At 59.4% G+C, this 57671-nt stretch carries 55 protein-coding genes (2 of these 55 cut by a window edge); 25 read left to right on the top strand and 30 right to left on the bottom strand.

Translation table 11 applies throughout. The features are described from left to right. The 4 genes from xylB to FHX08_RS28080 form a co-directional block, all read right to left on the bottom strand. On the bottom strand, positions 1-446 hold the start of the coding sequence (gene xylB / locus FHX08_RS28095; RefSeq protein ID WP_132657112.1) for a xylulokinase. Its footprint begins 1009 nt before the window's first position; only the first 446 of its 1455 coding nucleotides appear in the window; it begins with the start codon at positions 444-446; the stop codon falls past the left edge of the window. Between the two features lie 21 nt (positions 447-467). Next, complete coding sequence (locus tag FHX08_RS28090; protein ID WP_184328077.1) at positions 468-1493, bottom strand: LacI family DNA-binding transcriptional regulator; 1026 nt, start codon at positions 1491-1493, stop codon at positions 468-470. Positions 1494-1650: 157 nt separating this feature from the next. After that, positions 1651-3249, bottom strand: coding sequence for a DHA2 family efflux MFS transporter permease subunit (locus FHX08_RS28085; RefSeq protein ID WP_132657114.1), 1599 nt, complete (start codon positions 3247-3249; stop codon positions 1651-1653). Between the two features lie 23 nt (positions 3250-3272). After that, the gene (locus FHX08_RS28080; protein ID WP_132657115.1) at positions 3273-4481 is read right to left on the bottom strand and encodes an HlyD family secretion protein; all 1209 of its coding nucleotides are present in this window, start codon (positions 4479-4481) and stop codon (positions 3273-3275) included. 152 nt (positions 4482-4633) lie between these two features. Here FHX08_RS28080 and FHX08_RS28075 point away from each other — a divergent pair, with 152 nt between their 5' ends. From FHX08_RS28075 to lysS, 5 genes are all read left to right on the top strand, one after another. Next, the gene (locus FHX08_RS28075; RefSeq protein WP_132657116.1) at positions 4634-5314 is read left to right on the top strand and encodes a TetR/AcrR family transcriptional regulator; all 681 of its coding nucleotides are present in this window, start codon (positions 4634-4636) and stop codon (positions 5312-5314) included. A gap of 106 nt (positions 5315-5420) precedes the next feature. After that, positions 5421-6260, top strand: a complete 840-nt coding sequence (locus FHX08_RS28070; protein ID WP_132657117.1) for an AraC family transcriptional regulator — start codon at positions 5421-5423, stop codon at positions 6258-6260. 101 nt (positions 6261-6361) lie between these two features. After that, positions 6362-7111 carry a TerC family protein gene (locus FHX08_RS28065; RefSeq protein ID WP_132657118.1) on the top strand — a complete coding sequence of 250 codons (750 nt, stop codon included), beginning with the start codon at positions 6362-6364 and terminating at the stop codon, positions 7109-7111. Positions 7112-7471: 360 nt separating this feature from the next. Then, entirely contained in the window at positions 7472-8926 is a 1455-nt protein-coding gene (gene gltX, locus FHX08_RS28060; protein WP_132657119.1) for a glutamate--tRNA ligase, read from the top strand. A gap of 22 nt (positions 8927-8948) precedes the next feature. Next, entirely contained in the window at positions 8949-10445 is a 1497-nt protein-coding gene (lysS, locus tag FHX08_RS28055; RefSeq protein ID WP_184328076.1) for a lysine--tRNA ligase, read from the top strand. Between the two features lie 108 nt (positions 10446-10553). On the opposite strand, the gene FHX08_RS28050 is transcribed toward lysS, so the two are convergent. Further along, positions 10554-11276 carry a hypothetical protein gene (locus tag FHX08_RS28050; protein ID WP_132657121.1) on the bottom strand — a complete coding sequence of 241 codons (723 nt, stop codon included), beginning with the start codon at positions 11274-11276 and terminating at the stop codon, positions 10554-10556. A gap of 179 nt (positions 11277-11455) precedes the next feature. Between FHX08_RS28050 and FHX08_RS28045 the strand changes: the two genes are divergently transcribed. The 7 genes from FHX08_RS28045 to FHX08_RS28015 all read left to right on the top strand — a co-directional run bounded on the left by FHX08_RS28045 (position 11456) and on the right by FHX08_RS28015 (position 19390). Then, on the top strand, positions 11456-12364 hold the full coding sequence (locus FHX08_RS28045) for a LysR family transcriptional regulator (protein WP_184328075.1): 909 nt from the start codon (positions 11456-11458) through the stop codon (positions 12362-12364). 120 nt (positions 12365-12484) lie between these two features. After that, complete coding sequence (locus FHX08_RS28040) at positions 12485-13645, top strand: ABC transporter substrate-binding protein (RefSeq protein WP_132657123.1); 1161 nt, start codon at positions 12485-12487, stop codon at positions 13643-13645. A 198-nt stretch (positions 13646-13843) separates the two neighbouring features. Beyond that, a complete protein-coding gene (locus FHX08_RS28035) occupies positions 13844-14830 on the top strand; it encodes an ABC transporter ATP-binding protein (protein ID WP_132657124.1) in 987 nt (328 codons plus the stop codon). Continuing rightward, positions 14827-15789: an ABC transporter permease gene (locus FHX08_RS28030; RefSeq protein ID WP_132657125.1), complete on the top strand. Its 963-nt coding sequence runs from the start codon at positions 14827-14829 to the stop codon at positions 15787-15789. The genes FHX08_RS28035 and FHX08_RS28030 overlap by 4 nt, the downstream gene beginning before the upstream one ends. After that, positions 15779-16594, top strand: coding sequence for an ABC transporter permease (locus tag FHX08_RS28025; RefSeq protein ID WP_132657126.1), 816 nt, complete (start codon positions 15779-15781; stop codon positions 16592-16594). The genes FHX08_RS28030 and FHX08_RS28025 overlap by 11 nt, the downstream gene beginning before the upstream one ends. A gap of 75 nt (positions 16595-16669) precedes the next feature. Next, positions 16670-18097 (top strand): gamma-aminobutyraldehyde dehydrogenase, encoded by a 1428-nt coding sequence (locus FHX08_RS28020; protein ID WP_132657127.1) that lies wholly within the window; start codon positions 16670-16672, stop codon positions 18095-18097. A 186-nt stretch (positions 18098-18283) separates the two neighbouring features. Then, entirely contained in the window at positions 18284-19390 is a 1107-nt protein-coding gene (locus FHX08_RS28015) for a helix-turn-helix transcriptional regulator (RefSeq protein ID WP_132657128.1), read from the top strand. Here the strand turns inward: FHX08_RS28015 and FHX08_RS28010 are convergent. Then, positions 19387-20007, bottom strand: coding sequence for a YjbE family putative metal transport protein (locus FHX08_RS28010; protein ID WP_132657129.1), 621 nt, complete (start codon positions 20005-20007; stop codon positions 19387-19389). The genes FHX08_RS28015 and FHX08_RS28010 overlap by 4 nt on opposite strands. 184 nt (positions 20008-20191) lie before the next feature. On the opposite strand from FHX08_RS28010, the gene FHX08_RS28005 reads away from it, so the two are divergent. After that, positions 20192-20365, top strand: coding sequence for a DUF1328 domain-containing protein (locus FHX08_RS28005; protein ID WP_007817547.1), 174 nt, complete (start codon positions 20192-20194; stop codon positions 20363-20365). Positions 20366-20422: 57 nt separating this feature from the next. On the opposite strand, the gene FHX08_RS28000 is transcribed toward FHX08_RS28005, so the two are convergent. The 3 genes from FHX08_RS28000 to FHX08_RS27990 are packed head-to-tail and all read right to left on the bottom strand — an operon-like array spanning position 20423 to position 22397. Next, positions 20423-20869: a DoxX family protein gene (locus tag FHX08_RS28000; protein ID WP_132657130.1), complete on the bottom strand. Its 447-nt coding sequence runs from the start codon at positions 20867-20869 to the stop codon at positions 20423-20425. A gap of 60 nt (positions 20870-20929) precedes the next feature. After that, positions 20930-21394 (bottom strand): tetratricopeptide repeat protein, encoded by a 465-nt coding sequence (locus tag FHX08_RS27995; RefSeq protein WP_184328115.1) that lies wholly within the window; start codon positions 21392-21394, stop codon positions 20930-20932. Between the two features lie 28 nt (positions 21395-21422). After that, positions 21423-22397 (bottom strand): MBL fold metallo-hydrolase, encoded by a 975-nt coding sequence (locus tag FHX08_RS27990; RefSeq protein WP_132657132.1) that lies wholly within the window; start codon positions 22395-22397, stop codon positions 21423-21425. A gap of 294 nt (positions 22398-22691) precedes the next feature. Between FHX08_RS27990 and FHX08_RS27985 the strand changes: the two genes are divergently transcribed. Together FHX08_RS27985 and FHX08_RS27980 are read left to right on the top strand one after the other, a co-directional pair. Next, on the top strand, positions 22692-23444 hold the full coding sequence (locus FHX08_RS27985; protein ID WP_132657133.1) for a sigma-70 family RNA polymerase sigma factor: 753 nt from the start codon (positions 22692-22694) through the stop codon (positions 23442-23444). Further along, complete coding sequence (locus FHX08_RS27980; RefSeq protein WP_132657134.1) at positions 23444-24244, top strand: anti-sigma factor family protein; 801 nt, start codon at positions 23444-23446, stop codon at positions 24242-24244. The genes FHX08_RS27985 and FHX08_RS27980 overlap by 1 nt, the downstream gene beginning before the upstream one ends. Here FHX08_RS27980 and FHX08_RS27975 read toward each other — a convergent pair. Then, complete coding sequence (locus FHX08_RS27975; RefSeq protein ID WP_132657135.1) at positions 24241-24909, bottom strand: DUF1345 domain-containing protein; 669 nt, start codon at positions 24907-24909, stop codon at positions 24241-24243. The two genes, FHX08_RS27980 and FHX08_RS27975, sit on opposite strands and share 4 nt — an antisense overlap. Before the next feature lie 97 nt (positions 24910-25006). Further along, positions 25007-25972 carry a transaldolase gene (gene tal / locus FHX08_RS27970; RefSeq protein ID WP_132657136.1) on the bottom strand — a complete coding sequence of 322 codons (966 nt, stop codon included), beginning with the start codon at positions 25970-25972 and terminating at the stop codon, positions 25007-25009. Between the two features lie 446 nt (positions 25973-26418). Here tal and FHX08_RS27965 point away from each other — a divergent pair, with 446 nt between their 5' ends. After that, positions 26419-27402 carry a sugar-binding transcriptional regulator gene (locus tag FHX08_RS27965; protein ID WP_132657137.1) on the top strand — a complete coding sequence of 328 codons (984 nt, stop codon included), beginning with the start codon at positions 26419-26421 and terminating at the stop codon, positions 27400-27402. Between the two features lie 22 nt (positions 27403-27424). On the opposite strand, the gene FHX08_RS27960 is transcribed toward FHX08_RS27965, so the two are convergent. Further along, positions 27425-28297 (bottom strand): bifunctional helix-turn-helix domain-containing protein/methylated-DNA--[protein]-cysteine S-methyltransferase, encoded by an 873-nt coding sequence (locus tag FHX08_RS27960; RefSeq protein ID WP_132657138.1) that lies wholly within the window; start codon positions 28295-28297, stop codon positions 27425-27427. A 69-nt stretch (positions 28298-28366) separates the two neighbouring features. Beyond that, positions 28367-28864, bottom strand: a complete 498-nt coding sequence (locus FHX08_RS27955) for a DUF2244 domain-containing protein (RefSeq protein ID WP_132657249.1) — start codon at positions 28862-28864, stop codon at positions 28367-28369. A 22-nt stretch (positions 28865-28886) separates the two neighbouring features. On the opposite strand from FHX08_RS27955, the gene nth reads away from it, so the two are divergent. After that, positions 28887-29669, top strand: coding sequence for an endonuclease III (nth, locus tag FHX08_RS27950; protein WP_132657139.1), 783 nt, complete (start codon positions 28887-28889; stop codon positions 29667-29669). A gap of 24 nt (positions 29670-29693) precedes the next feature. Here the strand turns inward: nth and FHX08_RS27945 are convergent, their stop codons facing one another. Then, positions 29694-30407, bottom strand: a complete 714-nt coding sequence (locus FHX08_RS27945; protein WP_132657140.1) for a sulfate transporter family protein — start codon at positions 30405-30407, stop codon at positions 29694-29696. Positions 30408-30641: 234 nt separating this feature from the next. On the opposite strand from FHX08_RS27945, the gene FHX08_RS27940 reads away from it, so the two are divergent. Then, entirely contained in the window at positions 30642-31496 is an 855-nt protein-coding gene (locus tag FHX08_RS27940) for a MurR/RpiR family transcriptional regulator (protein WP_132657141.1), read from the top strand. 1 nt (position 31497) lies between these two features. Here the strand turns inward: FHX08_RS27940 and FHX08_RS27935 are convergent, their stop codons facing one another. The 9 genes from FHX08_RS27935 to FHX08_RS27895 all read right to left on the bottom strand — a co-directional run bounded on the left by FHX08_RS27935 (position 31498) and on the right by FHX08_RS27895 (position 41392). Beyond that, positions 31498-33081, bottom strand: coding sequence for an FGGY-family carbohydrate kinase (locus FHX08_RS27935; RefSeq protein ID WP_184328073.1), 1584 nt, complete (start codon positions 33079-33081; stop codon positions 31498-31500). After that, the gene (locus tag FHX08_RS27930; protein WP_132657143.1) at positions 33081-33770 is read right to left on the bottom strand and encodes an HAD family hydrolase; all 690 of its coding nucleotides are present in this window, start codon (positions 33768-33770) and stop codon (positions 33081-33083) included. The genes FHX08_RS27935 and FHX08_RS27930 overlap by 1 nt, the downstream gene beginning before the upstream one ends. A 91-nt stretch (positions 33771-33861) precedes the next feature. Beyond that, a complete protein-coding gene (locus FHX08_RS27925) occupies positions 33862-35343 on the bottom strand; it encodes a mannitol dehydrogenase family protein (RefSeq protein ID WP_132657144.1) in 1482 nt (493 codons plus the stop codon). Between the two features lie 106 nt (positions 35344-35449). Continuing rightward, entirely contained in the window at positions 35450-36448 is a 999-nt protein-coding gene (locus tag FHX08_RS27920) for an ABC transporter ATP-binding protein (protein WP_132657145.1), read from the bottom strand. An 18-nt stretch (positions 36449-36466) separates the two neighbouring features. Continuing rightward, the gene (locus FHX08_RS27915) at positions 36467-37297 is read right to left on the bottom strand and encodes a carbohydrate ABC transporter permease (protein WP_132657146.1); all 831 of its coding nucleotides are present in this window, start codon (positions 37295-37297) and stop codon (positions 36467-36469) included. A 1-nt stretch (position 37298) separates the two neighbouring features. Continuing rightward, positions 37299-38171, bottom strand: coding sequence for a carbohydrate ABC transporter permease (locus FHX08_RS27910; protein WP_132657147.1), 873 nt, complete (start codon positions 38169-38171; stop codon positions 37299-37301). 134 nt (positions 38172-38305) lie between these two features. Next, positions 38306-39616 (bottom strand): ABC transporter substrate-binding protein, encoded by a 1311-nt coding sequence (locus tag FHX08_RS27905; protein WP_132657148.1) that lies wholly within the window; start codon positions 39614-39616, stop codon positions 38306-38308. A 145-nt stretch (positions 39617-39761) separates the two neighbouring features. Then, the gene (locus FHX08_RS27900) at positions 39762-40715 is read right to left on the bottom strand and encodes a sugar-binding transcriptional regulator (protein ID WP_132657149.1); all 954 of its coding nucleotides are present in this window, start codon (positions 40713-40715) and stop codon (positions 39762-39764) included. A 98-nt stretch (positions 40716-40813) separates the two neighbouring features. Continuing rightward, entirely contained in the window at positions 40814-41392 is a 579-nt protein-coding gene (locus FHX08_RS27895; protein WP_245508359.1) for an exopolysaccharide biosynthesis protein, read from the bottom strand. A gap of 261 nt (positions 41393-41653) precedes the next feature. On the opposite strand from FHX08_RS27895, the gene FHX08_RS27890 reads away from it, so the two are divergent. Continuing rightward, a complete protein-coding gene (locus FHX08_RS27890; protein ID WP_132657151.1) occupies positions 41654-42565 on the top strand; it encodes an ROK family protein in 912 nt (303 codons plus the stop codon). A gap of 58 nt (positions 42566-42623) precedes the next feature. Here FHX08_RS27890 and FHX08_RS27885 read toward each other — a convergent pair whose 3' ends face one another. Beyond that, positions 42624-44537 carry a beta-N-acetylhexosaminidase gene (locus tag FHX08_RS27885; RefSeq protein ID WP_132657251.1) on the bottom strand — a complete coding sequence of 638 codons (1914 nt, stop codon included), beginning with the start codon at positions 44535-44537 and terminating at the stop codon, positions 42624-42626. A gap of 137 nt (positions 44538-44674) precedes the next feature. Here FHX08_RS27885 and FHX08_RS27880 point away from each other — a divergent pair, with 137 nt between their 5' ends. Then, positions 44675-45160: a hypothetical protein gene (locus FHX08_RS27880; RefSeq protein WP_132657152.1), complete on the top strand. Its 486-nt coding sequence runs from the start codon at positions 44675-44677 to the stop codon at positions 45158-45160. Between the two features lie 52 nt (positions 45161-45212). Here FHX08_RS27880 and FHX08_RS27875 read toward each other — a convergent pair whose 3' ends face one another. From FHX08_RS27875 to FHX08_RS27860, 4 genes are all read right to left on the bottom strand, one after another. Beyond that, entirely contained in the window at positions 45213-48359 is a 3147-nt protein-coding gene (locus FHX08_RS27875) for an efflux RND transporter permease subunit (RefSeq protein WP_132657153.1), read from the bottom strand. A 25-nt stretch (positions 48360-48384) separates the two neighbouring features. Next, entirely contained in the window at positions 48385-49524 is a 1140-nt protein-coding gene (locus FHX08_RS27870) for an efflux RND transporter periplasmic adaptor subunit (protein ID WP_132657154.1), read from the bottom strand. 50 nt (positions 49525-49574) lie between these two features. Then, positions 49575-50183: a TetR family transcriptional regulator gene (locus FHX08_RS27865; RefSeq protein ID WP_132657155.1), complete on the bottom strand. Its 609-nt coding sequence runs from the start codon at positions 50181-50183 to the stop codon at positions 49575-49577. A gap of 150 nt (positions 50184-50333) precedes the next feature. Further along, a complete protein-coding gene (locus FHX08_RS27860; protein WP_184328072.1) occupies positions 50334-50765 on the bottom strand; it encodes an OsmC family protein in 432 nt (143 codons plus the stop codon). 366 nt (positions 50766-51131) lie between these two features. Between FHX08_RS27860 and FHX08_RS27855 the strand changes: the two genes are divergently transcribed. Beyond that, positions 51132-51527, top strand: coding sequence for a DoxX family protein (locus FHX08_RS27855; protein WP_132657157.1), 396 nt, complete (start codon positions 51132-51134; stop codon positions 51525-51527). Positions 51528-51606: 79 nt separating this feature from the next. Further along, the gene (locus tag FHX08_RS27850) at positions 51607-52386 is read left to right on the top strand and encodes an SDR family NAD(P)-dependent oxidoreductase (RefSeq protein ID WP_184328071.1); all 780 of its coding nucleotides are present in this window, start codon (positions 51607-51609) and stop codon (positions 52384-52386) included. Positions 52387-52624: 238 nt separating this feature from the next. Here the strand turns inward: FHX08_RS27850 and FHX08_RS27845 are convergent, their stop codons facing one another. Then, the gene (locus tag FHX08_RS27845; protein WP_132657159.1) at positions 52625-53848 is read right to left on the bottom strand and encodes an adenylate/guanylate cyclase domain-containing protein; all 1224 of its coding nucleotides are present in this window, start codon (positions 53846-53848) and stop codon (positions 52625-52627) included. An 83-nt stretch (positions 53849-53931) separates the two neighbouring features. Beyond that, a complete protein-coding gene (locus FHX08_RS27840; protein ID WP_184328070.1) occupies positions 53932-54954 on the bottom strand; it encodes a LacI family DNA-binding transcriptional regulator in 1023 nt (340 codons plus the stop codon). Between the two features lie 107 nt (positions 54955-55061). Here FHX08_RS27840 and FHX08_RS27835 point away from each other — a divergent pair, with 107 nt between their 5' ends. The 3 genes from FHX08_RS27835 to FHX08_RS27825 all read left to right on the top strand — a co-directional run. Continuing rightward, the gene (locus FHX08_RS27835) at positions 55062-56249 is read left to right on the top strand and encodes a phytanoyl-CoA dioxygenase family protein (RefSeq protein WP_132657161.1); all 1188 of its coding nucleotides are present in this window, start codon (positions 55062-55064) and stop codon (positions 56247-56249) included. Between the two features lie 81 nt (positions 56250-56330). Beyond that, positions 56331-57152: an SDR family oxidoreductase gene (locus FHX08_RS27830; RefSeq protein ID WP_132657163.1), complete on the top strand. Its 822-nt coding sequence runs from the start codon at positions 56331-56333 to the stop codon at positions 57150-57152. Between the two features lie 95 nt (positions 57153-57247). Continuing rightward, positions 57248-57671, top strand: the beginning of a protein-coding gene (locus tag FHX08_RS27825; protein ID WP_132657165.1) for an SMP-30/gluconolactonase/LRE family protein. It continues 488 nt past the right edge of the window; the window shows 424 of its 912 coding nt (coding positions 1-424); it begins with the start codon at positions 57248-57250; its stop codon lies beyond the right edge, outside the window.

The following is a 57671-nucleotide window of genomic DNA, read 5'->3' as shown; positions in this document are numbered from 1 at the left end:
TTGGCCACCTTCGCGAAGATCTCGGGCTCGTTTTTGGCGACCCAGGCGAGCTTCGGCGCGGTGAAGCCCGGAAAGACGATGTTGCCGGTCAGCTTGCGGAAACGCGGATCGGCGTCGAGTGCCGCAGCCTCGACATAGGAACGCGTGTCGTTCCAGAGGATGCAGGGACGCAGGACATTATCGGAAGCGTCGAGCAGCGTCGCGCCGTGCATCTGGCCGGAAAGGCCGATGCCCTTGACCGCCGCAAGCTCCTTCGGATGCTTCGCCTTGAGCCCGGCGACAGCTTCTTCGGTGGCGCGAATCCAATGAGCCGGCTCCTGCTCGGACCAACCGGAATGCGGGCGCGAGACGTCGAGCGAACCATTGGCCGAGCCGATAATCTTCTGATCACCGTCGATCAGCATCGCCTTGACGCCCGAAGTTCCGAGATCGAGACCCAGATACATGTGGTGTTTCTCCCTTTGCCGTTACGGCAGGTTGTCTTTCAGGAATATGTCGAGGCGGATACGCTCCTGCGCGTCGATGACCGCAAGCCCGTCCGCCTTTGCCTTGAGAACACGGATCGCACTACGCACCTCATGGCCGGCATCCTGATTGAGGATTGCGTCGATAGTGCCGTCGAGAAGGGCAGCGCGCGTATGCGCCGTCAATTCGTGGGCAATCACCGTCAGCGGCCTGTCGACGGCCTTTTCCTTCAATGCGCGGATAAGGCCGCGATTACCGGCGCCAAGACTGTAGATGCCGATAATGCCGTCATTCCTGGCAAGCGCATCGGCAATCAGCATATGCGCGACCTCGGGGTCATCCCGGCCTTCGAGTACCGGCGTAAGATGCAGCGCTGGAAACTCCTGCGCCATGACGGAGGCAAAGCCCTCCAAGCGCTCGCGATGGTCGCGCACCAGCATGGAGCCAGCGAGAATGGCGAGTTCGCCCTTGGCACCGCCGAGGAAGCGACCGAGCAGACGCGCGGCGGTGCGTCCCGCGGCGATGTTATCGACGCCGGCATAATGATGACGCAGCGATCCCGTCAGATCGGAAACGAGAGTAACGACCGGAATGCCGTCATGGACCAGCCGGTCCACGGCCGCGCGCACATCGGGCGCATCCGTAGCCACAAGCGCCACTCCGGCAGGCTTTTCGGCAGCCACCGTTTCCAGCTCGCGCACCAGCGCCTGGGAATCAAAGGCAGGTACCTCGACGATGTGGATATCGGTGCGTTCAGTCGCCGAGCGCGCGACCGCCGCGCGGATTTCGGCATTCAAGCCATGCATGAAGGAGTTGTCGCTGGCGGGCAGGATGAAGGTCAGCGGATAGACGCGACCCTTAGCAAGGTTTGCAGCCGCTACGTCGCGCACATAGCCGAGATCGCGGATGGCGTTTTGCACCTTCTCCCGGGTCACGTGGCGCACCCCCGGCCGCTGGTTCAAAACCCGGTCCACGGTCGCAAGACTGACGCCCGCCGCAGCGGCGATATCATGAACAGTTGGCCTCATCACTCCTCCTGGAAGAGACCATTAGCGCCAAATCTGATGTACGTAAATCAAAAAATGCGTAAGGGGAAAACGTCCTGCTACGGAGGAGTGAACCGCTCATGCTGAAAAACAAAAAGGCCCTCCGAAGAGGGCCTTTCTTGCGAATGGCAGCCGGAGGTCAGTGGCCGCCACCGCCTCCGCCGCCTTGCGGCGCCGGTTTCTTGATCATGAAGACGCCCAGGATCATCGCCAGAAACAGCACGGTCAGCATCAGGAAGACGTCACCGAAGGAAAGGATGACCGCCTGTTTGGTGGCGAGACCGACCATCTGCTTGACAGCGACATTCTCCCCATCCAGACCCCAATTGTTGAAGTTGGCGGCCATGTTGTTCATCTGGTCGATCGCTGCCGTATTGCCCCAGTGCACACTCTCCCGCAGGCGTTCGTAATGCACGTCCTGGCGGCTGGTCAGCACGGTGTTGATGACAGCAAGGCCAACGGCACCACCGAGGTTCCGCGTGAGGTTGAAGAGACCGGAGGCCCCGCGGATGCGCTGCGGCGGCAAGGTGCCGAGTGCGATGTTGTTGATCGGCACCATACACATCATCAGGCCGAAGCCGCGCAGGATCTGCGGGATGAAGAGCTCGTAGAAGTCCCAATCCTGCGTCAGATGCGTCATGATATAGGTGCCCGCCGCAAAGCTGACGAAGCCGATCACCATCATGATGCGCAGGTCAAGCTTCGTCGAAAGCCGGCCGGCGATCGGCGCGGTGAAGAACATCGCAAGGCCCGACACGAACATCGTCTCGCCGATCATCTGCGAATCGTAACCGCGGATACGGCCGAGATAGACCGGGTAGATATAGGTCAGGCCGTAAAGACCGATGCCCATAACGAAGGAGAATACCGAACCGAAGGAGAAGTTTCGGTTGGCAAAGGCCGTTAGATCGACGACCGGAAATTCAACCGTAAAGGCCCGGTAGAAGAAAATGACACCGGCGACAGCCGAAGCAACGGCACCGGCGACAATGTAGCTGTCATTGAACCAGTCGTTCGAGTTGCCCTCTTCGAGCACATATTCCATCGCACCGAGGAAAACGCCCATGGCAAGCAATCCGTACCAGTCGAATTTCTTGAAGAGCGACAGTTCCGGCTTATCGAAATCGATGAAGTTCCAGGTGACGAGTGTGACGATGATACCGGGCACGATATTGACCAGGAACAGCCAATGCCAGGAAAAGGCGTGGCTCAGATAACCGCCGACCGTCGGGCCGATGGTCGGCGCCAGCGTGGCGATGAGGCCGATGATCGGTGAGACGATTGCGCGCTTCGACGGCGGGAAAATCGTGAATGCAGCCGCAAAGACCGATGGAATCATGCCACCGCCGATGAAGCCCTGGATGGCGCGATAGACGATCATCTGGTCGATATTCGTCGCCGTCGCGGCCAGAGCGCTCGACATGGTGAAACCGGCAGCCGAAATCGCAAAAAGGTAACGCGTCGAAATAATCCGCGCGAGCGTGCCCGACAGCGGGATCATGATGACTTCCGCAATCAGATAGGCCGTCTGCACCCAACCGATTTCGTCCGAACCCGCAGAAAGACCGGCCTGGATTTCGGCAAGCGAGGCGGAGACGATCTGAATGTCGAGAATCGACATGAACATGCCGAGCACCATAGCGAAGAAGGCGATGAGCTTCTTCGGATCCATCCGATCGGCGGCATGCGCGTGCGCTGCCGGAATCGAACCTGCCGTTGCTGTCGCACTCCCGGCCATGGGACTACCTCCGCCCTGGGACCTTACTTCACCGGCGCCGTGCGGGTATCGACGTCGACGACGACGCTGAGACCGGCGCGCAGGCGACCGCTATCAAGCGCATCCTGCGGCAGCGCTATGCGAACCGGCACACGCTGGATAATCTTGGTAAAGTTGCCCGTTGCGTTTTCCGGCGGCAGCATCGAGAAGACCGAACCGGAGGCCGGCGAGATCGATTCAACGGTGCCGACCACAGGATAATCGCTATAAGCGTCGACGTGGACGTTCACCTTCGAACCGGGAACGAGATGCTGGATCTGCGTTTCCTTAAAGTTGGCATCGATATAGAGCTGACGGGTCGGCACCAGCGCCATGAGCCGCTGGCCGGGCGAAACGAGATCGCCTTCCTGAACCGAACGATTACCGACGACGCCGTCATAAGGTGCCTTCAGCACGGTGAAGGAGAGGTCGCGGGCGGCCTTGTCGCGCTGGATTTCCAGCGTACGCACAGATCCCTCGGCTTCCTTGCGCTGCGCTTCGAGGATCGCAATGTTGGCCTGGGCAGCAACGATATTGGCGTCACCGCCGGCAAGGTTTGCCTTGGCCTGATCGAGTGCGGTATTGGCGTCATCGAGATCGGCTGTCGTGCCGACCGACTTTGCCTGCAGGTCGCTCTGGCGCTTCTGCTTGATCTCAGCGCCGCGCACGGTGGCTTCGAGAGCGGTCTTCTGGGCCTGCGCCTGCGCGAGGCTCGCCTTGGCGCCTTCGATTTGCGCGTCGATACGGCTCAGAGAAAGCTGCTCGGTCGCGATTTGCGCGTTCGCCTGATCGAGGGCGTTCTGGTAGTCGCCGTTATCAAGCGTGGCGAGAACATCGCCCGCCTTGACTTCCTGGTTGGCAACAACATTCACCTTCGCGACATAGCCGGTAACCTTCGGCGAGATCGTCGCAATATCGCCCTCGATGTAGGAGTCGTCGGTCGACACGAGGAAGCGGCCGTTGGTCCACCAGTCGTAGCCATACCAGCCGGCGCCGGCGAGAAGGGCTAGCACGACAACAGGCAGCACCAAGCTGCGGCGTTTCTTAGGAGCGGCAGCAGCCGGTGCGACGGCAGGCGCAGACTGCGCAGGAGCCGTCCGCGGTGCTTCTGCCCTCGGGGCTTCGGCAGGAGCTGCGGCTTCCGCTTTCACCTCTTCGGCGTCGGCATTTTCGCTTACGATGCGCGCGACGTTGCTTTTCTGGTTGGTCGACATATACAGACTACCGATCTGGAGTAAAATAATCGAACTGAACGGTTCGGTTCAGTTGACATAAAGGGTTTTTGACTTCATATCAAGATGCATAGAACCAATCGGTTCGATTTCTGTGAAAGAAAAGTCGAATTCGCGAAGACGGTTAAGGAGACATGACACTGAAGCCTGAGATCACCGCCGTATTCAGCCCCCCTAATCCGGGAGGCCGCTTTGCTGCGGGCGAAGATCCGGCCAAGCGCCAGCAGATTCTTGATGGTGCCCGGCGCGTGTTCATGAAGATGGGCTTCGACGCGGCCAGCATGAATGACGTCACCCGCGAGGCCGGCGTTTCCAAGGGAACGCTCTATGTCTACTTTGCCAACAAGGAAGAGCTTTTCCACGCCATGATCGAGACCGAGCGCGCTGCCTTCGTCGCAGCCGTTCGTTCGGTGCTCGCAGAGCATGACGACGTCGAAGCTGGCTTGTATGAATTCGGGATGACCTTCATCACCCACATGACCGAAGACAAGGTCATCGATGCCATGCGCACTGTGCTCGGCGTGCGCGAGCGCATGCCGCTTCTCTGTCAACGATTCTTCAAGGGTCCGCAGAACCTGCGCACCATTATGCACGACTTCCTGGAGCGGCATGTGCAAGCCGGCACGCTGAAGATCGACGATATCGATCTCGCCGCCGGTCAGTTCCTCGACCTCGCAAGCGGCAGCTTCTTCAAGCTTCGCCTCTTCGGCAATATGGACGGACCGCCGCCACGCAGCGAGATGGAACGTGTCATCCGTGGCGCGATCTATGTCTTCATGGCCGCCTACGGCGTTCGCAAACGCGAACCCGCCTGATCCTGATCCCTACCCCGATTTGGTTTTCCGCCGGATTTGCGCAATAGCGATCAAATCCGGCGGCCGCATTTCCTCTAGGAATAAAGCGGCAACCAAGGGAGAAGAGATGAGCGCCATCGGACGGGCGATATGGTTCATCGAGAGCCATTTCGAAACCAATATAAGTCTCGACGAAATCGCTGAAGCCGCCGGATTGTCGCGCTATCATCTGTCGCGTGTCTTCGGCCTGGTAACTGGCCATTCGATCGGCGGCTATATCCGCGCGCGGCGTCTGAGCGTCGCCGCGTTGTCTCTCATCTCAGGCTCATCCAGCATTCTCGAGGTTGCCCTTGGCGCGGGCTACGGCTCGCACGAGGCCTTCACGCGTGCCTTTCGTGACCAGTTCGGCATGACGCCGGATGCGGTGCGACGACAAGGACACATTCGCAATCTCGCTTTGATGGAGCCCATCAGAATGAAAACCGCAAACCTCAATGATCTCGAACCGCCTCGTTTCGAAACCCTGCCGCCGATGCTTTTCGCCGGCCTGCAGGAGATCTATGCCTATGGCGGCAATGCTGCCATCCCCTCGCTCTGGCAGAAATTCAACCAGCATTTCGGCCATATCCCCAGCCAGAAGGGCAATGTCGCCTACGGCATCTGCACCCATATCGACAGCGAGGCGGAGAAATTCCGCTATATGGCTGCCGCCGAGATATCCGATGCCGACGATCTGCCGGAAGACTTTACGACTTTGAAGCTGCCGGCCCAGCGCTACGCCGTCTTCTCCCATCGTGGTCATGTCTCCGGCATTCCCGCCACGATGGACCTGATCTTCGGTAACTGGTGGCCGACGTCTGGCCTTGAACATGGCAGCATGCCCGACATGTTCGAACGCTACGATGACCGCTTTGATCCCTATACCGGGATGGGTATCACGGAAATCTGGCTGCCGATCAAGGAATAAAAGCCTGATCATTTTCGTATACCCCCTTGCGGCGCTTGCCCGACAGGCCCGTATCGATAGATTGTCCGCGTCCATAGGCGACGCAAAGGGGAAATACGCCGATGCAGGATATCATGACGCTTATCCAGGACCCGGCTGCCTGGGTGGCGCTTGTCACACTCGTGGTGATGGAAGTGGTTCTCGGGATCGACAACCTCATCTTCATCTCGATCCTCACCAACAAGCTGCCGCCTGAGCATCGGGAAAGGGCTCGCAAGACCGGTATCGGCCTTGCTCTCGTCATGCGTCTTGCCCTGCTCGGCACGGTCGCCTGGATCGTCCAGCTCACCGAGCCGCTTTTTGATCTCTTCGGCCACGGCTTCTCCTGGAAGGATCTGATCCTCATCGCAGGCGGTCTTTTTCTCGTCTGGAAGGCTACCAAGGAAATCCACCACAACGTCGATCCGGAGGATCATCAGGAGAATTTCATTGCAGGCGCGACATCAACGAGCTTTGCTTCGGCGATCGGGCAGATCCTGCTGCTCGACCTCGTCTTCTCAGTGGACAGCATCATCACTGCCGTCGGCATGACCCCGCATCTGCCGATCATGATCATCGCCGTCATCGCCGCCGTCACGGTCATGCTTGTCGCCGCAACGCCCCTCGCCAATTTCATCGAGCGCAACCCGACGATCGTGATGCTGGCGCTCGCCTTCCTGCTGATGATTGGCACGACTCTGATTGCCGACGGCATGGGCTTCCACGTGCCGAAGGGCTACGTCTACGCCGCCATGGCCTTCTCGGCCCTCGTCGAGGTGCTGAACATGCTCGCGAGAAACGGGCGCCGGCGAAAGCGCGAGGGCGGCTACTGAGACTGCCTATCCACCTGAGAACAATTGTTCCTCCGCCTTACTCGGTAAGGCGGAGATTGTTCCGCGAATGGCGACCTTCCTGAAAAACCAAACATCGCCTGCTTCATGTGGTCGCGATGCTTCACCTCGACGAACAGATCATCCGAAGCGGCCGCCCGGAGAGGCAGGAAGCCCCTATCAGAAGCGGTTTTTCTTGACGCGCCCTTTTGAATATGGCCTAAGCGCAGCCATCAGGATAATCGGCGGATTTTGCGGGCAGAAGCCTTCCTCCAGCTGGTTTCCGAAAAGATATCTGCATTCTCCAGGCCGAACGTCGCTTTCATTGAAAAGCCGCTCGGCATTCATTGACGGGCACATAAAATGACAGCTTCCGGCGTCCGCGTCCGCATCGCTCCCTCGCCGACCGGCGAGCCGCATGTCGGCACTGCTTACATCGCTCTCTTCAACTACCTCTTTGCTAAGAAGCACGGCGGCGAGTTCATTCTGCGCATCGAGGATACCGATGCGACGCGTTCGACCCCTGAATTCGAGACGAAGGTGCTGGATGCGCTGAAATGGTGCGGGCTGGAATGGAAGGAAGGTCCCGATATTGGCGGCCCCTATGGCCCCTATCGCCAGTCTGACCGAAAGGACATGTATCAGCCTTACGCCCAGGAACTGCTGGACAAGGGCCATGCCTTCCGCTGTTTCTGCACGCCTGAACGCCTCGAGCAGATGCGCGAAACCCAGCGCGCTGCCGGCAAGCAGCCGAAATATGACGGTCTCTGCCTGAGCCTCACGGCTGAAGAAGTCACGGCCAAGATGTCATCAGGCGAAAGCTCCGTCATCCGCATGAAGATCCCGACCGAGGGCTCCTGCGATTTCACCGATGGCGTCTATGGTGACGTGTCAATCCCGTGGGATTCCGTCGATATGCAGGTGCTCATCAAGGGCGACGGCATGCCGACCTATCACATGGCAAACGTCATCGACGACCATCTGATGAAGATCACCCATGTCGCCCGCGGCGAGGAGTGGCTGGCCTCCGTGCCGAAGCATATCCTGCTTTATCGGTATTTCGGCTGGGACCAGCCGGTGTTCATGCATCTGTCGCTGATGCGCAACGCCGACAAGTCCAAGCTGTCGAAGCGCAAGAACCCGACCTCGATCTCCTATTATTCCGCGCTCGGCTATATACCGGAAGCGCTGATGAACTTCCTCGGCCTGTTCTTCATCCAGATCGCCGAAGGCGAAGAGCTGCTGACCATGGACGAGCTCTCCAAAAAATTCGATCCGGAAAATCTCTCCAAGGCCGGTGCGATCTTCGACATCCAAAAGCTCGACTGGCTGAATGGTCGCTGGATCCGCGAAAAGCTGTCGGAAGAGGAATTCCGCGCCCGCGTGATATCCTGGGCAATGGAGAATGACCGCCTGCAGGCAGGCCTGCGCCTGTCGCAGACGCGGATTTCCAAGCTCGGTGAACTGCCCGATCTCGCCGGCTTCCTGCTGAAGTCCGATCTCAGCCTGCAGCCGTCCGACTTCGCCAAGATCAAATCGCCTCCGGAAGAGATCCTCGAGATCCTTAATACCGTCCAGCCGGATCTCGAAAAGATCCTGGAGTGGAACGTCGAGACGATCGAGGCGGAATTGCGCGCCGTCGCCGACCGCATGGGCAAGAAGCTGAAGGTCGTCGTCGCACCGCTCTTCGTCGCCGTCTCCGGTTCGTCGCGCTCGCTGCCGCTCTTCGATTCCATGGCGATCCTGGGCCGCTCGGTCGTACGCCAGCGCTTGAAACTCGCCTCGCAGGCAGTCGCCGCGCTCGTCGGCTCGAAGTAAGAACAGTCAGAGGATTTCGACAATGGCTGACAACAAGACCGAAAACACCCTCTCTTCCGACGCAACGGAAGTACGCGCGCAGAAGCTGAAGCTGCTGCGCGAGCAGATTGGCGAAGTCTATCCGGCGCATTTCCACCGGACGATGAGCAATGCTGACCTTGCCGCGAAATACGAAGGCCTGGAGCCGGACGTCGAAACGCAGGATGTCGTGACCGTCGCCGGCCGCGTCTACTCTTCGCGCAATTCCGGCATGTTCATGGATATCCATGACGCCTCGGGCAAGATCCAGATCTTCTCCCACAAGGACGTTACAGGCGAGGAAGCCCGCGCCTTGCTGCCGATGATCGATATTGGCGATATCATCGGTGTGACCGGCATCGTGCGACGCACCAAGCGCGGCGAACTGACGATCAACGCGCAGAAGATCGAGATGTTGACCAAGTCGCTGCTGCCGATGCCCGAAAAGTGGCATGGCCTCTCCGACATCGAGCTGCGCTATCGCAAGCGCCATCTCGACATCATGACCAATGAGGAATCGAAGCGGCGCTTCCAGCAGCGCTCGAAGATCCTATCCGGCATCCGTCGCTTCATGGAAAATGACGGCTTCATGGAAGTCGAAACGCCGATGCTGCATTCGGTCTACGGCGGCGCCACCGCCGAGCCCTTCAAGACGCATCACAACACGCTGAAGCTCGACATGTACCTGCGCATCGCGCCGGAACTGTTCCTGAAGCGTACCTTGGTTTCGGGCCTGACCGACAAAGTCTTCGAGATCAACCGCAACTTCCGCAATGAAGGCGTCTCCACCCGGCACAATCCGGAATTCACGATGATGGAGTGCTACTGGGCCTATGCCGATTACGAGGACATCATGGACCTCGTCGAGCGGCTGTTCGAGACCCTGGCGCTCTCCATCCACGGCACGACGGAATTCCCCTTCGGCGACAAGACCATGTCGTTCAAGGGTCCGTTCAAGCGCGTTCCGATGCCTGACGCCGTCAAGGAAGTCACTGGCATCGATTTCCTGGCGATGAAGACGGACGAGGAAGCCCGCGCCGCCGCCAAGGCTGCCGGCTTCGAAGTCGAGAAGGACTGGACCTGGGGCGAATGCCTGGCCTTCATCTTCGAAGAAAAGGTCGAGCAGACGCTGATCCAGCCCTCACACGTTACGCATTTCCCGAAGGACATATCTCCCTTCGCCAAGGAAGTGCCTGGCGAGCCGCGCCTTGTGGAACGTTTCGAAACCTATTGCAACGCTTGGGAACTCGGCAACGCCTTCTCCGAACTTAACGATCCGGAAGAACAGCGCCGCCGCATGGTCGAGCAGCTCGAACAGGCTCACGCCCGAGGCGAGAAGGAAAAGCAGCTCGACGAAGAGTTTCTCGATGCGATCGACCAGGGCATGCCGCCCGCAGGTGGTCTCGGTATCGGCGTCGACCGCCTGATCATGCTGCTCACCAACGCACCGTCGATCCGCGATGTCATCCTCTTCCCGGCCCGCCGCAGCAAGGCCGACTGAGAAACGGATTGTTTGAATGAAAAACGGAGCGGCCGGATGGACGCTCCGTTTTCTTTTGAGGTCTTCCCTCAGATCATATAGCCGCCGGCGACCTTAATTGTTTCGAGTCTAGTGTCCGCTCTTCGCCAGCGGTTCCTCTGCGGGAGCAGCTTCCGCTGGAGTGGCTGCATCCTTAGCCGCCTGTTCTTTAGCGGACGGCTCCTCGGGTTCTTTGGCCGGCGCTCCGCCTGCTGCCTTGCCTTCTCCCTTGGTGGAGGCGACGGCAACAGGATCGATGCAATCGGCAGGATCCTTGAGAGCGGCGTTCAGCGCGGCAATCTGATCGTCCGGCAGGTCGATGCGCTCGCCATAGAACAGCCCTCGCTCGCTGGCCTTGCCGTCGTAATAACGGGCCGTATAGGGCTTGTCGTTCAGCCCTTCGACCATTTTGTCTGGATGGGCGATATAGACCACGTCGGCGCCGATCGCCCGACCGCGAATATCCGAACGCAGGGAAGGACCGTTTTCATCGAGCACCACGACCTGTACAAGGTCGGGCTTCTGAGCGGAATATACCGCCTGTGCGACACGCAGCGCCGTCTTGACGCGTGTCATGCCGTCGACGGGTTCGGTCTTGATGTATTTGCGGACCCAGACGTGGTCCTGCTTCTTGATCGTCACGAGATTGACGTCGGTGCAGGCAACGCCATCGGCAGATTCCCCGTCGCCCAGCAGCCTGTCTTTACCGACATAAACCGCCGCGCCGCCGGAAACGCCCGCCAACAGGGCGCTGCCACCGATGATTAAAGCCAATTTCCGGGAAGGCCGGAACATGCGCAGTAAGGCCTTCACGCCAACTGCTCCGCCATCTAAAAACTCCAACGCAATACAAGTGACTGTGAAACTAAGGGAAATGACGTTTCGGAATCTTTAAGTGGCCCGTCCGACTTTGTCCGAACTAGCAAAATACCAAAAAAGGTCCAGCCGCCGGTGCGCTTGCCAGATCGCTGAAACGCGTGCTCTAAAACGCCATGGCATTCACGCTTCGCCAGATCCAATATTTTGTCGCAGTTGCCGAACAGGGCTCGGTCACGCGCGCCGCGCAGAACCTGTCGATCTCGCAATCCTCGATCACCGAGGCGCTGAAGGAACTCGAAAACGACCTCGGCGTTGCGCTCTTCGAACGCCACCCGCGAGGGCTCTCAATTACCCATAATGGCCACCAATTCCTGCGTCACGCCACGAAAATCCTGGCGACTGTCTCCGACGCGCGCACCAGTTTTTCAGGTCAGCAGGATGCTGCGGGCGGCACGCTGAATATCGGCGTCACCTCACTCGTCGCCGGTTACGTCCTGTCCGATTTGCTGGCTCGCTACCGCCGCGCCTGCCCTGGTGTCGAGGTCAGCGCCATCGAGGACAATGGCGGTTATCTCGAACATCTGCTCGTCGGCGGCGAACTGGACGTCGCAGTCATGGTGATTTCAAATCTGCGTGATCGCATGGCGCTGCAGGCCGAAATCCTGGAAACCTCGCCCTATCGCCTCTGGCTGCCAATGGGTCACCCGCTCGTTTCTGCCGATATCATTTCAGTTGCCGATATCGCCCGCGAACCGCTGATCATGCTGACGGTGGATGAAATCGAGGAGAATACTGGCAAGCTCCTGAGTGCACTTGGCGCCCGCCCGCACGTCGCCTTCCGTACCCGCTCGGTGGAAGCGGTACGCAGCCTGGTCGCCACCGGCGCCGGTGTGGCGTTGCTGCCGGACCTCGTCTATCGCCCATGGTCGCTGGAAGGCGACCGTATCGAAAGCCGCGACGTTTCCGGCTCCCTGCCCGTCGTGCAGGTCGGCATCGTCTGGCGAAAGGGATCCAGTCTGCCGCAGGCGGCGCGCGATTTCGTCGCCATCGCCGAGAATATGCGATCAGGGCGGTCCCGCTAGATATCGGAATTTCCGATATCGGCTTTCTGATAAATGAATTTGCGAAACCGGGGTTTCCGCGTCACCTTTTCTTTCGGGAACAAAGCGCCGCAAAAGCGGCACCGAACCGGGAGACGGACGATGAAACATCTTCTGAAATCGTGCACTGTTGCGCTCGCGAGCCTGAGCTTCGTGACGCAAGTTGTCGCTGCCGAACCGCTCAAGAAATTGGGCAAGGGGGAAGGCGCCGTCAGCATCGTCGCCTGGGCCGGCTATATCGAGCGCGGCGAGACTGACAAGAACTACGACTGGGTCACCGACTTCGAAAAGGAAACCGGCTGCAAGGTTTCCGTCAAGACTGCCGCCACCTCGGATGAAATGGTGGCGCTGATGAATGAAGGCGGCTTCGATCTCGTCACGGCCTCGGGCGACGCATCGCTCCGTCTCGTCGCCGGTAAGCGTGTCCAGCCGATCAACATCGACCTCATCCCGAGCTTCAAGACTGTCGACGAACGCCTGCAAAATGCGCCCTGGAATACGGTGAACGGCGTCCACTACGGGGTGCCCTATCTCTGGGGGCCGAATGTGCTGATGTACAATACCGACACCTTCAAGGATAAGGCGCCGACAAGCTGGAACATCGTCTTCGAGGAACAGAACCTGCCTGATGGTAAGTCCAACAAGGGCCGCGTCCAGGCCTATGATGGCCCGATCTATATCGCCGATGCGGCCATGTATCTGATGGCCCACAAGCCCGACCTCGGCATCAAGGATCCCTACGAACTCAACGAAGACCAGTACAAGGCTGCGCTCGACCTGTTGCGTGGTCAGCGCAAGATCGTCTCGCGCTACTGGCACGATGCGATGATCCAGGTCGACGACTTCAAGAACGAAGGTGTCGTGGCCTCCGGCTCCTGGCCCTTCCAGGTCAACCTGCTGCAGGCCGACAAGCAGAAGATCGCCTCCACCTTCCCTGAGGAAGGCGTGACCGGCTGGGCTGACACGACCATGTTGCACGCCGACAGCGAACACCCGAACTGCGCCTATATGTGGATGGAGCATTCCCTGAAGCCCAAGGTCCAGGGTGATGCCGCCGCCTGGTTTGGCGCCGTCCCCTCGGTTCCGGCAGCCTGCAAGGGCAACGAACTTTTGACCGACGCTGGCTGCGACACGAATGGCTATGATCACTTCGACAAGATCAAGTTCTGGAAGACGCCCGTCGCCAAATGCGCGAGCGAGAGCGAATGCGTGCCCTATCATCGCTGGGTATCGGATTATATCGGCGTGATCGGCGGGCGATAACGCCGAGCCGGCAGATCTGGCCAAAACCTCCTTTCAACACTCCGCACAAGTGGGACGTTTGAGAGGCATCGCCGCATTCCTGCCGAAACGCCGCAGGGTTTGAGCGTGGGCGCGGCAGACTAAGCCCCTCCCCCGCGCGGGGAGGGGTTTGGAGGCAAATCAAGCCTCCGCTTTCAATGATATAAATTCGGAGCCCCCATGACGTCTGCCGTCCGTTTCGAGAAGGTTTCTCGCCATTTCGGCGCCGTTCGCGCCGTCGACGGCGTCGATCTTGAGATCGCGCCCGGCGAGTTCTTCGCCATGCTCGGCCCGTCCGGCTCCGGCAAAACCACCTGCCTGCGGCTGATTGCAGGCTTCGAGCAGCCGACATCGGGACATATCGAAATCTTCGGCGAAACCGCCGAGCATGTTCCGCCCTATCGCCGCAACGTCAACACCGTCTTTCAGGATTACGCGCTCTTCCCGCATCTCGATATCCTCGACAACGTCGCCTACGGACTGATGGTGAAAGGCGTCGGCAAGGCGGAGCGGATCAGAGAGGCCGAAAAGACGCTGGAACTTGTGAAATTGCCGGGCTATGGCAGCCGCCGCCCCGGTCAGCTGTCCGGCGGCCAGCGACAGCGCGTGGCGCTCGCCCGCGCGCTCGTCAACAAGCCACGAGTGCTACTGCTCGACGAGCCGCTCGGTGCTCTGGATCTGAAGCTGCGCGAACAGATGCAGGAAGAGCTGAAAAGCCTCCAGCGGGCGCTCGGCATTACCTTCATCTTCGTCACCCACGATCAGGGCGAGGCACTTTCGATGGCTGACCGTGTCGCGGTCTTCAACAATGGCGGCATTGTCCAGCAGGGCACGCCGCAGGATATCTACCGTCGCCCGAAGACACGCTTCGTCGCCGATTTCGTCGGCTCATCTAATGTCATTTCTCCCGATATCATGAGGGCCCTCGGCGGCGAGAAGCGCTGGGCGAGCTTGAGGCCGGAAGCAATCCGCCTTGCCGCTGACGGCATCGAAGCCAGGGTCGAAAATGCGAGCTTCCTGGGTGCCGCGACTCGCCTGACCGTCGATATCAAGGGATTGCGCCTTCATGTCATGCTGCCGGCCGGCAGCGAAATCCCAGATATCGGCACCGCCATTCGCCTCGTCTGGCAGCAGGGCGACGTCCACTACATGGATGATGCGGCATGACGGCCTTGGCGATCACCAAGCCGGAAACCTCGATCCTGCCACGGCGCGGCGGCTTCTTCGGCCGGCTGTCGGACAGTTTCTGGCGCCATCCGAAACTGCTTCTGTTCCTGATGCTGACGCCGCCATTGCTCTGGCTTGGCATCATTTACATCGGCTCGCTGATCGCGCTGCTGCTGCAGAGCTTCTTCTCGATCGATGATTTCTCGGGGATGGTGAATTACGAGTTCACCCTCGATACCTATGCGCAGCTCCTAAATCCCGGCAATTTCGACATCATCGTCAGAACAATCCTGATGGCCGCGCTGGTAACGGTCACCTCTGCCCTCGTCGCCTTCCCGATCGCCTATTATGCAGCACGCTACGCGCAGGGAAAATGGAAGGCCCTCTTCTATCTGGGCATCATGCTGCCGCTCTGGTCGAGCTATCTCGTGAAGATCTATGCCTGGAAGCTGATCCTTGCGAAGGAAGGCATCCTCACCTGGCTTTTCGAGAAGCTCCATCTATCCTGGCTTCTCGACGGCGTCCTTGCCTTGCCTATCGTTGGCGGCAACTCCCTCTCCGTCAGCTACCTCGGAACCTTCATCGTCTTCGTCTATATCTGGCTGCCTTACATGATCCTGCCCACACAGGCCGCGCTCGAGCGCGTGCCCGGCAACCTGATCGAGGCCTCTGCGGATCTCGGCGCCACGCCGCACCAGACCTTCCGAACCGTGCTTTTCCCGCTGGCCCTGCCCGGCATCGTCGCCGGCTCGATCTTCACCTTCTCGCTGACCTTGGGCGATTACATCATCCCGCAGATCATCGGCTCGTCCCGCCTCTTCATCGGCCAGGCAGTCTATACGCAGCAGGGAACGGCCGGCAACGTGCCGCTCGCTGCCGCCTTCTCCGTCGTGCCGATCGTCATCATGGCGATCTATCTATGGCTTGCCAAACGCATGGGAGCCTTCGATGCGCTCTGACCGTGGACAGAAATCCCCCCTCATTCTCAAACTCGCGGCTGCCGGCGGCCTGCTCTTCCTGCATCTGCCGATTCTGCTGATCTTCGTTTACGCCTTCACGACGGAAGAGAAGAGCTATCAATGGCCGCCCCCGGGCTTGACTCTGCAATGGTTCGGCATTGCCTGGAACCGCCCGGATGTCTGGTCGGCACTCGGCCTCTCCTTGCAGGTTGCCTGCATCGCGACGGCGATTGCGCTGATCCTCGGCACCCTGGGCGCAGCAGCCGTCAGCCAGACGAAATTTTTCGGTCGCGAAGCGATATCGCTGCTCGTAATCCTGCCGATCGCGCTTCCTGGCATCATCACCGGCATCGCACTGCGCTCCGCCTTCAGCCTGTTCGACATCCCCTTCTCCGTCTGGACGATCGTGCTCGGCCACGCCACCTTCTGCGTCGTTGTCGTCTACAATAATGCCGTCGCCCGTTTCCGCCGCACGTCCAGTTCGCTGATCGAAGCTTCGATGGATCTTGGCGCCGACGGCTTCCAGACCTTCCGCCATGTCATCCTGCCGAATATCGGTACTGCGCTTCTTGCCGGCGGAATGCTTGCCTTTGCTCTGTCCTTCGATGAAGTCATCGTCACCACCTTCACCGGCGGCCAGCAATCCACCCTGCCGATCTGGATGCTCGAAGAACTGATCCGCCCGCGCCAGCGCCCAGTCACCAATGTGGTCGCTGTGGTCGTCGTGCTCGTCACCTTCCTGCCGATCCTGGCAGCCTATTACCTCACACGTGACGGCGATCAGATCGCCGGCGCCGGCAAATAACCCGGAGCGGGAATACGGAAAGTGTCAAACGCTTTCCTGTCCCACCTCACTCCACCAACGACAGGGAGAACGCCCATGGACACGCAAATGCTGATCGGTTCCCGCTTTGAGACCGGCACGGAAACGGAAGAGCACATCCTGAACCCGAAGACGGGCGAGACGGTTTTGAACCTTCCCGAAGCCTCGCTGGGTCAGATCGATGCCGCCGTCGATGCCGCCGAGAAGGCTTTTGTCGGCTGGGCTCGCACCACGCCGTCAGAACGCTCCGCCTATCTCCTAAAGATCGCCGATGTCATTGAACGGGATGCCGAGAGCTTCGCCACCCTGGAGGCGCTCAACTGCGGCAAGCCGATCAACGCCGTTCTGAATGACGAAATCCCCGCCATCGTCGATTGCTACCGCTTCTTTGCCGGTGCGGTGCGCAACCTGCATGGACCCGTCGCCGGCGAATATCTTCCCGGCCACACCTCGATGATCCGTCGCGATCCGATCGGCATCGTCGGCTCGATCGCGCCGTGGAACTATCCATTGATGATGATGGCCTGGAAACTGGCGCCGGCGATTGCCGGCGGCAATACAGTCGTCTTCAAACCTTCCGAACAGACGCCCTTGACGGCCCTGAAGATGGCGAAGCTCCTCTCTGATATCCTTCCCGAAGGCGTGGTCAATGTCATCCTCGGCCGCGGCGAGAGCGTCGGCAACGCACTGATCAACCACCCAAAAATCAATATGGTGTCGATAACAGGCGATGTTGCAACCGGTAAGAAGGTGCTGCAGGCCGCCGCCAAAACGGTCAAGCGCACCCATCTGGAACTTGGCGGCAAGGCGCCGGTCATTGTCTTCGACGATGCCGATCTCGAGGCCGTTGTCGCCGGTATCCGCACCTTCGGCTACTACAATGCCGGCCAGGACTGCACAGCCGCCTGCCGGATCTATGCCGACGCCAGGGTCTACGACAATTTCGTCGCCGACCTGACCTCGGCTGTCTCCAGCATCCGCTTCAACCAGGCCGACGATACGCAGAACGAAATCGGCCCGCTGATTTCCAAGCGTCAGCGTGACCGGGTCGAAAGCTTCGTCACGCGCGCTTCCGAACACAAGCACATGGAGATCACCACCGGTGGCAAGGTCTCTGGCGACAAGGGCTTCTTCTTCACTCCGACTGTTGTTGCAGGCGCCACGCAAGAAGACGAGATCGTTCGCCGCGAAGTTTTCGGCCCCGTTGTTTCGGTCACCCGCTTCAACGATGTAGAGGATGCAGTAACCTGGGCAAACGACAGCGATTACGGCCTCGCTTCTTCCGTCTGGACCAAGGATATCGGCCGCGGCATGAAGACTGCGGCCCAGCTCCAATACGGCTGCACCTGGATCAATACGCATTTCATGCTGGTCAATGAGATGCCGCATGGCGGCTTGAAGCAATCAGGCTATGGCAAGGACTTATCTGCCTATGCCCTGGAAGACTATACGGCTGTCCGCCATGTGATGATCAATCACGGATAGTTGAATAAAAGTTTCTTGATCAGCGTCAAAAGTCGCTGTCGCCATCAGTGACTTTTGTCACTTTGTCATAATACAACTGCAGATAATATTTCTAAACGTGGAATTGCCATTTCGTAAATACGTGGCGCTTCGCGATAAGTGTGATTCTTCAATGGATCACGGAAATCGGTCAGGCATTACTTACCCATGGCGACACGCATCGATATATCCGAGCTCGAAACGGCCCTGGAGGGATTGCTGGAATCCGCACTGGTGCCGGGGAGCTGGGAGCGCACGCTGGAGCAGATCAGCCAAGCCACCAGTTCCGTAGGGACGCATATCATGCCGGTCCGCGGGAAATTCCCATCTGGTTTTCTGAGCACGCCGAACCTGCTGGAAGCCTTCCAGGTCTATTTTGCCGAAGAGTGGTACAAGCGCGACTTTCGCGAACGTGGCTTGGCGGTTGCGATGACCAAGGGCGTCATCATCGAACACGACATCGCCGGCGAGGAGGAATTCGACCACCACAGCTTCTACACGGAGTTTCTGGCCCGCTTCGGCCTCCGCTATTCCGCCATGGTCGGCTTCACTGCAGGCGATACGATGTTAAGCCTCAATCTGCAGCGCCGGATCAAAGATCAGCCGTTCGATCACGACGACGAGCGGCTGCTCGTGAAAATGCAGTCTAGGTTGACCGCCGCGGCCGAAATCATCCGCGCACTGCATGTCGCCAAGATCGATAGCATGAGCGAGGCCTTCGAGCTCGCCGGTACCGCCGTCATCTTCTTCGATCGTGCCGGGCGTATCACTCGGCTGAACCAGCGGGCGGAGAAACTGCTCGACGGAAATATCCGTATCCTGGATCGGGAACTCGTCGGCATCAGTCAGGAAGAGACCGGGGCGCTGCGGCGCCACCTGCAGGCGATCCTTTCAAAAGAGCCTTTCGCCAATCCCCTCGTTTCCACACCCGTCCTGCTTTCCCGTCCGGGCAAGGCACCGCTGGTGGTCCGCGCTCAACGGCTGAATGGCGTGACGGCCGATCTCTTCTCGCATTCTGCTGCAGTCGCCATCATCACTGATCTTTCCGAACGCGCGACCCCGAGCCGTGACCTTCTGCGCCGGCTTTTCGCGCTTACCCCACAAGAAACAACTGTCGCGCGCCTGCTCATGGAAGGTTCGTCGCCACGGCAGATCGCCGAAATATCCGGACTGTCCTATGAAACGACCCGGGGCTACGTGAAACGGGTCCTTGCCAAGACTGGGACGCAGCGTCAGTCACAGCTCATTTCACTGCTTTCAAGCCTGAAAATCTAGGCCTGATTATAAAGCGCGAACAGTTCCCAGCCGCCTTCCCATATCATGTCGAGCGCCACATAGATGATGATAGCGAGGCCGATCCAGCCAATCCAGCGAAAGCGGTTGAGCAGCTTTGCCACGAAATTGGATGCGACGCCCATAAGAATGACGGAAAGGATCAGTCCGAAGATTAAGGCGTTCATGTTCGACTTCGCAGCGCCTGCAACGGCCAGCACGTTGTCGAGCGACATGGAAAGATCTGCAAAGATGATTTGGCCGATCGCTTGCCGGAAAAGTTTCGGCTTGTGAGCATGGTGGCCGGCCTCCTGCTCGGCCTCCTCTTCCTCCGCTTCACGCAATTCCTTCAACATCGTCCAGCAGATCCATAGAAGCAGAAGGCCTCCGATGAGATTAATGCCCTTGATGACGAGCAACTGTGCGGCAATGACGGCGAAAACGATACGAATGACGGCTGCTGCGGCAATGCCGGTGACGATTGCCTTCCCGCGCAGTTCGGTGGAAAGGCCGGCAGCTGCCATGCCGATGACGATCACATTATCCCCCGAGAGGATAATGTTGATCATGATGACTTCGAGGTAGGCGGAAATGACCTGAGGGTCCAGAAATACGTGCATGGAAATGGCTTTCGTCGATGGGGCAAATCGATGACGCTTCCCTTGAAACAGATCGTTGCATCTTTGAAAAGCCCTTGCAGGCCAGAGAAATAGGCTTTTAAGGAACGCTGTTCCATTTTAAACGATTTGGAACAAAATCGGCTTTGAAGCGTCTTCTTCCAACAATCACGGAAGGAAGATATCCATGCTAAAATGGGCTTTGATATTCCTGGTAATTTCAATCGTCGCCGGCTTTTTCGGCTTCTCCGGCATCTCCGCGGCGACCGCGACGATCGCCCGCGTTCTCTTCGGCATATTCCTCGTCGTCTTCCTGATCTTCCTCATCCTGGCGCTGATGGCCGGACAGGCGATCTTCTAGCCAGGGGCCGGCCAGGGGCGACGGGACGACGGCGGTCATGGCTCGATGATGAAAGTGCTAGAGCACTGCCGTCAGCCAGGGGTGCATTCCCTTCAGCTGGCTTTTCACGAGATAGTCGATCGATATCGATCCTGCACCCGAAACCGCCAGTACGAACATGCCACCGGCGATTGCGAAGTCCTTCTCGAAGTGCAGCAACTCGTTCTGGCTCGCGAAATTGGTGTGAAACAGTAAGGCGGTCGCGAGGCAGAATAGCCCCAGGGCCACCGCACCGAACCGGCTGAGAAAACCGGCGGCAATGGAAAGGCCGGCGCCGATCTGCAGGGCAATGACGCCAAATGCCACCAGTGCCGGCAGACCAAGCTTTTCGAACGTATCAAGCGTCACGGTGATAGTCGCGATGAGCGAAAACCCCTCATGCAGGAAGATCAAGGACAGGAGAATCCTGCCCAGAAGAAGAATGAGGTCGGCCAGAGAAGGCCTGCTTGCAGCATTTTCCATCATAACCTCCACTATTCCGGAAGCAGGCGGCGAAACCGCCTGCTTCCGTCGTTGATGTGCAGGTCAATTGCCGCCCTTTGCGGCAATAACCTTCTCAAGGTCGTCAAGTTCCTCGCAGCCGACGGGGCAAAGCTGCTTCAGCATGGATACCTGCTCCTCGGCCTTCGCCATGTCGCCGGTCTCGACGTAGAGTTCACCCAGATATTCATGTGCCGCCTTGTGATCGGGCTGAAGCTCCAGCGCCTTGGTATAATATGTCAGCGACGTCCGGTAATCGCCTGTCTTGCGCAGCGTAAATCCCATCAGATTATAGACGTCCGCCTGCTGATTATCTTCGGCAATATCGCGAAGTTCGGCGAGCGCGCCGGCATAGTCCTTAGCGTCGATCTTGGCGCGCACCGAAGTGAGATCGGGGGCGTCAGTCGATTCCATGTTGTCGACGGCAAAAGCCGGCAGAGCACTGATCGCTGTAAAGCCGGCGGACGCTGCGCAAAGGCCGATGAAAGTCAGAACGACATATTTCCTGATCTTTACCATGATATCTCCTTTCGGCCCGTCAGGCCTGGATTGTCGGGGTGAAGGCATAGGCATTTCCGTCCTTGACGAAGGTGCCTGAGCCGGGGAACGGAAAATGCGAGCCGCAGATCGCGATATTGTCGGCAATGACGCGATCGATGAGACGGCGGCGCGTGTCGATGGCCATTGGTCCGTCCTGGTCGTAGCTGCCCTGCCAGTCGGGATGCGGGGCGAGCAGCGCCGGCACGTACATGATGTCGGCGGAAACGAGCAGCTGCTTGTTGCCGGAGCTGACGAGGTAGGTCGAATGGCCGGGTGTATGGCCAGGCGCTGAAAGAAGCGTCATGCCCGGCGCAACCTCTGCCTCGTCATTCACCAGTTTCCAATTCTTCCATTTCGGGAAGACGTCGGCGATACGCTTGCCAGCGGGCTTGCGGCCTTCGGCAAGCTTTTCGACGCGGCCGGGCTCCGTCCACCAGTTATATTCAACGGCGTTGACGATGAGCTCGGCGTTCGGGAAGACGGGATTGTTCGTTCCCTTTTCCATCAGGCCCCAGACATGGTCCGGATGGAAATGTGAGATCATGATCGTATCGATCTTCCTATAGTCGATACCGGCCGCCGCCATATTCGCCGGCAGATGGGTGGCATTTTCCTGCCACTGACCGACGCCGGAACCGGCATCCATCATGATCATGTGACTGCCGATCTTCAGGACGACCACCGTCAGCGGGATCGGCATGAATTCGGTCGTCAACCCGGCCTTGGAAAGCGCCTCCTTGGTGTCTTCGATCGAGGCGTTCTTGATGAAGGTCGGATCATGCGGCTTCTTCCAGATGCCGTCATAGATTGCCGTCACCTCGATATCGCCGACCTTGTATTTGTAGAAACCGACCGTCGGCTCCAGGGGTGTGGCCGCAAGTGCCGGCATGACGAATTCAAGTTTCGACGACAGGCCGAACGCGGCCGCTGCGGCAGCCGATCCAAGGACCGCGCGGCGTGACATGGTAAACATGAATATGCCTCCTCTTGTTGATGGCATTTCGATCGGCGAAGACCGCCACCATTCGGCTGCCCTCGCTGACGAACTAGATCGACGGCAGCGCGCTGTTATTCCCGGCTCGAACAAAATTTTTGACAAATCATTGGAAACACGTTCGTATTTCCGCTCGACGCGGCTTTCGCTCTGCTGAACGCAAATAAATCGGCGCGATTTGGAATAAAATCACACGCCAATCGGTCTAGACTGCAGGGACCGCAGATGACCGCGGGTCTCACGTCCAAATCGGCTGCTGTTGAGGCAGGGAGGATGATGACAAACGCTCAGATCGCCTATCCCGTCGGGTCCAGCGGCTGCATGCTGCTGCTCACCCGGCAAATGTCGAAGACCCGCATTCGAACATCAGCGCTGGCGACGTTTTTCGCCGGCGCCCTGCGACTGCTTCACCTTTCGGTCTCAGAGAAATCCGTTAGCGAGCAGGTCGCTTCGACGGCAGATGCGTCGGCACAGCATGAGTTCATGCTGCGCTTTCAGCACGTGATTGTTCCGCATCTGGACGCAGCCTTTAATTTCGCCCGTTTCCTCAGTCGCGATAGCGACGCCGCTCAGGATATCGTCCAGGAGGCATTCCTGCGTGCCTATCGCAATTTTGAAGCCTATCGTGGCGGCGATCCGCGTGCCTGGCTCTTTGCCATCGTCAGGAACTGCTGCCACGTCTGGCGCCAGCAGGATCGTCGCAAGGCACATTTCGAGCGGCATCTGGACGATAGCGGCAGCTCCGATCCCGATGAGGATGAAGGCTTTCAGATCGCCTCGGAGGAGGATTCTCCGGAGACCGCGCTGATCCGGCTGAGCGAGCAGCAGCGTGTGCGTGCCACGATCAGCAGGCTTCCGGAAACGATGCGGGAGATCCTCGTCCTGCGGGAACTCGAAGATCTCTCTTATCGACAGATCGCCGAAATCATCGACGCGCCGATCGGCACTGTCATGTCGCGTCTTGCGAGGGCCCGGCGTGAATTTGGCGAAGCCTGGGAAGCAGGCAACAGGAGCGAGACAGCGTGATGAGTGAAGCCCATCAGAAAGCCTGTCCTGAATGGCGCATCATGCTGCACGGTTTTATCGACGGTGAACTTGATTCCGTCCACGCATCGCAGTTCGAGAATCATCTCGCGACCTGCGAAAATTGCCGGGCGGAGTTGGAAAGGGTTGGCGCAGTGAGGAAGATCATCGATCAGGATGGCGTTCGCTGGAGACCGCCGGAGGCGCTGCGGTCACAGGTTCTCTCCCTGCTGTCTTTCGAACAAACGGCAACCATCGCCGGCCGGCCACCGCAACATCAGCCGCCTTTCTGGCGCCGTGCTTTCGACTTCGTCCGGCAGTGGAGCTTCGTACCGTCCCTGGCGGTGCTGGCGGCGAGCGGCTTCCTGTTCGTCAATGCTCCGTCGCAGACCCTGATTCTGCAGAATGAAATCATGGCAAGCCATGTCCGCTCCATGATGGCAGATCACCTGACCGACGTGCTGACCTCAGATCAGCATACCGTAAAGCCCTGGTTCAACGGCAAGATCGATTTTTCGCCGCCCGTCGGCGATCTCACCAAGGATGGCTTCCCGCTGGTCGGTGGCCGCGTCGATTATATCGGCGGCCGCGCCGTTGCCGCCCTTGTCTACCGACGCCACGGCCACATCATCAACCTGTTCATCTGGCCCGCCGCATCCAGCGCCCAGACGACAACCGAACACGACGGTTACAACATGGTGCAATGGTCGGATGGGGGACTGATGTTCTGGGCGATTTCGGATGTCGCCTCGGGCGATCTCGCCCAATTCGAGAGCGTCTTCCGGTCTACGGTAAGGCTCTAAAGCAGGCTTGCCCCGACATTGATGGCCAGTGCCAGTATAGTGGTGTTGAACAGGAACGACAGCAGCGCGTGCAGCAAGGTAAACTTGCGCATCGTCGTGGAGGTCACCGCGACATCGGCGGTCTGAGCCGCGACACCGATCGTGAATGAGAAGTAGAGGAAGTCCCAATAAGCGGGCTCTTCGATACCATCAGGGAATTTGAGCCCTTCGTACTTATCCGGGCCGCCGTAGAAATAATGGGCATAGTGGATCGTGAAAAGCGTGTGCAGAAAAATCCAGGAGATTAAGATGGTCAGGATCGCCGCAGCCGCCCGCCAGAGCGCGATATTGGCGGGTGCATCCTTGATCGAATGAAGCTCGATGCCGATGCCGGCAATGCTTGCGAGGGCCGCAGCAATCGACAGGAAGAGCAGGAAATTATCGGAAAAATCGAGATCTTCGGATCGCTTCTTGATGCTCTCAACGGTCGCCCGCAGCATCTTGCGCAAGCTGAGCGCAATGAAAATGAGCGCCGCCGCATTCCAGCCGAACAGGATATTGCTGGCGCTGGCGTCCCGCGAGGTCAGGAGCAGAAAGAGGATGAAACCGCCTGCGGCCGCTATGATGAAACTCGCATGCTTATGGGCAAGCGAGACGAGAGAATTTCCGTCATCCTCGTCAGCCACCGTTTTCCCTCCATTTCTATGCCTTTGATATCAACACGAAAAAGGCGCGGATGCCAGCGGCACCGCGCCTTTCATAAAATAGCGGCTGGCCCGACTCCTAGGCGGCAGCGAGCTGCAGTTCCTTGCGGACCTGGCTGCGCAGCGTGCCGAGATCCTTCGCGAATGCGCGGATGCCTTCAGCGAGCTTTTCGGTAGCCATCGCATCCTCGTTCATCATCCAGCGGAAGGTCTTTTCGTCGACCGCGATCTTCGGAGCCGGCTTGACGGTTTCCGGCGAAAGTTTGCGCTCCAGCTTGCCTCGGTCGTTCGACAACTCGTCGAGCAGGTTCGGAGCAATGGTCAGGCGATCGCAACCGGCCAGCGCTTCGATTTCGCCGGTATTGCGGAAGGAGGCGCCCATGACGACGGTCTTGATGTCGTTGGCCTTGTAGTAATTGTAGATGTCGCGAACCGACAGAACGCCCGGATCTTCCTCGGCGGTGAAGTCCTTGCCGGTCGACTTCTTGTACCAATCGAGGATACGGCCGACGAAAGGCGAGATCAGGAACACGCCGGCGTCAGCACAGGCAACTGCCTGGGCCTTGGAGAAAAGCAATGTCAGATTGCAGTCGATGCCTTCCTTCTGCAGGATTTCGGCGGCGCGAATGCCTTCCCACGTGGAAGCGAGCTTAATGAGGATGCGATCCCTCTCGATGCCACGCTCCTTATAGGCGGCGATGATGCTGCGTGCCTTGTTGAGCGAAGCTTCCATGTCGAAGGAAAGATCGGCGTCGACTTCCGTCGAAACGCGGCCGGGAACGAGCTTTACGAGTGCCGCGCCAACGGAGATCGCAAGGCGATCGGCAACGGCTGCAGCCGCAGCATCGGCATCACCGCCGAGCTTCTTGCCCCAAGCGATCGCTTCCTTCATATCGTCCGCGAACATCTCGGTGCCAAGCGCCTTGAGAACGATGGAGGGATTGGTCGTGCAATCGACCGGCTTCAGGCGAGCGACAGCCTGAATATCGCCAGTGTCGGCGACCACGGTTGTAATCTCGCGGAGTTGGTCAAGCTTGGATGTCATGGTCAAAATCCTTTGTGAACTTGGGCTGCGGACCGGCGCGAGTTCCGCCCGGCGAAGATGTGATCTAAGGACAGCTGGTTTGCATGCTGCAGGCGAAAAGACGCTTGCCCGTCACGGATGAGTCATAAACGTGAGAGGCACTGGCGGTGTTCCCAAGGGCTTCGTCCCAGGCTCTGGAAAACAACAGGTGCATCGCAGGCGATACCGCCTGCGGCTGAAGGGCCGGTCGTGACTTTCCGCATGCCCGCACATTGTCCTCCTCGGACGGACAAGAACGACGTTGTCGGTTATGACTATCGCCGCTGTCGCAACGAAAAGTCAAGGACATTTGTGTATTTCAATTGACATAAGTGTCACACCCGGCATTATCGCGGGAACAATGCCGATAGCGCAACCTTATGCTATCAACGACAAAGATCTAGGGCGGAATCGGCGCGGGAGGAGATGTGGTCAAGCTGAAACGCGGCACGCACACTGCCTATTCCGAAGCCTCGTCGCTCAGGCTCAAGGCTGCATGGCTCTACTATAACGAAGGCCTGACCCAGAAAGATGTCGCCGAGCAACTCGGCATCAGCCGCACCACCGTTATCCGGCTGCTCGACGAGGCGATGAAACGCAGCGAAGTGCAGATCTGGATCAACGATTCGATCGGCGATTGTGTCGAATTATCGGTCAAGCTCGAAAGAGCTTACGGTCTCGACGAAGCGATCGTCGTTCCGGAGCCCGCCAATTGCGATGCGAACTCGCTGGCAAAGAATGTCGGTCTGGCGCTTGGTCAGTTCCTGTCGGAGGCAATACCGGACGATTACACGATCGGTGTCGGCTGGGGCCGCACCATGACGGCTTCGCTGGCAAGCTTCCGCCCACCGCGCCGCGATAATTGCAAGGTCGTCTCCCTGCTCGGCGGCGTCGTCGCCGTCCACCAGACGAACCCGATCGACTACACCTGGCGGCTGGCAAACCAGCTGGGCGCCGAATGCTACATGTTTCTCGCGCCGCTGCTCGTCGATTCGACTGAGACCAAACGCAATCTTATCGAAAAATGCGGGCTGGACACGATCTACAGGCTAGCCGAAAATCTTGATCTTGCAATCGTCAGCTGCGGCGATATAGGCCCCCATTCGACCTCACTGTCCGAAGGCTGGATTTCGAAGGCGGAGTTGCAGCAGTTGATCGACGCCGGCTGCGTCTGCGACACCATGTTCAACTTCCTGGACAGGGACGGTAACTCAGTCGACCACTCGATCAATCAGCGGGTGATGTCGGTGGACCTCGATACGCTGAAGAAGGCAAAACACATCGTGCTCTCCTCGGGCGGCGCACATCGCGCTGTCGCGATCCGGGCAACGATCAAGCGTGTCGGCTGCAACACGCTGATCACCGACGAGAGCGCGGCAAAAGCACTGCTGGAACTCGCCGAAGCCGCCTGAACGGCTTCGTCTGTCACATCGGTCAGGCGTGCGCCGCTTCCCAGCCGAGCATCGCCCGTTTGCGGGTCAGGCCCCAGTGGTACCCGGTCAGCGCTCCGTTTTTGCCGAGCGCACGGTGGCAAGGCACGACGAAGGAAATCGGGTTGGCACCGACAGCCGCACCGACCGCGCGCATCGCAGTCGGCCGGCCGATATCCTTGGCGATATCGCTATAGGTCACAGCCTTGCCGAACGGGATTTTCAACAGGCTCTGCCAGACACTGACCTGGAAATCCGTACCGATCAGCACGACGCGTAGCGGCTGATCCGACGTCCACCGGCCAGGTTGGAAGATACGTTCCGCATAAGGCGCCGTCGCTTGGGCGTCCTCGATATAATCCGCATTCGGCCAGCGGCAGGTCATGTCTTCAAAGCAAGCCTTTTCATCGCCGGTATCGCTGAAGGCAAGACCTGCAAGACCGCGTTCCGTGACCATGACGAGTGCCGTCCCGAAAGGACAGATGTGAAATCCGTAGCGGATCGTCAGACCGCCGCCCTTCGCCTTCCATTCGCCCGGCGACATCGCCTCATGCGTGACGAACAGGTCATGCAGACGGCTCGGCCCCGACAGGCCGACCTCGATGGAGGTTTCGAGCAGCGGCATCTCTTCCTTGCGCAAAAGCCGCTTGGCGTGGTCGAGCGTCACGGCCTGCAGGAACGCTTTGGGTGACAGGCCAGCCCAACGGGTAAAGGTCTTCTGGAGTTGCGTCGGCGACTGATGCATCCGCGCAGCAATCGCTTCCAATGACGGCTGGTCGCGATATTCTTCGCTGATGAGTTCGATGACCTGACGGACGATGTCGTAATCCGGACCATCAGGAGTGATATCTGTTTCGAGCTTCGCGATCATGTTCATCGTCTTTCTCCTTTACAAAGGAGATAATCAACGGCGGGCAGCCAAACCACCCGTTTCTTGCGTGATTTCTCAGATACGCCGTTTGACCGTCGCCAATGCGCCCTTGAAAGCCTTGGCGAAGCTCTCGCGATCATCAGGATTGAGGAAGGAGCCGACATCCGTGCGCTTGCCTTCCCCGAAAATATGCATGGAGAGAATGCCGATTTCCTGATGCCGGCGCACGAGAAAGCGTGTCCAGAACGGGTTGAAATGATGCTCGGTCATTCGGCCGGACGGAGAGAACTTGCGTACCGATACATCCGTGCGCGAAACCGTCACTTCTTCCCGCACCTTACCAGACCGGTAATTCAGCCAGAAGGCGCCATAGAGCAGCAAAAAGTCGAGCCCGAAGAAGAAGCCGATCGGCCAGGCGCCGGTGACGATAAAGAACATGCCGTACATGAAGCAGATGGCGCCAGAAATACCAAGCAGCACCTTGAAGCCCTTCCGCCCAAGGGAGCGGTAGGGAAAGAGCTCAGCTGCGAAAACAGGCGGCTCGTTGCGGCTGTCGGCGTTGCTTTCTATCATGACCGTTGAGTATAGATTTTTCATGGCCAATCCGAAACTCAAATCCGTTAGCAAACCATCGCAGAACTCGAATGTGATCGTCCGCCGCAAGCCAGCGACGGCGGTGAAGACCGCCTATTCCCTCGCCGAACGCGAGGAGATCTTTCGCCGCTTTTCGATCCAGCGGCCCGAGCCGCGAGGCGAGCTGGAGCACACCAATCCTTTCACCCTCGTCGTGGCGGTGGCGCTCTCCGCCCAGGCTACGGACGCCGGCGTCAACAAAGCGACGCGAGCGCTCTTCAAGGTCGCCGATACGCCGCAGAAGATGCTCGATCTCGGCGAGGAGAAATTGCGCGATTATATCAAGACGATCGGCCTTTACCGCAACAAGGCGAAGAACGTCATTGCGCTCTCGCAGATGCTCGTCGATGAATTCGGCGGCAGGGTGCCTGAGACACGTGAGGAACTGGTACGCCTGCCGGGCGTCGGCCGCAAGACCGCCAACGTGGTGCTGTCGATGGCTTTCGGCCAGGCCACCATGGCTGTGGACACGCACATCTTCCGCGTCGCCAACCGCATTAAGCTCGCCCCGGGCAAGACGCCTGACGAGGTGGAAGAGCGGCTGATGAAGGTCGTGCCGAAACACTACCTTTATCACGCCCATCATTGGCTGATCCTGCACGGTCGCTATACCTGCAAGGCCCGCCGCCCGGAATGCGAACGATGCGTGATCGCAGATATCTGCAAATCGCCGGAGAAGAGCTGCGATATCCCGGCACCGCTGGTCGAACTACCGCCACAAGTGATCGGCGAGGCCGTCGAGTAGAAACACAGTCCTCTCTGTTCAATCTCAGGCGCGAAAACCGGGATCGCGCGCCGAAATCAGCTTGTGTAGATGCACCATCATGCCGGCAGCAAAGAGCGGCGTAAGCAGGTTGACAATCGGGATTGCCAGGAAAAGTGCGATCACCAGACCGCCGAGAAAGACGGTTGGACTATGCTTGACGCGAAACAGCCGCGCCTCCGGCGGCGAGCGGAAGCGCATGGCTGCGAACTCGAAGAATTCCCGCCCGAGCAGGTAGCCGTTCACCAGGAAGAAGGCCACGAGATTGACGCCGGGAATGAACAGCAGCAGGAGCGCGATGATATTGCCGACAATGACCACGCCGAGGAATTTGAGCGAGCTTGCCATTGCCGGACCAAGCGGCATGGCCTTGCCCGGATCATCCTGCGGATAGTCCCGCTTCTCGATTACCTCGGCGACGTCGTCGAGGAAAAGGCCGGCAATTACAGCCGTGACCGGCGAAAGCAGGAGCGCCAGCCCAAGCCCAAGACCGATACCGGCGGCAATCAGAAAAGCGAAGCTCAGCCACCCGGCCCAATCAGGCATTTCTGGAAAGAACCCGGCCACAAAAGGAAAGATGAAGGCGATGAAAATGCTGCGCAGCGCAAACCACAAGCCAATCAGCACCAGCACCGTCAGTCCCAGAACTTTCCAGAAAACCGACCGCGTCTCCGGCGCAAACAGGTTGATGAGTGAAAGGCGAGCGGCGTCAAGGATCATTCTCTGGCGTCTCCGTTACGCACCACCATGTAGGAAACCTGCGTCCTGTCGGCAAGTCAGTTGAAAATTACATGTTTGAATAGAAAACTTGTCGAAAATTATATGCTAATATATAGTTCTCAACGTTAGAAATACGTGTGGGCCTAAGAAGAGCTTCCGGACAATATTAAGAAACAAGGATTCGGCTCTGCATGAATCCACGGAAAGCCTCGGAAGGTATGGGGAGGCTGCGGCGTGGAAGACTTTGTACAGAAGCTTAGGCAATACGCAAAATCCGGCACGCCCGCCGAACGGCGCATCGCCAAATATTTCACCGAACACTTAAGCGATCTGCCATTCGAAACCGCCGCGTCGGTTGCCGACCGGCTTGATCTTTCTCCGATGACGGTCGGGCGCTTCCTGCGTGCTCTCGGCTATCAGGGCCTGGACAGTGTCAAGGTGGAGATCCGTGAAACGGCGACGACCTCGCCCGTCCAGTTCCAGAGCGCGATGACGGAACTGCAAGCTGACGCGACGGAAGGTAAAGCGCTTGCTGTTCTCGTGGCCGAGCAGATACAGGCACTGCATCACATCTATCATTTGACCGCGCAGCCGAATTGGAGTGAAGCCGTCGCGATGATCGGCGCCTCCCGAGAGGTCTTCGTCGCAACCGATGCCAGACTTGCCGGTTTCTCCAATCATTTCTGTCAGCGATTGACCCAGGCCCGGGATGGGGTGCATCCGATCGACGGCGCGGCTAACCACTTCACCGAACTTTTCGCCCGTTCCTTCGTCGACGATGCCGTGCTTGTCATTATCGATTGCCGGCGTTTTGCGAGATCGCGGCTGCTCGCGCGCACCGCCCGACGCTACGGCTACAAAGTAATCCTGATTTCCGCTCAGCATGCAGACTGGCTGCCTGAACAGTCGAACGTCGTCCTGCCTTTGCCGCCTGCCCGCGCGCCCGATATGGATAACCTGCCACCGCTCATTGCCTTGCTAGACTGTCTTTCAGAGGCGGTCATTTTGAGCGCCGGCGAGGAGGCAAGCCAGCGCCGCCGACGCATGGTAGAATTTGCAGCTATCCTCGGTGAACCGCCAAACCGCTGACCTAATCCACGGCTTCCAACTCTGCCCGGTGACGATACATGGCAAGGAGGCGACGATAGTCCCGGTCGTAAATCGCCTGCTTGCTCCGGTCGGGAAGGCGTTCGGCGCCGCCCGGATACATTGCCTTGCCCGCTGCCGCCAGATCCTTGTGTAAGCCGCAGGCAACCGACGCAGCGATCGCGGTGCCGAGCAGCACCGCTTCGTTCATTTTAGGCACGATGACCTTGCAGCCGGTAACATCCGCATAGAGCTCCATCAGCACCGGGTTCTTTACATGCCCGCCAGCGACATGCAGCGTATCCGGCACATAGCCGTAACCCTTCATCGTCTCGAGGATATGGCGGATGCCGAGCGCAATCGCGACCGCGGTCCGCCAATAGAGCGCGCAGAGTCCATCGAAGGACGTATCGAGCGTCAGCCCGCTGATGGCGCCGACGGCATGCGGATTTGCCAGCGGCGACCGGTTACCGTGAAAATCCGGAAGGACGAAGATCCGTGCACCGAGCGCATCACCTTCTTCTGCCCTGAGTTTAGCAATGCGGGTGACAATCCTCTGATGCAGCACCGTGTTCGGCTCGCCGCCAGCCGCATGCATACGCACGATATGATCGAGCAGCCCGCCGGCCGCCGATTGGCCAGCCTCGACGAGCCACGATTGCGGAAAGACTGCCTCGTAGTAAGGCCCCCACATTCCCTGGCTCGGTTTTCGCTCGCGGGAAAAGGCGACAACGCAGCTTGATGTCCCAGCAATCAGCGCAAGCTGATGCTCCAGCTTCTCGTGATCGCCGGCATAACTGCTGAGCGTGCCGAGCGCACCGGCATAGGCATCAATCATTCCAGCCGCGACGCAGCAATCGGTCGTCAGGCCCAACCCTTCGGCAGCCTCCGGCGTCAGCCTGCCGATGCTCTCGCCGACTGCTGCCGCCTCGTCCGGCAGATGACCACGCGCCTGTAGATCCTCAAGTCCGATCTGCTGCAGAAAATCCTGCCGCCAGCCTTTTTCCTTATGGGCAAGATAATTCCACTTGGCCGTCAGGGTGCAGCGGGAGCGGGCAAGCGAGCCGGTGGCCTTCCACGTCAGGAAATCGGCGAGATCGAAAAGATAGCCAGCCTTCTCCCAGGTCGCCGGCAGCTTCTTCTTCAGCCACATCAGCTTCGGCATTTCCATTTCCGGCGACATGACACCGCCGGAATGTTCCAGCACCTCATGCTTCGTCGCCGTGCAGAAATCGGCTTCGTTCAATGCTCGATGATCGAGCCAGACAATCGTGTCGAAACGCGTCTCGCCGCCTGCGGAAACGCTGATCTGCCTGCCCTCGGTGTCGCGCACTACAAGCGAACAGGTGGCGTCGAAGCCAACGGCGCCAATAGCGGCCGCCTCAATGCCGGACTGGCCCATCGCCGTGCGCACCGCGCTGCAGACAGCCGCCCAGATATCCTCGGAATCATGCTCGGCATGGTTCTGCCGCGGTCTGTTCATGATGATCGGATGTTCGGCCTTGGCAAGCAGGTGGCCACGCACATCAAAGACACCGGCACGCGCGCTGCCCGTGCCGATATCCACCGCAACCACATGATCACGCATCAATGCTGAGTCCCGTCCCGCTTTTGCTGGCGGACAAGGTGTATCAATTCCGGCATGGCGTCAAACACGACTTCCGGCGAAAGCCGGTCAAGCTCTTCCCGATAACCGGCGAAGTTGGCGTGCGAACCGCCGGTGAAGGCAAAAACCGTCATACCTGCTGCTTTTGCTGCTGCAATACCCGCCGGACTGTCCTCGATGACGATGCAGTCGTGCGGCTCGACATGCATCTGGTCCGCCGCATAGAGGAAGAGATCCGGGGCCGGCTTGCCACGCTTGACCATGCTGGCACTGAAGATGTTCGGCAACTTCGGCAATAACCCGGTGACGGAAAGCGACAGCTTGATCCGCTCGATCTGGCTGGACGAGGCAACGCAGCAGGGAACGCTGAGCGCATCGATGGTATCGCCGACGCCGGGCATGGCCCTCAACTCGGTACGGAAACGGGCATAGAGATTGGTGCGGATGCCTTCGAGGAATTCCTCGTTGGCATGCACATTGAACTCCGTCTCTAGTATGTCGATCAGCGTCGCGAGGCTTTTGCCGAGGAAGCGCTCATAAGCCTCATCCTCGGTAATCGTCACGCCGAGATCGGCCATCGCCCTGACGAGGACACCGATCGAAATCGGCTCGCTGTCCACGAGCACGCCATCGCAATCGAAAATGACCAGCCGTGGTCCAGCATCAGCCATGGAAGACCCAACCTGAGTTCAGTTCGGACGAGACCGTCCTGCTTTGTCCGCAAGGCCGGGATGGCGGCAGAAATGCCGCCATCGGGATTCTTTACACTGCGAGCTTGCCGTCGAGATAGAGCTGCAAGGTTTCCTTCGTGCCCTTTTCCCACAGGGTTTTGAGGGCATGGGAAAAACGCTTGCGGAAAAGCTCGGACTTCGCCGCTTCGCCGAAAATATCGTCGAAGACGAGGAAGGCGGCCGGATCGTCCTTGGCCTTCACCGCCGCTTCGTGCAGGCGATCGGCACTGGCATCGTTGAAGACGATGTCCTTGCCGCTGTCGCTTTTGCCGAAGAAGTAGCGGCACCAGAGCGCCGAGACGAGCGCAAGGCCGACGACATCCTTGCCCTGGCGCAGATTGTCGAGCGTCGAGGGCAGGATAAATTTCGGCTGACGGTTGGAACCGTCCTGTGCAAGCCGCGGGATCGTATCGGCAATCTTGGGGTTGAGGAAGCGGTGTTCGATCAGCTTGAAATAATCGGCAAGCGACGTATCCGGAACCGGCGGTACGATCGGGATGATTTCCTCGTTTTCGAGCTTGGCGAGGAAAGCGCGGATCAGATCGTTCTCCATCGACTCATGGACAAAATGAATATCCATCAGCGCGGCCGGATAGGCGATCGCCGCATGACCGCCATTGAGGATGCGGATTTTCATATGCTCATAGGGCGTGACATCGGGCACGAAGGTCACGCCGACCTTTTCGAGCGCCGGGCGACCCATCGGGAACTTGTCTTCCAGCACCCACTGCTTGAACTCTTCGCAATAGACCGGCCAGTTGTCCTCGATGTCGAAATTGTCCTTGAGAAAATCGATCTCGCGCTGGCTGGTTGCCGGCGTGATGCGATCGACCATTCCGTTCGGAAAGGAGACGTTCGCCTTGATCCAGTCGGCAAAGGTCGGATCGGAAAGCTGCGCCGTACCGATAACGGCATTTGCCGTCACGACGCCATTGTGAGGAATGTTGTCGCAGGACATGACGGTGAAGGGCGCGATGCCCTTGTCCTTCCGCGCCTTCAGGCCTGCGACGATCAGACCGAAGACCGTCTTCGGCGCGGATGGGTTCTGGCCATCGGCGACGATTGCCGGATGCGCTGGGTTGAACTTGCCGGAAGCATCGATGAAGTAGCCACCTTCGGTGATCGTCATGGAGACGATGCGGATCTCAGGATCGGCAAGCTTGGCGATGATGACATCAGGTTCGCCGACAGGCAGGATATCGATCATCGGCGCGGTCACACGCGCCGCGGTCCTGTTGTTGTCCTGCTCGACGACAGTCGTCAGGAAGTCCTGCGCCGCAAGCTTGTCGCGCATGGCTGCGTCCGAAGGCAGCACACCGGCGCCGATGATGGCCCAGTTATGGTCGCTGCCGGCATTGAAGAGATCGTCGAGATAGATCGCTTGATGGGCGCGATGGAAGTTACCGACGCCGAAGTGCACGATGCCGGCTTTCAGCGACGCCCGGTCGTAAGCCGGAATGGCCGCGGTCTTTGCCGCCTCGGCGAGCGTTGCCAGCGATAGTTTGCACGTCATGTTTCAGTCCTCTCGAAGGTCTTGCGAAGAGGCTCTTGGCCTCTCCGGTAGCGCGGATCGGACGAGATCGCCCGGTCCGCATGTCTGCCCCCAGCCGGCGGCCGCCTCAGATCGCGAGGCCGCTCTCGTTGAATTTATGAATGCGCGTCTTGTCCGGCGTCAGGTACACGGTGTCGCCGGCCCTGGAAGCAAAATCGCCATTGCTGCGTGCCGTCACCATGCCGATGCCGTCGACATCGGCATGCAGGAAGGTGTCGGAGCCGAGATGCTCAGCGACCGTGACCTTGCCCTTCCAGTCGCCGCTTTCGGTCGACAGCAGCACATGCTCGGGACGAATGCCGATCGTGTGCGCATTGAGCTGCGCGGCATTCTGCCCGTTGATGAAATTCATGCGCGGCGAACCGATGAAGCCTGCCACGAATAGGTTACGCGGGCTGCGGTAGAGCTCCAGCGGCGAACCGACCTGCTCGATATTGCCCCTGTTCAGAACGACGATCTTGTCGGCCATGGTCATGGCTTCCACCTGGTCGTGGGTCACATAGATCATCGTCGTCTTGAGCTGCTGGTGCAGCTCGCTGATTTCGATGCGCATGTTGACGCGCAGCGCTGCATCGAGGTTCGACAGGGGCTCATCGAAGAGGAAGGCCGAAGGCTGGCGAACGATGGCGCGGCCGATGGCGACGCGCTGCCGCTGGCCGCCCGAGAGTTGGCGCGGCTTGCGGTCCAGATAGTCGCCGAGGTTCAGCACGCGCGCGGCATCGTTCACCTTGCGGTCGATCTCTGCCTTATCCATGCCCGCCATCTTCAGAGGGAATGCGATGTTGTTGCGCACGCTCATATGCGGATAGAGCGCATAGGACTGGAAGACCATCGCCAGCCCGCGTTCGGACGGCGCCTTCTCGGTCGCGTCTTTGCCGTCAATGACGATCTTGCCGCCGGAGACATCTTCGAGACCGGCGATAAGGCGCAGCAGCGTGGACTTGCCACAGCCGGACGGGCCGACGAAGACAACAAATTCGCCGTCCTTGATATCGAGATCGATCGAAGGGATGACCTTGGCTTCGCCGAAGACCTTCGAAACCTTTTGAAGGGTAATGCTGCCCATGTTTCTCTCCCTATGATCTTATTTCACCGCGCCGAAGGTCAGGCCGCGGACAAGTTGTTTCTGACTGAACCAGCCGAGAATGAGGATCGGCGCGATCGCCATGGTCGACGCCGCCGAAAGCTTGGCGTAGAACAGGCCTTCCGGGCTCGAATAGGAGGCGATGAAGGCCGTGAGCGGTGCTGCCTTTGATGCCGTCAGGTTCAGCGTCCAGAAGGCTTCATTCCAGGCGAGGATAATATTGAGCAGCAGCGTCGAGGCAATGCCCGGCACCGCCATCGGCGTCAGCACATAGACGATTTCCTTGACGAGCGAGGCGCCGTCCATGCGCGCAGCCTCCAGGATTTCGCCGGGGATTTCCTTGAAATAGGTGTAGAGCATCCAGACGATGATCGGCAGGTTGATCAGCGTCAGCACGACCACCAGACCGGTCCGCGTATCGAGCAGGCCGGAATTGCGGAACATCAGATAGATCGGAATGAGCGCACCGACCGGCGGCATCATCTTCGTCGACAGCATCCACATCAGCACGTCCTTGGTCCGCTTGGTTGGCGCGAAGGCCATGGCCCAGGCAGCGGGAATAGCGATGATGAGGCCGATCAGCGTGGAGCCGAAGGAGATCACCACCGAATTCATGAAGTGGCTGAGATAGTTGGAACGGCTCTGCACTTCCGCATAGTTTTCCGTCGTCCATTGGAAGAACAGGAATTGCGGCGGGGAAGCGATGGCATCCGCTTCCGACTTGAAGCTCGTCAGGAACGTCCAGAGGATCGGGAAGAAGATCAGGATAGCGAACGCCCAGGCGATCGCGGTCATGATGACCTTGTGTTGGGTCGTAACCTTTCTAGCCATCTCAAGCCTCCAGATTCTTGCCGACGAGGCGCACGAGGAAGATCGCAACGATATTGGCAAGCACAACCGCCACGATACCGCCGGCAGAAGCCCCGCCGATATCGAACTGCAGCAGCGCCTGGGCATAGACGAGATAGGTTAGATTCGTGCTCTGCGTGCCCGGACCGCCATTGGTGGTGACGAGGATTTCGGCAAAGACCGACAGAAGGAAGATCGTCTGAATGAGGATCACAACCGTGATGGCTCGGGCCATATGCGGCAGGATGATGTAGATAAATTTCGAGATCGCGCCGGCGCCGTCCATTTCGGCAGCTTCCTTCTGCTCTTCGTCAAGCGACTGAAGTGCCGTCAGTAGGATCAGCGTGGCGAAGGGAAGCCACTGCCAGGCGACAATGAGAATGATGGAGAACAGCGGCATCGTTGCCAGCCAGTCGATCGGCTGCAAGCCGACAGCCTTCGCAATATAGGCGAAGAGGCCGTTGACCGGGTTCATGAACATGTTCTTCCAGACAAGCGCTGCGACTGTTGGCATAACGAAGAAGGGCGCGATCACCAGGATGCGTACGATCCCCTGCCCGTAAATATCCTGGTCGAGCAACAGCGCAAAGAGGATACCACCGACGACGGTGATGACGAGCACACCGGCGACCAGCACCAGCGTATTGATGAGCGCGGCGAAGAAGGCCGGATCGGTGAGGAAGTATTGGTAATTTAAGAGACCGACGAAGGTTTCCATGCCCGGGCTGAGCAAATTGTAGTTCAGCAGGGAGAAGTAAATCGTCATCGCCAGCGGGACGATCATCCACGCGAAGAGAAGCACCACGGAAGGGGCCATCATCAGGCGTGCTGCGGAGCGGGTGTGTAACGTTGCCATGGCAAATCACCGGTCTGATCTGAAGCGGGAACGGCTGCAGGACGTTTCTGAAAAAAGAGGCCGCCGATGCAGTTCGGATGATCGGCGGCCCGGAGGTGCGGAATGTCAAGCATTCCGTACATGCTCAGGAGGTTTTACTTGATATAGCCCGCCTTGGTCATTTCGCGGGTGGTCAGCTGCTGCGCGCTCTGCAGGGCCTGGTCGACCGAAATCTGGCCGGCAAGGGCTGCGGAGAACTGCTGGCCTACGGCCGTGCCGATGCCCTGGAACTCCGGGATCGCCACGAATTGGACGCCAACATAAGGCACCGGCTTGACGGTCGGCTTGGTCGGATCGGCGGAGTTGATGCTGTCGAGCGTCATCTTCGCAAACGGAGCAGCCTTCTGATATTCGGCATTTGCATAGAGCGAAGTGCGGGTGCCGGGAGGTGCGTTCAGCCAGCCTTCCTTTTCGGCGACAAGGTTGGTGTAATCCTTGCTCGTTGCCCAGGCGATAAACTTCTCGGCTGCTTCTGCCTTCTGCGAGCCTGCCGGGATGGCAAGGTTCCAGGCCCAGAGCCAATTGCCGCGCTTGCCGAGCCCCTTGTCCGGAGCCAGTGCAAAGCCGACCTTGTCGGCAACTTTCGACTGCTTCGGATCAGCTACGAAGGAAGCAGCAACCGTTGCGTCGATCCACATGCCGCATTTGCCGGTCTGGAAGAGCGCCAGGTTTTCGTTGAAGCCGTTGGAAGAAGCGCCGGGAGGGCCGGCTTCCTTCATCAGGTTGACGTAGAAGGTCAGCGTGTCCTTCCACTCGGGCTGATCGAACTGCGGCTTCCACTTTTCATCGAACCAGCGAGCGCCGAAGGAGTTCGACATGGCCGTCAGGAAGGCCATGTTTTCGCCCCAGCCGGCCTTGCCGCGCAGGCAGATGCCGTAGATTTCCTTGTCCTTGTTGGTGATCTTCTTCGCAGCGTCTGCAATGAAGTCCCAGGTCGGTGCATCGGGCATCTTCAGGCCTGCAGCGTCGAACAGATCCTTGCGATACATGACCATGGAGCTTTCGCCGTAGAAGGGAGCTGCATAGAGCTTGCCGTCCTGGCTGATGCCGCTGCGGATAGCCGGCAGCAGGTCATTCACATCATAGCTGTCGCCGAGATTGTCCAGCGGCAGGAGCCAGCCCTGCTTTGCCCAGATCGGAACTTCATAAGTACCGATCGTCAGCACGTCATACTGGCCGCCCTTGGTCGCGATGTCGGTCGTCACCTTCTGGCGCAGTACGTTTTCTTCGAGGGTTACCCATTCAAGGTCGATGCCGGGATTCTTCGCCTTGAAATCATCCGTCAGCTTCTGCATCCGGATCATGTCGCCGTTGTTCACGGTCGCGATTGTCAGCGTCTCGGCCGAAGCCATGCCGGCAAACGCTATTGCCGAGCAGGCGCCCAGCAGGAAAGTTCTCAATGTCATATCTTCCTCCCAGAAGACGAGTGTGAGCATTCGCTTTGCTCATGGGCAATTACTCACCAATGGCGATAATTTGTCAATCGGCAATCGTTGCTGCGATGCCGAACAATCGAGCTATGTTATTGATTCAAAAGTGTAATATTTTTGCTCAGCTATTGAGCAAAAACTCGGCCGTCTCTTCGTCAGTGATCAAACCGTTCACCTGATGGCCTGATATGGCAGCTTTGATTGCCTTGAACTTGCGCTTGCCCTTGGCAATCCCGATGACGACAGACGAATCGCGCGACGGGATGGGAGCGGACGCGACACGTTCGTTGATCGGGTCGTCGAGCAGCCTGCCGTCGGCGTCGAAGATCCATCCGCAGATCTCACCTGCCGCCCCGCCGCGCATCAGCGCCATCATTTCGTCTTTCTCAAGGAAACCGTCGACGCAGAGCGGGCCGTCGATGCCGAGTTCGCCGATACCGACGAATGTCACATCCGCCTGCGCGCTGATCGCCAGCGTTGAGCGCACCAGCTGCTGGCCATGCAGAAGCTCTCGCTCCTCCGCCGAGGTGACGAGAACCGGCAGCGGCATCGGATAGTGCCGCGCCTTCACGGCATCGGCCATGCTGAAGATGACGTTGTAATAGGCAGCCGAACCGTCGGGCGCGATATTGCCCGTCAATGAAACGATGCGATGATTGGGACATTCGATCGCCGGCAGCTGATCGACGGCGGCCTTCAGGGTTCGCCCGGTACCGACCGCGAGCACGATCGGCTCGGGGCGCTTCAACCACCGCTCGATTTCAGAAGCTGCCGCCTCCGCAATGCCGACCGTCATCGAGGACGAACCCGAATCGCTCGGAACGATCTCTACATGCTTGAGGCCGAATTTCTCGCGAAGCTGATTGCCGAGTTCGAGGCACGCGGCAATCGGATGATCGAGCCGCACCTTGATCAGCCGCTCCGCTACGGCAAGCGACACCAGCCGCTGCGCCGACTGGCGAGAAATACCCATGGCGGAGGCGATTTCGTCTTGCGTGCGGCCGGCGACATAATAGAGCCACCCGGCGCGCGCCGCATCATCCAGCCGTCCGGAAGTCTCCGCTTTCTTAACCATGTGCTGCCGCCAATATTCCCTTTGAGTCTATCTGGCGTCAGATCAAAACAAAAATCGGGCAAATGTCGAGGGCGTTGAAAAAGTGAGCAGTCGCTTCCCTACGCAAACCACCGCATGACGACGTAGATGGCCGCCTTAACGAGGCCGTAAATAACCCCAACGGCGACAGTGAGCGAAACCGCCGTCAAGAGGAAGCCCAGAAGCGAAAACAACCCATCCCGGCCAAGAATCGCGAAGGAGAAAAGCGATATCGCAATTGCCGGCAGGATATTGCCGAGCGGCACCGGCAGCACGAGAACGATCGCCAGCACCAGACAGCAAAGACCCGCCAGATATTCTGCAGGCGGTTCGACGAAAATACCAAGCCGCGGCTGCATCATCCGTTCCGCCCGGGCAAGCCAGGGATGGATGCGCCCGACGATAGTCCCGAAATCCTCTCGCCGCATGGAGCGAGCCGCAATCGCCCGCGGCAGCCAGGGCTTGAGGCCGAAGGTGAGCTGCGCAGCTAGGAAGACCAAGGGAGCGCCGAGCAATGAGGAGGTACCGGGCGGCGTCGGAAAAGCATTCGGCAACGCGAAGATGAGCATCAACGCGCCGATGGCCCGGCCGCCCATCGTCTGGAACAGATCGCCGATCGAGACGCGTTCGCGGCTTTGATCCGCCGCCATTTGTCGCAGGATGGAGGAAAGCCGCCGGCCTTTCGGGCGAGGTCTGCGGGCTGTCGTTCTGTTGGTTCCGGTATTTTCGATTGTCATAGATCCGGTATCGGTATGTGAATAGCGAAGAGCTTGCCCGTGTAATATGCCATTAGCATGACCTTGACGGACAATTATCGAGCGAAGGCTCGCCAGCAACTTAGTTAATTTATCGAATAATCCTTGTAATTCGACGCCAGGAGTGCGAGCAGACGCCCAGCAGAGATAACTGGCAGACATCAGATGATCATTTCATTCGATATCGGCGGCTCCGCCATCAAGGGCGGGTTTGCACATTCTGAATCCGACATCGTGCCGCTTGGCCGCCGCCCGACCCCGAAGGACAATTTTCCGGCCTTTGTCGAAACGTTGAAGAGCTTTATCGCCGAGAACGGTGAACAGCCGTCCCTCATAGCGCTCTCGATTGCCGGTGTCGTTGACCCGGACACGCAGCGCTTGATCGTCGCCAACATCCCCTGCATTCACAACCGCAACCTCGCCGCCGACCTGGAGGCAGCGCTCGGCCTGCCCGTGCTGATCGCCAACGATGCCGACTGTTTCGCCATGGCGGAAGCCGAGCTCGGCGCCGGCCGCGGCCACCGCATCGTCTTCGGCGCCATCCTCGGCACCGGCGTCGGCGGCGGCGTCGTCTCCGATGGCCGCCTCATCAATGCGTCAGGCGGCTTTGCCGGTGAATGGGGCCACGGCCCGATCATCGCATCGCAGGCAGGGACCCCGCCAGTCGCCATCCCCGCCTATGCCTGCGGCTGCGGCCAGAAGGGCTGCGTCGATACCATCGGCGGCGCACGCGGCCTCGAACGCCTGCACAAGACGCTGCACGATCTCGACCTCTCCAGCGAAGAAATCATCGCCAACTGGCAAGGCGGCGAGGAAAAGGCCAACCGCACCATCGATGTCTATGTCGATCTCGTCGCCTCGCCGCTGGCGCTCGCCATCAACATAACGGGAGCGACTATCGTGCCCGTCGGGGGCGGCCTTTCGAATGTCGAACCGCTTCTCGCCGAACTCGATCAGGCAGTGCGCGCCCGCATCCTGCGGAAATTCGATCGGCCGCTGGTGGTGCGCAGTGAATGTCGCATCGAACCCGGCCTGATCGGCGCAGCACTTCTGGGCCTGAAGGCCGAAGCAGCCTGAAACAATTCCAGCAAAAGTGCATAGCGGTTTTGCGTCCGGAATTGCGCAAAAGCCGAACTTAGAGCTGCGGCCACATCCTGACGATCACGGCAAAGCGAAGCCAGTCCTTGCGTAGAGTCGGGGTCCAGGCTGCCTCTGCGACGGCCGGCAGCCGCGGGAAAACCAGGCGGTTGAAATAGGCCCGCGAGACGAAATTCTCGCCCCAGATGCAGGCCTGGATGCCACGCATCCGGTCTCTCAGGTCCTCTGGCAACTCGCCCTCGGCCTCGTAGGCATAGGTCTTTTCCGGAGGCGTGAAACCGGCCCAGCTGGCGCCCGGCTCTCTCCACCCTTCGGCCTGGGCCATGTCGAGATAATAGGCCTGGCCCGGCGTCATGACGATATCATAGCCCTCTCTAGCCAGCTCGATACCGACTTCAGGCTTTTCCCAGGCCATCAGCAGCGTACCCTCACGATCGACGCCACCGCCATGCGAAACCTCGTTCCAGCCGGCAAGCTTCTTGCCGCGTTCGGCAAGCATCGCCTTGATCCGCCGCATGAAATGCGACTGAAGCTCGGCCGTTCCGGTAAGCCTCTCCTTCTCCATCAAGGCCTTGCAGGCCGGTGAGGCGAGCCATGAACCGTGCGGCACCTCGTCCCCGCCAATATGGATATATTCAAAGGGAAAGAGTGCCACCATCTCGTCAAACACCTTGCCGAGAAATTCATAGGTGAACTCAACAGCCGGATTGAGCGCATTGTTCGGATAGCCCTGTGCCGAACGATAGCTGCCTGGCGCCTCCTGTCTGTCGACAAGCTGCGGCAGAGAGACGAGCGTTGCTGTGCTATGACCGGGAATATCGATCTCCGGCAGGACATTCACATAGAGGGAGGCCGCATGGGCAACGATCCGGCGGGCGTCATCCTGCGTGTAATGTCCCGAACGCGGTTCGGCCCCATCGCCGAGCTGCGGCACCAGAACTTCGTTCGGCCCGCGTCTCGCACCGATGTCAGTCAGTTCCGGATAGGCCTTTATCTCCAGTCGCCAGGCCTCATCGTCAGTCAGATGCCAGTGAAAAATATTGAGCTTGTTCCAGGCGAGGATATCAATCAGCCGCTCGATATCCGCCACCGGATAGAACTGACGCGAAACATCGAGATGACAGCCGCGCCAAGCATAACGAGGCTGGTCGGCTATGTCGCCGAAGACCGGAAACTGAAAGATTTCCGCGTCCCGGCGCGCGCCATGCAGCAACTGGGCGAGGCTGATCAGCCCATAGAACCGCCCGGCCTCGTCGTCGGTGGCAAGAATGATCTCCTGTGACGTGAAGCGCAGCTCACAGGCCTCCGGCATGATCGAGGACTCCACCTTGAAGCGGATCGGTCGCCCGCCCTGGACCGGCTGCAACGTGAAAGGCACGTTGTCGGCTGGAAAGAGCCGCTGATAGAGCGCCAGCGCCTTCGCCACGGCCTTGATATCCTCCGGGCGTGAACCGGCTGCCGGGTAAAGCGCGATGGGCGGCATCTCCTCCGGCCGCATCGACAGGGACAGTGGCCAGGGCAGCAGCGAGAACGGCTCGGTGACTTCGCCCCTCGGCAGCAACTCCGGCAATTCGCCGTGCACTACGCTATCAAGCATCAGATCGCCGAAGCTGACGGGGACATGCCGGCCATCGGCAAGCGTAAGGTAGGCGGATTTGATACCCGCCGTGACGTGCCTCGGGCCATTCGTCAGGCCTTCCACGGAAAATTGCCAGCAGCCGCCCGGCTTGAGCGTGAGCCCGTCGGGCGGAGAATATTCGTGAAGATTGGCAACGCGCCGCTTGAGCACGGCACCCTCGGCGACATGTTCCTCTGCTACCCGGGTGAGCGAAGTATAGGCGAGTGTAAAACCGGTAAGCGGTTCGTCAGAAAGATTGAAGAGCGTGAAACTGAAGCGTCCGAAGCTTCCTTCGACCGGGCGCCAGCTCGCTTCTAAACGGTAATCGGCCACAGTCATGTCCTCCCTCCAACGAATATAGGGCGATCTTTACTCCCGTTTAGCGCCATCGTCTCCTCGCGTGCTTTCGCGGTTTGACAATTTGCAGGCATCAGCGGAGATCGAGACAATTCAATGCGAAGCGAGCCCCGATGAGAGATCCTTTCAAGAACCCCCTCCCCGCCTCCGATGAAGCCCGCCATTCCATCTGGGAAATGCTCGTTCACCGCGACATCGACGCCTTCCTCGCCGCTGACTGGAGCAAGGTGGCCGAAGATTTCGTTCAAGACGGCTTCATCGGCATCGATGGCGGCAAGGAAGTGAGCCCGGACAAGTGGCACCTCGCCTTCCCGACGCTTTCGGCCTATCGCGACGAATGGCTGCGCCAGGCGGAGGATTTCAAGAAGCAGAGCTTCTCCGAAGATCCGCGCACGGCGATCTTCACCACCACGGTGCTGGAAGACATCGAGATCAATGGCGACATGGCGCTGGTGCACAAGAAGTTCGACGGCAGCATCCTGCGCCCCGATGGTTTACGTGATCGCATGCTCTGGCAGACGCTTTACTATTGCCGCAAGCATCAAGGCCGCTGGAAAATCTCTGGCTTCACCGGCTACCTGCCGAATCCGATGGCCTGAAACGAAAGATCATCTGAAACATAAAAGCGCGGCCGAAACCGCGCCTTTTTTCTCATTCGGCTGCCAATGCCGGCGGATGATGAATATCGCCGTCCGCCTCTTCCTGGTTGGCATTGGCATGTTCGTCTGTCTTCGTCTTCGGCTCACGGCCGAAGAACAGGGCGTAACCAGCCGGCAGCACGAGAATGGTCAGCACGGTCGCGACCAGGATACCGCCCATCATGGCGTAGGCAAGCGGCCCCCAGAAGACACCTCGCGAGATCGGGATCAGTGCCAGCACCGCCGTCAGCGCCGTCAGAATGATCGGCCGGAAGCGGCGGACGGCTGCACCGACGATTGCCTCCTGCCGGTGCATGCCCGCCTTGATGTCCTGATCGATCTGGTCGACGAGGATGATCGAGTTGCGGATGATGATGCCGAGCAGCGCGATGACGCCGAGGATCGCCACGAAGCCGAAGGGCGCGCCACTGATCAATAGGGCCGAAGCCGCGCCGATGATGCCGAGCGGGCCGGTCGCGAAGACCAGCATTGCCTTGCCGAAATGCTGAAGCTGCGCCATCAGCAGGATCATGATGACGACGAGCATGATCGGCGCCTTGGCAGCGATTGAGGCCTGGCTTTCGGCCGAATCCTCGGCACCGCCCTGAATCTCGATCTTGTAGCCAGCCGGCAGACTGTCGCGCAGGTCCTGCATGTCATTGTAGAGCTTGGTTACGACATCGTTCGGCTGAACGCCATCAGGCAGCGTCGCACGAACACTGATCGTCGGCAAACGGTCGCGCCGCCACTCGACGCCCTGCTCCATCACCGGCATGACCTTGGCGATCTGCGAGACCGGAACGTAGCCACCGAAATCCGTCGGCACATAAACCGAATTGACGGCCGAGAGCAGCGAACGATTGGCATCCGGCTCCCGGGCGACGATCGAGACCGTCTCCTCGCCATCGCGGAAGTCATCGAGCGGCGCGCCGGACATAGCTGTCTGCAGCATCTGGCGGACGCGTTGCGAAGTGACGCCGAGTGCACGGGCACGGTCCTGATCGATGACCAGCTTCATGGCGGGCACCGGCTCCAGCCAATCGTCATGGACGGCGCCAAGCATCGGATCCCTAGTGAAGCGCTCCTTCACCTGATCAGCGATCTCACGTACTTCCGCACGATCGGGACCCATCACGCGCATCTGCACGGGCCAGCCCGTCGGCGGGCCAAGGAAGAGGCGGTCGACCTTGCCACGGATGGAGGGGAAATCTTCCGCCAGGATCGACCTGAGCTTAGTGATCAGCCGCTCACGCGCCGGCTCGTCATTGGCCATGATCAGAAGCTGGGCATAGTTCGGGTTGCGAAGCTGCTGGTCGAGCGGCAGGAAGAAGCGCGGCGCACCTTCGCCGATGTAGGTGGCGATGAACTTCTTGTCCTTGTCATCCATCATCTTGGCTTCCAGCGCCTTGGCCTGGGCCTCCACTTCTTTGATGCTGGTGCCCTCGGGCAGCCAGAGATCGACGAGGATTTCCGGACGCGAGGACTGCGGGAAGAAATTCTGCGGAATGAACTGGAAGCTCCAGAGGCTGGCAACGAAGGTGGCGAGCGTCAGCGAAAGCACGATGACGCGATGGCGCACGGCCCAGCCCACCGTGCGCCGCAGGCCACGATAGAAGCGCGTGTCGAACACGTCATGATGCTCACCCGCATGGTGACGCTGCTTCAGGATCATGTAACCGAGCCACGGCGTAAAATAGACTGCCACGAACCACGAGGTCACCAGCGCGATGCCGACGACATAGAAGAGCGAGCGCACATATTCGCCGGCCGTCGACGCAGCAAAGCCGACGGGAATGAACCCGGCCGTGGTGATCAGCGTACCCGTCAGCATCGGGAAGGCGGTCGAGGAATAGGCGAAACTCGCCGCATCGATCTTGACAAGACCTTCTTCGAGCTTCCGCTCCATCATTTCCACAACGATCATCGCATCGTCGACGAGCAGGCCGAGCGCGATGATGAGCGCGCCGAGCGAAATACGCTGCAGGTCGATGCCGAGTTCGTACATGATGGCGAAGGTCGCAGCCAGGACCAGTGGAATGGCGATCGCAATCACGAGCCCCGAGCGCCAGCCGATCGACAGGAACGACACGACGAGCACGATGGCAAGGGCTTCGCCAAGCGCATGCATGAACTCGCTGACCGCATCGGTCACGACATCAGGCTGGTTGGAGATCTGGTCGACGGCGACGCCATAGGGCAGCGAATCCTCGAAGCGCTTGTAGGTCGCTTCCACATCCTTGCCGACATCGGTGACCTTGAAACCCTTGGCCATGACGACGCCGACCTGCACGCTCTCGTGACCGTTAAAGCGGTACTTGCGCTGATAGGGATCTTCGAGGCCGGAGGTGACGGTGGCGATATCGCCAAGCCGCGTCACCTGATTGCCGGAGCGCAGGCGCAGTTCTCTGATATCCTCGACCTTGTGAACATTGCCTTCGACGGAGATGCGCACCGAGCGCAGACCCGTATCGACATTGCCTGCCGGATCGACGGCGTTCTGACCCTTGATGGCGTTCTGCAGGTCGAGGATCGTCAGGCCGCGTTCGGCGAGCGCCTTCGAGGAGACGTCGATATAGATCTTTTCCGGCTGGTCGCCGATGATGACGGCCTTTTCGACACCGGGCGTCGTCAACAGCATGTCACGCGCCTGGATCGCGAATTTCTTCAGCTCCGGATAGGAGTAGCCGTCGCCGCTGATTGAATGCAGCGTGATGAACGTATCGCCGAATTCATCATTGAAATAGGGACCGAGCAGGCCTTGCGGCAGGTCGCTGTTGATGTCGCCGACCTTCTTGCGCACCTGATAGAAGGCGTCCGCCACCTGGGCACTATCGGTATCCCCCTTCACCTGCACGGTGATGATCGTGCTGCCGGCGCGCGTGTAGGACTTCACCCAGTCGAGATGCGGCGTTTCCTGCAGCTTGCGCTCGATTTTGTTGGTGACCTGATCTTCCATGTCCTGGAGGGATGCACCCGGCCAGAGTGCCTGCACCACCATGACGCGGAAGGTGAAATCCGGGTCTTCCTTCTGGCCCATGCGGGTCAGGCCGAGCACGCCGGTAATCAGGATCAGCCCGAAAAGGAAGCGTGCGATACTCGGATGGCCGATTGCCCAGCGTGAAAGGTTGAAGGGGCGCTTTTCAGTGTTGGTGGCGTCCATGATCCTGTTCCCTCTTCCTGGCCGTTCAGCGGACGGCTGCATCCGTTTCGGCGGCAGCCGATTGCTGGTCGGGAAGCTTGACCTTCAGGTTTTCGCTCATGAATTGCGTGCCGGCGGCAACGACGAGATCGCCGCTATCGAGACCCTTGGCGACGCGTACGCCGTCGCCGGTGAAATCCACCACCTCGATATCTCTGATATGAACGGTTTCCGTGCCGCGATCGACAGTCCAGACGACCTGCTTGCCGTCCTTCTGCGCGAGCGCGCTGAGCGGAATGGAAACATAAGTATCGCTGTTGCTGACATTGGCCTCGATCGTCGCCGTCATGCCGAGCAGCACACGGGGATCGTTCGGCAGGCTGACACGCACCGCAAAGGTGCGGGATTGCTGGTCGGCGCTGCCGGATACTTCGCGAACCGTGCCATCGAGCACCAGCTTGCTGTCGGCCCAGAAGCCCGCCTTCACGGTCTTACCCGGCTTGAACTGGGCGATATCGTTTTCCGGCACCGCGATCTGCACTTCCTTCTCACCGTCGACAGCGACGGTGACGACAGGCGTTCCCGATCCCACGACCTGGCCCACATCGGCATTGATGGTCGTCACGATCCCGTTGTGATCGGCCTTGAGCTCCGTATAGCTCACTTGGTTCTTCGCCTGATCGAGCGCGGAAACGGCTGCATCGCGGGTTGAAATCGCCTGATCGTGAGTGAGTGAGGCCTGCTCGACCTGCGATTTCGGCGCAACATTCTTGTCAAAGAGCTGTTCGGCGCGACGGTTGGCGATATCGGCCGTTTCGACGGCCTTTTCGGCAGCAGCGAGATTGGCTTCGGCGGTCTTCACGGCGAGTTCGTAATCGGTCGAATCCATCCGGGCGAGGACATCGCCGGGCTTCACCCGCTCGCCGATATCGACAAGACGTTCGGTTATCTTGCCATTGACCCGGAAACCGAGGTTCATTTCCGTGCGCGCGCGCACCGAGCCGGAATAATCGAGCGTGCGGGTATCACCAGCCTTGGCGACCTCGACCACTTTGACCGGACGGATCACGTCCTTGACCTCTGCCTTTTCTTCCGTGCAGCCGGCAACGCCGACCCCGATCGCGCTGACAAGCGCGAGGCTCATGACGGACGGCATGCGGTTGCTGAAGGCCTTGAGCGAAAACATCTTTCGCGCTCCTGATTGTTTCGGGTTTTCTTGGGCGACCTTGGCCGCGCTTATTTTTTCAGTGCCCTGATCGCAAATTCGATCAGCTCTTCGACGGCTGCCCGGTTCGTCTTGGCAAGACATTGGGCTACCATCTGCGGATGGCAGAGATTGACGGTCGCCGCCCCAAAGCAGCGGGAGGCGACCTCTGGATCCTGTTCGGCGAATTCACCGGCAGCGATGCCTTCGCGGATGACATCGGCAAGCAACGCATGGATGTCATCGATGTGTTTTTCGATAACATGCCAGTCACGCTCGATGGCGACGATCACCATCTCGTGCACCTTCTGCTGGTCGAGCATGGTGTCGAGCGTCAGCTGATACTGGCTGCGAACGAACTGGCGCAGCCGGTCCGAAGCGCTGATCTTCTGATGGCAGATATTGGATGCAAGCTGGTAGCTGGTTGCCAGCATCCGGCCGCAGATCGCTTGGTGGATTTCAACCTTGGAGGCGAAGAAGCGGTAGATATTGGCAGGCGACATGCCGAGATCGCGGGCGACATCCGCGACCGTCGTCTTCGAATATCCGTAGTGGCGGAAAAGCCGCTCGGCCGCATCGAGGATGCGGGTGATATTTTCCTGCCGTGTGACGTCCAGCGTGTTTTCCGCGATGTCATTCATGGGTTTCAGGCCTGATATTTTACGACTGACGAAATTCGAATTTCGTCAGTCGTAAAATATCATCCTTCAATTGTCAATGATCTTACGATGCAAACAAAAATGCCGCACCCCGGGAGGCTGCGGCATCAGAACGAAAACAGGCTTTAAGGATCAGGCGAGCTTGACGTCGAGCGTGATCGGAACGGCCGAGAGAGCCTTGGAAACAGGGCACCCGGCCTTGGCCATGCCGGCAAGCTCTTCGAACTTTGCCTGGTCGGCACCGGGAATGCTGCCCGTCAGCGACAGGTGGATGGCGGTGATGGCAAAACCACCTTCGACGCTTTCGAGAGTAACCCTGGCAGACGTTTCCATATGGTCGGCCTTGAGGCCGGCTTCGCCGAGGATCAGCGACAGCGCCATGGTGAAGCAGCCTGCATGAGCAGCACCGATAAGCTCTTCCGGGTTGGTGCCGGGAATTCCTTCGAAGCGGCTTGCAAAGCCATAGGGGTAGTTGTTCAGCGCGCCGCTCTGGGTCGAGATCTGACCTTTGCCGTCCTTGAGACCGCCCGACCACTGGGCCGAACCTGTGCGATTGATCTGCATGCCGTCCTCCTGTTTCGATTGATTTTCGAAGCGCCGCAACGCTCCACCGCGAAGGACATTCCGCCCTTCCGACCGGCAATATAGTCCTCTATCCGCGGAAGACGACATCAGATTGAGCCCGCAACAAAACGCGACGAAAAGAACTCGGCGTGCCCGGGCGCCGGCCGCGCATCCACCCTGATCCTGGCGGCGATCGCGCCGCACTGCCCGCTCGCGCTCGCGTGAATGTCGATGCCCTGGCGCCGTGAAGACGGCAGCTTTGCCGAGTGGTAAGCAAGGGGCCGCGAAAGTGGTCCTTTTTCATCCGCCTTGTCGGATCATGAACCACTCATCCGTCATAATGGAAACTCTAAGAGGAGATTTCACATGGCCAGAACAGTCGCAATTCTTATCGCCCGCATCATCTTCAGCTTCATCTTCTTCATGGCCGCCGGCTTCAAATTTGCCGATATCGGGGCGACCGCCGCCTACATAACGTCGGCCGGCTTTCCCGCGCCGACATTCCTTGCCTGGGTCGCGGCTTTCTTCGAGATCGCGCTGGCACTTGCCTTCATTACCGGCGCCTTCTTCACCGAAGCCAGCCTGCTTGCCGGCATCTACGTGATCTTCCTTGCCTTTTCTTTCCATGGCCCTTCGCACTGGCAGCAGAACCAGGCCGAATTCGGCTTCTTCATCGATCACTTCACCTTCCTCGCCGGCCTGCTCTTTGCCGCCGTCCACGGACCGGAAAAATGGGCGCTGCGCCATAGCGTTCTGAAATAACTTCCGTCACACGTCCGGTCCGGAACCAACAGTCGCCCCGATCATTGCCTTTACCGGCAACAGCAGAGAGGAGCGGCCCATGGAGCTGCAGGGAAAGATCGCATTAGTCACAGGCGCAGGTTCGGGCATCGGCAAGGCGACTGCACTGAAGCTCGCCGCTGAAGGCGCCAAAGTTGCGGTGCTGAGTCGCACCGAAAGCGAGGTGCTGCAGACCTGCAATGAGATCATCGCAGCCGGCGGTCAGTCTATCGAACTGACCGCCGATACAAGCGACGAAGCCCAGATGCGCGCCGCCGTCGACAAGATGACCGAGAGTTTCGGCGGCATCGACATCGTCGTGGCCAATGCCGGCATCAACGGTGTCTGGGCGCCGATCGACGATCTCAAGCCGGATGAATGGGATCGGACAATGACCGTCAACCTACGCGGCACATACATGACGCTGCATCTCACCGTGCCCTACCTGAAGACGAATGGCGGCTCGATCGTCGTCGTCTCCTCCATCAACGGCACGCGCACCTTCACCACGCCGGGCGCCACAGCCTATGCCGCCACCAAGGCCGCCCAGGTAGCCATAGTCCAGCAGCTGGCGCTGGAACTCGGCAAACACGGCATACGTGTCAACGCCGTGTGCCCCGGCGCGATCGAAACCAGCATCGCCGCCAACACAGCGTCACGTCATCGCGAGGAAACCGAGGTGCCCGTCATCTGGCCGGAAGGGGAAATCCCGATTACCGGCGGCAAGGCGGGATCGAGCGACGATGTAGCCGAAACGATCCTTTTCCTGGCCTCCGAGCGCGCGCGCCATATTACCGGCACGCCGGTCTGGATCGATGGCGGGCAGGGGTTGCTGCGCTAAGGCCGTTCTTCGGCGGAATGAACATGCCTTGGCTCGCCGATCAGGTGAATAGGTTGCATAACTTGCATGATTATCTAACCGAACGCGGAAATCTGTCAGTGAGATCTGCATCTATCAAGATCTGACATTTTCCATAGTGCGCCGAAAAAATGCCCCTGCATCTCCTTCATCCTATGCAGACACCTAAAGCTCCATAAAAAAAATGACATGCAATGGCGTCAAGATAAAGGGCTGCCACTCAGCTGTTCAGCCGCGCACTCTCCAGCGTGTAGAGCAACTGTGGACGCTTGACGCCGCGCAGCGCGTAACGGCCGACGCAGGCGAGAACATTGCGCTCTGCCTCGGGGATCGCGGATTCAAAATCCGACGACATCAGCACGTTGAGATCGACCGACCGGCAGATGGAGGCTATACGGCTTACCTCGTTGACGGCCGGCCCGATGACTGTGAAGTCCAGACGATCCTGGCTGCCGATATTGCCGTAGAAAACGTCACCAATATGCAGGCCGATATAGACATCGGTCGTCGGCCGCCGATCCGCCTCGCGTGCGGCATTCAGAACCGCGAGCTTCTGCCGCACCAGCCGCTCTGCCTGCAGGGCAGCCGAACAGCTTTCCGATGGCTCCTCACCTTTGAAGATTGCGAGCACTCCATCGCCGATCAGTTTCAGAACATTGCCGCCGGCCTCATGGATCGCGGTGATCACGACTTCGCTATATTCGTTGAGCAGCGGGATGATATCTTCGGGCGGCGAATTGTCTGATATTTTCGTATAATTCAGCAGATCCGAAAACCAGAGTGCGGCTGAAATCCGCTCGGTCTTGCCGCGTGAGATCTTGCCTTCCATCACCTGGCGCGCGGCATCTTCGCCGAGATAGACTTCGGCGATGGTGCGAGCGATGCGGGCAAGCGCCACGCATTTGATCGCCAGCCCCAGCACCGGCACCAGCTTGCGCAGGACGGCAAGGTCCTGATCGGAGAAACCCTCAGGATGTTTGGTTGAGAAATGCGAGAAGAAACAGTCCATCTCGCCGATCGTACCGGCCTGGGCAAAATGATGCGCCATGGCGATGTAATCGGTATGGCCGAGCGCATGAATCTGGTCCAGCATGATGAAATCGGTCGGATCGCCGAATCCGATCCTGCGCCGCACCTCGCGGTCGCCACTCGTCCAGAGATGGTAGAAAGCCGAGCGACGCCAGGTTTCCAGTCCCTGGCCTTCGCCTGAAGGGCCATATTCGAATTCGCCTTCGAAATTCGCCTCACTTTCACTATCCCAGCGGAAGGCGCGCCCTTCATGAACCGGATGCAGCGTATCCATCAGCGCCATGGCCCGATCGAGGCGCATGCCCGCATTGCGGCAGACCTCGCAGAAGCCGGCGAGCAGCTCCGCCTCGGTCGCGCCGTTCAAGCCCTGTTCCGTCACCCATGCTGCGATTGTGCCGATATCGCTATAGCCCATACGCTCTCCTCATTCGCTGCAAGCTGTAACGCGAATCTGCGGCAGATGGAAAGACAATCAACCCGAAGCGCTCGCTCAACGCATCATTGCATTGCCGGCATATTGTAGGGTGTGACGATTTCGACGGCCGAGAACGCAACCGGCGCCGTCCGGGTGGCGGGAATGGCGCGGGCCATGATCGCACGAAAGGCCGAGCGCGCATCGGTTCTGAGATCATGATGCAACACGAAATCGATCCGCCGTTCGACAAGCAGGGCGCGATTGTCGGCATCGAGATCATGCGCCACGAAAACCGAGACTGCCCGGCCCGCAGCCTCGAAAGCCGCAAGCACCGCGCGGTTGCCGCCGCCGACCGAATAGACGGCATTGATATCAGGATCACCGGCGAGGGCTGCCGCAACGAGCGTGCCTGTCGCAGTATCGGTACCGTGCCCTTCGCTGACCTCGACAATGCCGATCGAAGGATAATGCGCCCGGATCACCCGGCGAAAGCCGATCTCGCGCTCCTCCTCGCCCCGGAACCGGCCGCTCGATAGCGTCACCAGTGCCTTGCCGCCCGCAGGTCCGAGAAGCCGGCCGATAAGATAGGCCGCCGTCTCGCCCGCTGCTCGATTGTCGGCGCCAGCATAGGCTGATCGCGCCGAATTCGGCAGGTCCGTCACGAGCGTGACGACGGGAATACCGGCCGCATCGAGCCGCGCAACGGCGGCAACGACCTCAGGCACATCAGGCGCTTTCAGCACGATGCCATGCGTGCCGCGTAGGCGAATACGGTCGAGAAGCTGCACCAGCTCCGCAGCGCGCATCACCTCGGCGAAATGGAAACGGCAGCGAAAAGCCGTCGGCAGGAAGGTCGCGACCTCCGTTTCGAAGGCAGCCCGCACCGCAGTACTGAACCGCTCCGGCGTCTCCATAACGATATCGATCGCAAGCTTGCGGCCGGCCACATCGGCTCCCGCCTGCTTTTCGAGTTCGGCGATTGCCGCCTTCACCCGCATCTCCGTCTGCCGCCGCACACCGGGCCTGCCGTTCAGCACCCGGTCAACGGTTGCGGTGCTGAGGCCTGCCTGAAAAGCGATATCCTTGACGAGAAAGCGATGAGCCACGGCGATCTTCACTCCCGGAATTCTGATGGTTTTTTGATGGATTCCTGATCTACATCAGGATCGCCGGCGGCGTATAGTCCCCTTCATCGGACATGGAGGAGTACCCGATGAAATCAGACAACCAGCAAAAATTGCGCGCCGATCGCGTCTGGCTCACCGAAGACGCTTGCGATCTCAGCGATTTCCGCGCACTCGCAGAAAAGACCACCTTGCTCGCCGATTACCCGACGGCCTCTGCCGTCGAGAAGAACGTGCTGATCTACAACAGCCGCAAAGTGATCGAAGCGGCGTCTACGCCGGCAGGCCGTCGCGCCGTTCTCGCCGAAATCTGCGAAGCCTTCGGCATCGGCCCCGGTGTCGTCGTCTTCAAGCGTGCCTATGAAGACACCAGCATCATCGACCGGGCGAGCACCATCTTCGAAGAGATCATTGAGGAGCAGCACCGCACATCCACTGGCGGCGGCGACCATTTTGCCAAACCGGGCGCCAATGACCGCATCTGGAATTCATTGGAAAAACACTGCCTGGCAGACCCTGAAAATTTCGCCCGCTATTACGGCAATACCATCGTGGCGCTGGCAAGCGAGGCATGGCTCGGCCCGCATTATCAGATGACGGCACAGGTCAACCGGGTGAACCCCGGCGGTGCGGCGCAATCCGCCCACCGCGACTACCACCTCGGCTTCCAGTCCTCCAAAGTGATCGAGCAGTTCCCGGCCCATGTGCATCGCCTCTCGCCGGTACTGACCCTGCAGGGTGCGGTTGCCCATTGCGACATGCCGCTCGAAAGCGGCCCGACGCTTTTCCTGCCGCACAGCCAGACTTACGAGCCGGGCTATCTCGCTCTCAAGCGCCAGGAATTCAAGGATTATTTCGAGCAGAACCATATCCAGCTGCCGCTGGAAAAGGGCGATGTCGTATTCTTCAACCCCGCCCTCTTCCACGCTGCCGGCACCAACCGCTCGAAGGACATCAAACGCGTGGCGAACCTGCTTCAGGTCTCCTCGGCTTTCGGCCGAGCCATGGAAACCGTCAATCGCGAACGCATGAGCGCAAAACTCTTCCCCGCCCTGAAGGCGCTGAAGAGCAGGCTTTCGGCCGGCGAGATCGCCAATGCCGTCGCATGCTGTGCAGAAGGCTATTCCTTCCCGACCAATCTCGACCGCGACCCGCCGCTCGGCGGCCTCGCGCCGAAGACACAGGCACAGCTGATGCACGAGGCGCTGGAAGAAGGCTGGAGCGATGAAACATTCACCAAAGCCCTCGCCGACCAGGCGGCCAAGAAGCTGAGCTGACCCTGAGCCTAGCTAAATTGATCCCAGTGCCCCTCGCTTCCGGCGAGGGGCCATTTGCATATCATCAGGAGGAGAAGACATATGAGCACGGATTACGCCCGCCTCGACGGCAAGATCGCCATCGTCACCGGCGGCACACAGGGCCTAGGGGCCACCATCGCCCGCCTCTTTGCCGAACGCGGCGCCAGGGGCATCGTCATCTGCGGCCGCAACGAGACCAAGGGGAAAGCGAAAGCCGAGGAGATATCGGCAAAGACCGGTGCGAAAGTCGTCTACGTCAAAGCCGATCTCGGCAAGGTGGAGGATGCGCAGAACGTCGTCCATGTCTGCGACCAGACCTTCGGCCGCGTGGATGCGCTGGTCAATGCTGCCGCCATCACCGATCGGGGCACAATCCTCGACACCAGCCCCGAACTCTTCGATGCCATGTTCGCCGTCAACGTCCGCGCGCCTTTCTTCCTCATGCAGGAAACCGTGAAGGTCATGCGACGCGAGAAGATCGAAGGCACCATCGTCAATATCGGCTCTATGTCCGCCAAGGCGGGCCAGCCTTTCATCGCCGCCTATTGCGCCTCCAAAGGCGCGTTGGAAACGCTGACCAAGAACACCGCCTACGCGCTCTTGCGCAACCGCATCCGCGTCAACGGCCTCAACATCGGCTGGATGGCCTCGGAGGGCGAAGATCGCATCCAGAAGGAATTTCACAAGGCGTCGGACGACTGGCTCGCCAAGGCCGCCGCCAGCCAGCCCTTCGGTCGACTGGTCGATCCGGAAGAAGTTGCCCGCGCCTGCGCCTATCTCTCGTCAGCCGAATCCGGCCTGATGACCGGCTCGGTCATCTGCTTCGACCAGTCGATCTGGGGCGCCTATGACGGCTCCCCCCATCCCGTCGCGGCCCTCTGAGGCGCCCCGGAGCCCGCGCTTTTTACAGCCGGGCTCTGGCACGTTTTGCCGTTTGCGGCTACGAAGAGGCGATATCGATCTGGGAGGAATCGGGCATGGCCGGAAACGAGCTTTATGATATCAGAGACGAGCGTTTCGGCGCCTTGATCGTCGGCAGCGCGATGCTGGAAGAGCTCTACACGGGCTGTCGCTGGGCCGAAGGACCGGTCTGGTTCTCCGATCTGAACTGCCTCATCTGGAGCGATATTCCGAACGAACGCATGATGCGCTGGGTACCGGATGGCACCGTCTCCGTCTTCCGTTCGCCCTCGAATTACGTCAACGGCAATACCCGCGACCGGCAGGGCCGCCTCGTTTCCTGCGAGCATGGCGGCCGCCGCGTGACCCGGACTGAGCCGGATGGCCGCATCACCGTTCTCGCAGACAGCTACAACGGCAGGCGCCTGAATTCCCCGAACGACGTCGTGGTTAAGTCCGACGGCTCAATCTGGTTCACCGATCCGAGCTACGGCATCATGT

It is taken from the genome of Rhizobium sp. BK529 (assembly GCF_014194105.1).
GTDB lineage: Bacteria > Pseudomonadota > Alphaproteobacteria > Rhizobiales > Rhizobiaceae > Rhizobium.
This window is presented reverse-complemented; position numbering and strand designations above follow the sequence as displayed.

Excerpts from the sequence above, each read along its gene's own strand:
- FHX08_RS27830 (WP_132657163.1), top strand. The coding sequence starts at position 56,331 with ATGAGCACGGATTACGCCCGCCTCGACGGCAAGATCGCCATCGTCACC.
- tal (WP_132657136.1), bottom strand. The coding sequence starts at position 25,972 with ATGACATCCAAGCTTGACCAACTCCGCGAGATTACAACCGTGGTCGCC.
- FHX08_RS28065 (WP_132657118.1), top strand. The coding sequence starts at position 6,362 with ATGCAGGATATCATGACGCTTATCCAGGACCCGGCTGCCTGGGTGGCG.
- gltX (WP_132657119.1), top strand. The coding sequence starts at position 7,472 with ATGACAGCTTCCGGCGTCCGCGTCCGCATCGCTCCCTCGCCGACCGGC.
- FHX08_RS27935 (WP_184328073.1), bottom strand. The coding sequence starts at position 33,081 with ATGCGTGATCATGTGGTTGCGGTGGATATCGGCACGGGCAGCGCGCGT.
- FHX08_RS27870 (WP_132657154.1), bottom strand. The coding sequence starts at position 49,524 with ATGTTTTCGCTCAAGGCCTTCAGCAACCGCATGCCGTCCGTCATGAGC.
- FHX08_RS28040 (WP_132657123.1), top strand. The coding sequence starts at position 12,485 with ATGAAACATCTTCTGAAATCGTGCACTGTTGCGCTCGCGAGCCTGAGC.
- FHX08_RS28015 (WP_132657128.1), top strand. The coding sequence starts at position 18,284 with ATGGCGACACGCATCGATATATCCGAGCTCGAAACGGCCCTGGAGGGA.
- FHX08_RS27985 (WP_132657133.1), top strand. The coding sequence starts at position 22,692 with ATGATGACAAACGCTCAGATCGCCTATCCCGTCGGGTCCAGCGGCTGC.
- FHX08_RS27920 (WP_132657145.1), bottom strand. The coding sequence starts at position 36,448 with ATGGGCAGCATTACCCTTCAAAAGGTTTCGAAGGTCTTCGGCGAAGCC.
- FHX08_RS28045 (WP_184328075.1), top strand. The coding sequence starts at position 11,456 with ATGGCATTCACGCTTCGCCAGATCCAATATTTTGTCGCAGTTGCCGAA.
- FHX08_RS27860 (WP_184328072.1), bottom strand. The coding sequence starts at position 50,765 with ATGCAGATCAATCGCACAGGTTCGGCCCAGTGGTCGGGCGGTCTCAAG.
- FHX08_RS28090 (WP_184328077.1), bottom strand. The coding sequence starts at position 1,493 with ATGAGGCCAACTGTTCATGATATCGCCGCTGCGGCGGGCGTCAGTCTT.
- FHX08_RS28035 (WP_132657124.1), top strand. The coding sequence starts at position 13,844 with ATGACGTCTGCCGTCCGTTTCGAGAAGGTTTCTCGCCATTTCGGCGCC.
- FHX08_RS27855 (WP_132657157.1), top strand. The coding sequence starts at position 51,132 with ATGGCCAGAACAGTCGCAATTCTTATCGCCCGCATCATCTTCAGCTTC.
- FHX08_RS28030 (WP_132657125.1), top strand. The coding sequence starts at position 14,827 with ATGACGGCCTTGGCGATCACCAAGCCGGAAACCTCGATCCTGCCACGG.
- FHX08_RS28070 (WP_132657117.1), top strand. The coding sequence starts at position 5,421 with ATGAGCGCCATCGGACGGGCGATATGGTTCATCGAGAGCCATTTCGAA.
- FHX08_RS27900 (WP_132657149.1), bottom strand. The coding sequence starts at position 40,715 with ATGGTTAAGAAAGCGGAGACTTCCGGACGGCTGGATGATGCGGCGCGC.
- FHX08_RS28075 (WP_132657116.1), top strand. The coding sequence starts at position 4,634 with ATGACACTGAAGCCTGAGATCACCGCCGTATTCAGCCCCCCTAATCCG.
- FHX08_RS27905 (WP_132657148.1), bottom strand. The coding sequence starts at position 39,616 with ATGACATTGAGAACTTTCCTGCTGGGCGCCTGCTCGGCAATAGCGTTT.
- FHX08_RS28000 (WP_132657130.1), bottom strand. The coding sequence starts at position 20,869 with ATGATGGAAAATGCTGCAAGCAGGCCTTCTCTGGCCGACCTCATTCTT.
- FHX08_RS28085 (WP_132657114.1), bottom strand. The coding sequence starts at position 3,249 with ATGGCCGGGAGTGCGACAGCAACGGCAGGTTCGATTCCGGCAGCGCAC.
- FHX08_RS27955 (WP_132657249.1), bottom strand. The coding sequence starts at position 28,864 with ATGATAGAAAGCAACGCCGACAGCCGCAACGAGCCGCCTGTTTTCGCA.
- FHX08_RS27890 (WP_132657151.1), top strand. The coding sequence starts at position 41,654 with ATGATCATTTCATTCGATATCGGCGGCTCCGCCATCAAGGGCGGGTTT.
- FHX08_RS27915 (WP_132657146.1), bottom strand. The coding sequence starts at position 37,297 with ATGGCTAGAAAGGTTACGACCCAACACAAGGTCATCATGACCGCGATC.
- FHX08_RS27960 (WP_132657138.1), bottom strand. The coding sequence starts at position 28,297 with ATGAACATGATCGCGAAGCTCGAAACAGATATCACTCCTGATGGTCCG.
- FHX08_RS27910 (WP_132657147.1), bottom strand. The coding sequence starts at position 38,171 with ATGGCAACGTTACACACCCGCTCCGCAGCACGCCTGATGATGGCCCCT.
- FHX08_RS27930 (WP_132657143.1), bottom strand. The coding sequence starts at position 33,770 with ATGGCTGATGCTGGACCACGGCTGGTCATTTTCGATTGCGATGGCGTG.
- FHX08_RS28020 (WP_132657127.1), top strand. The coding sequence starts at position 16,670 with ATGGACACGCAAATGCTGATCGGTTCCCGCTTTGAGACCGGCACGGAA.
- FHX08_RS27875 (WP_132657153.1), bottom strand. The coding sequence starts at position 48,359 with ATGGACGCCACCAACACTGAAAAGCGCCCCTTCAACCTTTCACGCTGG.
- FHX08_RS27865 (WP_132657155.1), bottom strand. The coding sequence starts at position 50,183 with ATGAATGACATCGCGGAAAACACGCTGGACGTCACACGGCAGGAAAAT.
- lysS (WP_184328076.1), top strand. The coding sequence starts at position 8,949 with ATGGCTGACAACAAGACCGAAAACACCCTCTCTTCCGACGCAACGGAA.
- FHX08_RS27845 (WP_132657159.1), bottom strand. The coding sequence starts at position 53,848 with ATGGGCTATAGCGATATCGGCACAATCGCAGCATGGGTGACGGAACAG.
- nth (WP_132657139.1), top strand. The coding sequence starts at position 28,887 with ATGGCCAATCCGAAACTCAAATCCGTTAGCAAACCATCGCAGAACTCG.
- FHX08_RS28005 (WP_007817547.1), top strand. The coding sequence starts at position 20,192 with ATGCTAAAATGGGCTTTGATATTCCTGGTAATTTCAATCGTCGCCGGC.
- FHX08_RS28080 (WP_132657115.1), bottom strand. The coding sequence starts at position 4,481 with ATGTCGACCAACCAGAAAAGCAACGTCGCGCGCATCGTAAGCGAAAAT.
- FHX08_RS27980 (WP_132657134.1), top strand. The coding sequence starts at position 23,444 with ATGAGTGAAGCCCATCAGAAAGCCTGTCCTGAATGGCGCATCATGCTG.
- FHX08_RS28010 (WP_132657129.1), bottom strand. The coding sequence starts at position 20,007 with ATGCACGTATTTCTGGACCCTCAGGTCATTTCCGCCTACCTCGAAGTC.
- FHX08_RS27835 (WP_132657161.1), top strand. The coding sequence starts at position 55,062 with ATGAAATCAGACAACCAGCAAAAATTGCGCGCCGATCGCGTCTGGCTC.
- FHX08_RS27990 (WP_132657132.1), bottom strand. The coding sequence starts at position 22,397 with ATGTTTACCATGTCACGCCGCGCGGTCCTTGGATCGGCTGCCGCAGCG.
- FHX08_RS27880 (WP_132657152.1), top strand. The coding sequence starts at position 44,675 with ATGAGAGATCCTTTCAAGAACCCCCTCCCCGCCTCCGATGAAGCCCGC.
- FHX08_RS28025 (WP_132657126.1), top strand. The coding sequence starts at position 15,779 with ATGCGCTCTGACCGTGGACAGAAATCCCCCCTCATTCTCAAACTCGCG.
- FHX08_RS27850 (WP_184328071.1), top strand. The coding sequence starts at position 51,607 with ATGGAGCTGCAGGGAAAGATCGCATTAGTCACAGGCGCAGGTTCGGGC.
- FHX08_RS27945 (WP_132657140.1), bottom strand. The coding sequence starts at position 30,407 with ATGATCCTTGACGCCGCTCGCCTTTCACTCATCAACCTGTTTGCGCCG.
- FHX08_RS27925 (WP_132657144.1), bottom strand. The coding sequence starts at position 35,343 with ATGACGTGCAAACTATCGCTGGCAACGCTCGCCGAGGCGGCAAAGACC.